The sequence below is a fragment of the Janthinobacterium breve genome, from assembly GCF_051380895.1.
GTDB lineage: Bacteria > Pseudomonadota > Gammaproteobacteria > Burkholderiales > Burkholderiaceae_D > Janthinobacterium.
Genome location: NZ_JBNYXY010000003.1, coordinates 457,317 through 514,020 on the forward strand (window position 1 = coordinate 457,317; position 56,704 = coordinate 514,020).

The 56,704-nt window shown below is 58.2% G+C and carries 55 protein-coding genes, 1 tRNA gene and 1 pseudogene (2 of these 57 only partly in view); 10 read left to right on the plus strand and 47 right to left on the minus strand.

The window, feature by feature from the left end; genetic code table 11:
* From ACQ4W0_RS07480 to ACQ4W0_RS07535, 12 genes are all read right to left on the minus strand, one after another.
* A protein-coding gene (locus ACQ4W0_RS07480; RefSeq protein ID WP_436576173.1) for a polysaccharide biosynthesis protein crosses the window boundary here: on the minus strand, positions 1 to 1,822 show its 5' portion. The gene continues 92 nt to the left of window position 1, outside the view; the window shows 1,822 of its 1,914 coding nt (coding positions 1-1,822); it begins with the start codon at positions 1,820 to 1,822; its stop codon lies beyond the left edge, outside the window.
* Positions 1,823 to 1,862: 40 nt separating this feature from the next.
* Positions 1,863 to 2,423, minus strand: coding sequence for a sugar transferase (locus ACQ4W0_RS07485; protein WP_436576174.1), 561 nt, complete (start codon positions 2,421 to 2,423; stop codon positions 1,863 to 1,865).
* Positions 2,424 to 3,368 (minus strand): UDP-glucose 4-epimerase family protein, encoded by a 945-nt coding sequence (locus ACQ4W0_RS07490; protein ID WP_436576281.1) that lies wholly within the window; start codon positions 3,366 to 3,368, stop codon positions 2,424 to 2,426. It lies immediately after the preceding gene.
* 76 nt (positions 3,369 to 3,444) lie between these two features.
* A complete protein-coding gene (locus tag ACQ4W0_RS07495) occupies positions 3,445 to 4,536 on the minus strand; it encodes a DUF1972 domain-containing protein (protein ID WP_436576175.1) in 1,092 nt (363 codons plus the stop codon).
* A gap of 102 nt (positions 4,537 to 4,638) precedes the next feature.
* Positions 4,639 to 5,445: a glycosyltransferase family 2 protein gene (locus tag ACQ4W0_RS07500; RefSeq protein WP_436576176.1), complete on the minus strand. Its 807-nt coding sequence runs from the start codon at positions 5,443 to 5,445 to the stop codon at positions 4,639 to 4,641.
* A 3-nt stretch (positions 5,446 to 5,448) separates the two neighbouring features.
* Positions 5,449 to 6,489 (minus strand): EpsG family protein, encoded by a 1,041-nt coding sequence (locus tag ACQ4W0_RS07505; protein ID WP_436576177.1) that lies wholly within the window; start codon positions 6,487 to 6,489, stop codon positions 5,449 to 5,451.
* A gap of 110 nt (positions 6,490 to 6,599) precedes the next feature.
* On the minus strand, positions 6,600 to 7,784 hold the full coding sequence (locus tag ACQ4W0_RS07510; RefSeq protein WP_436576178.1) for a glycosyltransferase family 2 protein: 1,185 nt from the start codon (positions 7,782 to 7,784) through the stop codon (positions 6,600 to 6,602).
* A 58-nt stretch (positions 7,785 to 7,842) separates the two neighbouring features.
* On the minus strand, positions 7,843 to 9,351 hold the full coding sequence (locus tag ACQ4W0_RS07515; protein ID WP_436576179.1) for a lipopolysaccharide biosynthesis protein: 1,509 nt from the start codon (positions 9,349 to 9,351) through the stop codon (positions 7,843 to 7,845).
* A 108-nt stretch (positions 9,352 to 9,459) separates the two neighbouring features.
* Entirely contained in the window at positions 9,460 to 10,473 is a 1,014-nt protein-coding gene (locus tag ACQ4W0_RS07520; protein WP_436576180.1) for a polysaccharide biosynthesis protein, read from the minus strand.
* 40 nt (positions 10,474 to 10,513) lie between these two features.
* The gene (locus tag ACQ4W0_RS07525) at positions 10,514 to 11,644 is read right to left on the minus strand and encodes a DegT/DnrJ/EryC1/StrS family aminotransferase (RefSeq protein WP_436576181.1); all 1,131 of its coding nucleotides are present in this window, start codon (positions 11,642 to 11,644) and stop codon (positions 10,514 to 10,516) included.
* A 5-nt stretch (positions 11,645 to 11,649) separates the two neighbouring features.
* Positions 11,650 to 12,738, minus strand: coding sequence for a DegT/DnrJ/EryC1/StrS family aminotransferase (locus ACQ4W0_RS07530; RefSeq protein ID WP_436576182.1), 1,089 nt, complete (start codon positions 12,736 to 12,738; stop codon positions 11,650 to 11,652).
* Positions 12,739 to 14,272: 1,534 nt separating this feature from the next.
* Entirely contained in the window at positions 14,273 to 15,808 is a 1,536-nt protein-coding gene (locus ACQ4W0_RS07535; RefSeq protein WP_436576183.1) for a DEAD/DEAH box helicase, read from the minus strand.
* Between the two features lie 318 nt (positions 15,809 to 16,126).
* Here ACQ4W0_RS07535 and ACQ4W0_RS07540 point away from each other — a divergent pair, with 318 nt between their 5' ends.
* The gene (locus ACQ4W0_RS07540; protein ID WP_436576184.1) at positions 16,127 to 16,378 is read left to right on the plus strand and encodes an oxidoreductase-like domain-containing protein; all 252 of its coding nucleotides are present in this window, start codon (positions 16,127 to 16,129) and stop codon (positions 16,376 to 16,378) included.
* Positions 16,379 to 16,386: 8 nt separating this feature from the next.
* On the opposite strand, the gene ACQ4W0_RS07545 is transcribed toward ACQ4W0_RS07540, so the two are convergent.
* Positions 16,387 to 18,066, minus strand: coding sequence for a methyl-accepting chemotaxis protein (locus tag ACQ4W0_RS07545; RefSeq protein ID WP_436576185.1), 1,680 nt, complete (start codon positions 18,064 to 18,066; stop codon positions 16,387 to 16,389).
* 462 nt (positions 18,067 to 18,528) lie between these two features.
* On the opposite strand from ACQ4W0_RS07545, the gene ACQ4W0_RS07550 reads away from it, so the two are divergent.
* Positions 18,529 to 19,335: a Crp/Fnr family transcriptional regulator gene (locus tag ACQ4W0_RS07550; RefSeq protein ID WP_436576186.1), complete on the plus strand. Its 807-nt coding sequence runs from the start codon at positions 18,529 to 18,531 to the stop codon at positions 19,333 to 19,335.
* A 99-nt stretch (positions 19,336 to 19,434) separates the two neighbouring features.
* Here ACQ4W0_RS07550 and ACQ4W0_RS07555 read toward each other — a convergent pair whose 3' ends face one another.
* Positions 19,435 to 19,863, minus strand: coding sequence for a GFA family protein (locus ACQ4W0_RS07555; RefSeq protein WP_436576187.1), 429 nt, complete (start codon positions 19,861 to 19,863; stop codon positions 19,435 to 19,437).
* 121 nt (positions 19,864 to 19,984) lie between these two features.
* Here ACQ4W0_RS07555 and ACQ4W0_RS07560 point away from each other — a divergent pair, with 121 nt between their 5' ends.
* Together ACQ4W0_RS07560 and ACQ4W0_RS07565 are read left to right on the plus strand one after the other, a co-directional pair.
* On the plus strand, positions 19,985 to 20,476 hold the full coding sequence (locus tag ACQ4W0_RS07560; protein WP_436576188.1) for a DUF4265 domain-containing protein: 492 nt from the start codon (positions 19,985 to 19,987) through the stop codon (positions 20,474 to 20,476).
* Positions 20,477 to 20,720: 244 nt separating this feature from the next.
* Positions 20,721 to 20,876 carry a hypothetical protein gene (locus ACQ4W0_RS07565; protein ID WP_436576189.1) on the plus strand — a complete coding sequence of 52 codons (156 nt, stop codon included), beginning with the start codon at positions 20,721 to 20,723 and terminating at the stop codon, positions 20,874 to 20,876.
* A 67-nt stretch (positions 20,877 to 20,943) separates the two neighbouring features.
* Here ACQ4W0_RS07565 and ACQ4W0_RS07570 read toward each other — a convergent pair.
* Together ACQ4W0_RS07570 and ACQ4W0_RS07575 are read right to left on the minus strand one after the other, a co-directional pair.
* Positions 20,944 to 21,396, minus strand: a pseudogene (locus tag ACQ4W0_RS07570) (DUF2947 family protein); the annotation flags it as partial.
* A 65-nt stretch (positions 21,397 to 21,461) separates the two neighbouring features.
* A complete protein-coding gene (locus ACQ4W0_RS07575) occupies positions 21,462 to 22,187 on the minus strand; it encodes a pyridoxine 5'-phosphate synthase (protein ID WP_436576190.1) in 726 nt (241 codons plus the stop codon).
* A gap of 130 nt (positions 22,188 to 22,317) precedes the next feature.
* On the opposite strand from ACQ4W0_RS07575, the gene ACQ4W0_RS07580 reads away from it, so the two are divergent.
* Together ACQ4W0_RS07580 and ACQ4W0_RS07585 are read left to right on the plus strand one after the other, a co-directional pair.
* Positions 22,318 to 23,031, plus strand: a complete 714-nt coding sequence (locus tag ACQ4W0_RS07580; RefSeq protein WP_436576191.1) for a YjjG family noncanonical pyrimidine nucleotidase — start codon at positions 22,318 to 22,320, stop codon at positions 23,029 to 23,031.
* 97 nt (positions 23,032 to 23,128) lie between these two features.
* Complete coding sequence (locus tag ACQ4W0_RS07585) at positions 23,129 to 23,605, plus strand: DUF2726 domain-containing protein (protein ID WP_436576192.1); 477 nt, start codon at positions 23,129 to 23,131, stop codon at positions 23,603 to 23,605.
* Between the two features lie 16 nt (positions 23,606 to 23,621).
* On the opposite strand, the gene ACQ4W0_RS07590 is transcribed toward ACQ4W0_RS07585, so the two are convergent.
* The 12 genes from ACQ4W0_RS07590 to ACQ4W0_RS07645 form a co-directional block, all read right to left on the minus strand.
* Positions 23,622 to 23,957 carry an FKBP-type peptidyl-prolyl cis-trans isomerase gene (locus tag ACQ4W0_RS07590; protein WP_436576193.1) on the minus strand — a complete coding sequence of 112 codons (336 nt, stop codon included), beginning with the start codon at positions 23,955 to 23,957 and terminating at the stop codon, positions 23,622 to 23,624.
* A gap of 222 nt (positions 23,958 to 24,179) precedes the next feature.
* On the minus strand, positions 24,180 to 24,620 hold the full coding sequence (locus ACQ4W0_RS07595; protein WP_436576194.1) for a type II toxin-antitoxin system YafO family toxin: 441 nt from the start codon (positions 24,618 to 24,620) through the stop codon (positions 24,180 to 24,182).
* A 113-nt stretch (positions 24,621 to 24,733) separates the two neighbouring features.
* Positions 24,734 to 24,928: a hypothetical protein gene (locus ACQ4W0_RS07600; RefSeq protein ID WP_436475505.1), complete on the minus strand. Its 195-nt coding sequence runs from the start codon at positions 24,926 to 24,928 to the stop codon at positions 24,734 to 24,736.
* 318 nt (positions 24,929 to 25,246) lie between these two features.
* A complete protein-coding gene (locus ACQ4W0_RS07605; protein WP_436576195.1) occupies positions 25,247 to 26,152 on the minus strand; it encodes a tyrosine-type recombinase/integrase in 906 nt (301 codons plus the stop codon).
* A 38-nt stretch (positions 26,153 to 26,190) separates the two neighbouring features.
* A complete protein-coding gene (locus ACQ4W0_RS07610; RefSeq protein ID WP_436576196.1) occupies positions 26,191 to 27,093 on the minus strand; it encodes a rolling circle replication-associated protein in 903 nt (300 codons plus the stop codon).
* Between the two features lie 219 nt (positions 27,094 to 27,312).
* Entirely contained in the window at positions 27,313 to 27,582 is a 270-nt protein-coding gene (locus tag ACQ4W0_RS07615) for a hypothetical protein (protein WP_436576197.1), read from the minus strand.
* A gap of 237 nt (positions 27,583 to 27,819) precedes the next feature.
* Positions 27,820 to 29,127 (minus strand): type II secretion system protein GspD, encoded by a 1,308-nt coding sequence (locus ACQ4W0_RS07620; RefSeq protein ID WP_436576198.1) that lies wholly within the window; start codon positions 29,125 to 29,127, stop codon positions 27,820 to 27,822.
* The gene (locus ACQ4W0_RS07625) at positions 29,124 to 30,269 is read right to left on the minus strand and encodes a zonular occludens toxin domain-containing protein (protein ID WP_436576199.1); all 1,146 of its coding nucleotides are present in this window, start codon (positions 30,267 to 30,269) and stop codon (positions 29,124 to 29,126) included. Before ACQ4W0_RS07625 ends, ACQ4W0_RS07620 begins: the two co-directional genes overlap by 4 nt.
* A 346-nt stretch (positions 30,270 to 30,615) precedes the next feature.
* Positions 30,616 to 31,890, minus strand: coding sequence for a hypothetical protein (locus ACQ4W0_RS07630; RefSeq protein ID WP_436576200.1), 1,275 nt, complete (start codon positions 31,888 to 31,890; stop codon positions 30,616 to 30,618).
* A 54-nt stretch (positions 31,891 to 31,944) separates the two neighbouring features.
* Positions 31,945 to 32,160 carry a major coat protein gene (locus ACQ4W0_RS07635; protein WP_436576201.1) on the minus strand — a complete coding sequence of 72 codons (216 nt, stop codon included), beginning with the start codon at positions 32,158 to 32,160 and terminating at the stop codon, positions 31,945 to 31,947.
* 63 nt (positions 32,161 to 32,223) lie between these two features.
* The gene (locus tag ACQ4W0_RS07640) at positions 32,224 to 32,538 is read right to left on the minus strand and encodes a hypothetical protein (protein ID WP_436576202.1); all 315 of its coding nucleotides are present in this window, start codon (positions 32,536 to 32,538) and stop codon (positions 32,224 to 32,226) included.
* 136 nt (positions 32,539 to 32,674) lie between these two features.
* Positions 32,675 to 33,016, minus strand: coding sequence for a hypothetical protein (locus ACQ4W0_RS07645; protein WP_436576203.1), 342 nt, complete (start codon positions 33,014 to 33,016; stop codon positions 32,675 to 32,677).
* Positions 33,017 to 33,103: 87 nt separating this feature from the next.
* Between ACQ4W0_RS07645 and ACQ4W0_RS07650 the strand changes: the two genes are divergently transcribed.
* Positions 33,104 to 33,586, plus strand: coding sequence for a DUF2726 domain-containing protein (locus ACQ4W0_RS07650; protein WP_436576204.1), 483 nt, complete (start codon positions 33,104 to 33,106; stop codon positions 33,584 to 33,586).
* Positions 33,587 to 34,054: 468 nt separating this feature from the next.
* Here the strand turns inward: ACQ4W0_RS07650 and ACQ4W0_RS07655 are convergent.
* The 7 genes from ACQ4W0_RS07655 to ybiB all read right to left on the minus strand — a co-directional run bounded on the left by ACQ4W0_RS07655 (position 34,055) and on the right by ybiB (position 42,178).
* Positions 34,055 to 34,133: transfer RNA gene (locus tag ACQ4W0_RS07655), tRNA-Ile, on the minus strand.
* Between the two features lie 111 nt (positions 34,134 to 34,244).
* Positions 34,245 to 36,485 carry an RNA polymerase sigma factor RpoD gene (rpoD, locus tag ACQ4W0_RS07660; RefSeq protein ID WP_436576205.1) on the minus strand — a complete coding sequence of 747 codons (2,241 nt, stop codon included), beginning with the start codon at positions 36,483 to 36,485 and terminating at the stop codon, positions 34,245 to 34,247.
* A gap of 464 nt (positions 36,486 to 36,949) precedes the next feature.
* Positions 36,950 to 38,746: a DNA primase gene (dnaG, locus tag ACQ4W0_RS07665; RefSeq protein WP_436576206.1), complete on the minus strand. Its 1,797-nt coding sequence runs from the start codon at positions 38,744 to 38,746 to the stop codon at positions 36,950 to 36,952.
* Positions 38,747 to 38,875: 129 nt separating this feature from the next.
* Positions 38,876 to 39,328: a GatB/YqeY domain-containing protein gene (locus ACQ4W0_RS07670; protein ID WP_436576207.1), complete on the minus strand. Its 453-nt coding sequence runs from the start codon at positions 39,326 to 39,328 to the stop codon at positions 38,876 to 38,878.
* Between the two features lie 211 nt (positions 39,329 to 39,539).
* Positions 39,540 to 39,752, minus strand: coding sequence for a 30S ribosomal protein S21 (gene rpsU / locus ACQ4W0_RS07675; protein WP_008451879.1), 213 nt, complete (start codon positions 39,750 to 39,752; stop codon positions 39,540 to 39,542).
* Between the two features lie 162 nt (positions 39,753 to 39,914).
* On the minus strand, positions 39,915 to 41,129 hold the full coding sequence (locus tag ACQ4W0_RS07680; protein ID WP_436576208.1) for a BaiN/RdsA family NAD(P)/FAD-dependent oxidoreductase: 1,215 nt from the start codon (positions 41,127 to 41,129) through the stop codon (positions 39,915 to 39,917).
* A 56-nt stretch (positions 41,130 to 41,185) separates the two neighbouring features.
* Entirely contained in the window at positions 41,186 to 42,178 is a 993-nt protein-coding gene (ybiB, locus tag ACQ4W0_RS07685) for a DNA-binding protein YbiB (protein WP_436576209.1), read from the minus strand.
* Positions 42,179 to 42,334: 156 nt separating this feature from the next.
* On the opposite strand from ybiB, the gene ACQ4W0_RS07690 reads away from it, so the two are divergent.
* Together ACQ4W0_RS07690 and ACQ4W0_RS07695 are read left to right on the plus strand one after the other, a co-directional pair.
* A complete protein-coding gene (locus tag ACQ4W0_RS07690; RefSeq protein ID WP_436576210.1) occupies positions 42,335 to 43,012 on the plus strand; it encodes a hypothetical protein in 678 nt (225 codons plus the stop codon).
* A 162-nt stretch (positions 43,013 to 43,174) separates the two neighbouring features.
* Positions 43,175 to 44,236, plus strand: coding sequence for a 3-deoxy-7-phosphoheptulonate synthase (locus ACQ4W0_RS07695; protein WP_436576211.1), 1,062 nt, complete (start codon positions 43,175 to 43,177; stop codon positions 44,234 to 44,236).
* A 56-nt stretch (positions 44,237 to 44,292) separates the two neighbouring features.
* On the opposite strand, the gene ACQ4W0_RS07700 is transcribed toward ACQ4W0_RS07695, so the two are convergent.
* Positions 44,293 to 44,700 carry a nitrite reductase (NAD(P)H) small subunit gene (locus ACQ4W0_RS07700; protein WP_436576212.1) on the minus strand — a complete coding sequence of 136 codons (408 nt, stop codon included), beginning with the start codon at positions 44,698 to 44,700 and terminating at the stop codon, positions 44,293 to 44,295.
* Between the two features lie 211 nt (positions 44,701 to 44,911).
* On the opposite strand from ACQ4W0_RS07700, the gene tsaD reads away from it, so the two are divergent.
* Entirely contained in the window at positions 44,912 to 45,952 is a 1,041-nt protein-coding gene (gene tsaD, locus ACQ4W0_RS07705; RefSeq protein ID WP_436576213.1) for a tRNA (adenosine(37)-N6)-threonylcarbamoyltransferase complex transferase subunit TsaD, read from the plus strand.
* On the opposite strand, the gene eutC is transcribed toward tsaD, so the two are convergent.
* From eutC to ACQ4W0_RS07760, 11 genes are all read right to left on the minus strand, one after another.
* On the minus strand, positions 45,953 to 46,726 hold the full coding sequence (gene eutC, locus ACQ4W0_RS07710) for an ethanolamine ammonia-lyase subunit EutC (RefSeq protein WP_436576214.1): 774 nt from the start codon (positions 46,724 to 46,726) through the stop codon (positions 45,953 to 45,955).
* An 8-nt stretch (positions 46,727 to 46,734) separates the two neighbouring features.
* Entirely contained in the window at positions 46,735 to 48,123 is a 1,389-nt protein-coding gene (locus ACQ4W0_RS07715; RefSeq protein WP_436576215.1) for an ethanolamine ammonia-lyase subunit EutB, read from the minus strand.
* 44 nt (positions 48,124 to 48,167) lie between these two features.
* Positions 48,168 to 49,628: a TIGR01777 family oxidoreductase gene (locus tag ACQ4W0_RS07720; RefSeq protein ID WP_436576216.1), complete on the minus strand. Its 1,461-nt coding sequence runs from the start codon at positions 49,626 to 49,628 to the stop codon at positions 48,168 to 48,170.
* Complete coding sequence (locus tag ACQ4W0_RS07725) at positions 49,625 to 50,269, minus strand: DUF4166 domain-containing protein (protein ID WP_436576217.1); 645 nt, start codon at positions 50,267 to 50,269, stop codon at positions 49,625 to 49,627. The genes ACQ4W0_RS07720 and ACQ4W0_RS07725 overlap by 4 nt, the downstream gene beginning before the upstream one ends.
* On the minus strand, positions 50,266 to 50,820 hold the full coding sequence (locus ACQ4W0_RS07730; RefSeq protein WP_436576218.1) for a GbsR/MarR family transcriptional regulator: 555 nt from the start codon (positions 50,818 to 50,820) through the stop codon (positions 50,266 to 50,268). The genes ACQ4W0_RS07725 and ACQ4W0_RS07730 overlap by 4 nt, the downstream gene beginning before the upstream one ends.
* 67 nt (positions 50,821 to 50,887) lie before the next feature.
* Positions 50,888 to 52,012 carry a fatty acid desaturase family protein gene (locus ACQ4W0_RS07735; RefSeq protein WP_436576219.1) on the minus strand — a complete coding sequence of 375 codons (1,125 nt, stop codon included), beginning with the start codon at positions 52,010 to 52,012 and terminating at the stop codon, positions 50,888 to 50,890.
* Positions 52,009 to 53,124 (minus strand): sterol desaturase family protein, encoded by a 1,116-nt coding sequence (locus ACQ4W0_RS07740; protein ID WP_436576220.1) that lies wholly within the window; start codon positions 53,122 to 53,124, stop codon positions 52,009 to 52,011. The genes ACQ4W0_RS07735 and ACQ4W0_RS07740 overlap by 4 nt, the downstream gene beginning before the upstream one ends.
* A complete protein-coding gene (locus ACQ4W0_RS07745; RefSeq protein WP_436576221.1) occupies positions 53,121 to 53,744 on the minus strand; it encodes a phosphatase PAP2 family protein in 624 nt (207 codons plus the stop codon). Before ACQ4W0_RS07745 ends, ACQ4W0_RS07740 begins: the two co-directional genes overlap by 4 nt.
* A gap of 11 nt (positions 53,745 to 53,755) precedes the next feature.
* On the minus strand, positions 53,756 to 55,069 hold the full coding sequence (locus tag ACQ4W0_RS07750) for a F390 synthetase-related protein (RefSeq protein ID WP_436576222.1): 1,314 nt from the start codon (positions 55,067 to 55,069) through the stop codon (positions 53,756 to 53,758).
* Positions 55,066 to 55,896 carry an MBL fold metallo-hydrolase gene (locus ACQ4W0_RS07755; protein WP_436576223.1) on the minus strand — a complete coding sequence of 277 codons (831 nt, stop codon included), beginning with the start codon at positions 55,894 to 55,896 and terminating at the stop codon, positions 55,066 to 55,068. The genes ACQ4W0_RS07750 and ACQ4W0_RS07755 overlap by 4 nt, the downstream gene beginning before the upstream one ends.
* Positions 55,889 to 56,704, minus strand: the 3' portion of a protein-coding gene (locus tag ACQ4W0_RS07760; protein WP_436576224.1) for an NAD-dependent epimerase/dehydratase family protein. The gene runs 222 nt beyond the window's last position; only the last 816 of its 1,038 coding nucleotides appear in the window; the start codon falls outside the window, past its right edge — the gene reads right to left on this strand; its stop codon occupies positions 55,889 to 55,891. Before ACQ4W0_RS07760 ends, ACQ4W0_RS07755 begins: the two co-directional genes overlap by 8 nt.

The window sequence follows — 56,704 nt, forward strand, 5'->3', positions numbered from 1 at the left end:
GCAAGGCGCGTACGGCTTCATGATCAAACCGTGCGCATGCTTGCGTCAAGTCATCGAGCAACAACTCCAGCTGCGGCCAGGGCAATTCGGCTTCCTGGGCACGCATGATCAGGGGATGATCGGTGCCTTCAACGTTATCGCCGATCAGCAGTTCTTCATACAATTTTTCGCCGGGACGCAAGCCCACATGATGGATGTCAATGGTGCCATTCGGCGTCTGTTCGCTGCGCACTTCCAGGCCGCTCAGATGCACCATGCGCTTGGCCAGATCGACGATCTTCACCGGATCGCCCATGTCCAGCACGAAGACGTCGCCCCCTTCGCCCATGGCACCCGCTTGCAGAACCAGTTGTGCGGCTTCTGGAATGGTCATGAAGTAACGCGTGATTTCCGGATGGGTAATGGTGATGGGTCCGCCTGCCATGATCTGTTTGCGGAACAAGGGGACGACCGAACCGGATGAGCCCAGGACATTACCGAAGCGCACCATGCAGAAACGCGTCTTGTCCTGTTCGCGTGAAAAGGCCTGCAAGATCAATTCCGCCAGACGCTTGGTCGAACCCATGACATTGGTTGGCCGCACGGCCTTGTCGGTGGAAATCAGCACAAAGCGTTTCACACCGGCGGCGATGGCCGCCCGTGCCATGCTCAGCGTCCCCAAGGCATTGTTGCGTATTCCCTCGATCGGGTTGTGTTCCACCAACGGCACATGCTTGTATGCGGCTGCGTGATATACCGTTTCCACCTTGAACGTGCGCAGAATCTTTTCGCATTTCTCCGTTTCCAGGACGGAGCCCAGGAATGGCAACAGCTCAAGTTCGCTATGCTGCGCCTTGCGCAAGCCCTGCAATTCCTGTTCGATGGTATACAGGGCAAATTCCGACATCTCGAGCAGAATCAGGCGTGCAGGCCGCTGCCGCAGAATCTGGCGGCACAATTCGGAACCGATGGAACCGCCAGCGCCAGTGACCATGACGGTCTTTCCGGTGATACACATGGCCATCAAGTCATGGTCAGGCTCGACTGCGTCACGGCCGAGCAAATCTTCGATCTCGATCTCGCGCAAGTCCTGCAAGCGAACCAGACCGCTGATCAGGCTCTTGATCGGCGGGGTCACCAGCGTCTTGATCTTCAGGGGCTCCAGCTTGTCGAGAATACGGCGCTGCTGCGCACGCGACAACGATGGCAGGGCCACCAGGATCTTGGTGATGCCCTTGTCCACCACAAGCTCCGGCAAGTCTTCGGGGGCATACACGCGAATGCCGGCGATGATTGCGCCGTGCAACTCTTTTTTCTCATCGATCAGCGCCACCGGGCGGTACTCCGTGCCATAGCTCAGCGTCTGTGCCAACTGGCTGCCAGAAGCACCGGCGCCATAAATGGCGACAGGAATGCCACCGGTCACGCCCGATACCCGCGCGAAATAGCCGCGCGCCATGAAACGGCTGGCCGTCACATACATGATCGCACTGACCCAGTAAATGCCAAAGACACCGCGCGACAAGCCGATCATGTGCGTCGAGAAGGCCGCAAAGGCCAGCATGACCGCCACCGACAGCGTCACGCCCAGCACCACCACGTAGACTATCTTGTAGTCGATAAAACGGATCACCGCACGATACAGTCCCAGCTTGATAAAGATCGGAATGGAGATCAGTGGCGCCAGGATAATCAGCCAGAAGTACGGGCGGAATGCGGCGAGGCTGACACCGTCAAAGCGCAGCAGTATCGCCACGCAAAATGTCAGCGGCAAAAAGAACATGTCCGCAGATGCGGCAATCAGCTGCTTTTGCAAGCGCGGGAAATTCGATAAAGGAGTCATCAATTCTTACCAATCTCAATATGCAAGCGCAACCTGGGCATCAATGCGTGATGCCATCGCGACGCACCACTTTCAGGAAGGTCAGGAAGATAATTTTCAAGTCGAGAAAAAACGACTGGCGCTGCAGATATTCGGCATCCAGGCGAACCTTGTCCGGTATCGGCAATTCATCGCGGCCGTTGATTTGCGCCCAGCCAGTCAAGCCAGGCAATACCTGGTCTACGCCATACTCGGCACGCAAGGCAATCAAGTCATCCTGATTGAACAGGGCGGGACGCGGGCCGACAAAACTCATGTCGCCGACAAGGATGCTCCACAGCTGCGGCAACTCATCCAGGCTGGATTTACGCAGGAACGGGCCGACCGGCGTCAGGAAGCGCTTGGGATCGGCCAGCAAATGGGTGGCGACCGCCGGGGTATCGACACGCATGGTGCGAAATTTTGGCATCCGGAAAATACGGTTATGACGCCCCACCCGGTCGGACCAATAGACGATGGGCCCGGGCGAGGTCAATTTGACCAGTACGGCCACCACCAGCAACGGTATGGAGAGCACGGCAATGGCCAGCAAGGAAACACTTACATCAAACAAACGTTTCATTTAATTCCCCCGCGCCGCACGACGCAAACCTTCATCCACACTCAACGGCGGCACCCAGCCGAGCAGCTGTCGCGCCTTTGAAATATCCACCTGTAAAGACCCGCACAAGCGCTGCGCGAAGCCGCGCTTGCCGATCACGGCGCATGCCGCGTACAACATCCATGCCGGCACCGGCAGCAGCCGCGCGGGCTTGCCCAGCGCCTGGCCCATACGGCGCAGCAGCTGACTCGTCGACAAGTCTTCGCCATCGGCCGCCAGCCAGACCTGATTGGCCGCTGCCGGGTGTTCCGCGCATACGACTACCAGGTCAGCCAAATTGCCCAGCGCGACCAGACTGCGCCGATTCTTGATCGCTCCCAGCGGCAGCGGCACGCCGCGCCGCAGCCAGCGCATCATGCTGAGGAAATTGGCCCCGACGCCAGGCCCATACACCAGCGGCGGCCGTATCACCACCACCTGCATGCCGGTTTCCTGGGCCAGCGCAAACAATCCCTGCTCGGCTTCCAGCTTGGAAATACCATACGGATCCGACGGTGCCGGAACATCGCTTTCAGAGAAGGCCTGTCCAGGCAGCGTCGCTTCGCCATTCACCTTGATGGAACTGATAAACACAAAACGCCGTACCCCCGCGCGGGCGGCGCAACGTGCCAGGTGCAGGGTGCCATCGACATTTACACGACGAAATTCCTGCAGCGGATCGGCCGCCGTCTCGTTCATCACATGCACGCGCGCCGCAGCATGCACGACGACATTTACCGAGTCGAAAGCATGATCCCAGCATGTCTGGCTGGACAGATCGTCAATGACAAACGTTTCCACCGTATCAGGAAACACGGCACCGGCATCGCGCGTGCAGGCACGAATGCGTCCATCGCCCATGCGAGCCAGCCGTTCAATCAATGCGGCGCCGACAAATCCGGTCGCTCCAGTCAATAACACCACAATACATTCCTAATCAAAAACATCGGAACAGGACACCGGGCCGGCAGCCTGTCCGCCGCATGCGCGGCTTATCCTGCCATTAGCGCACCTGGCGCGGCGTGTCAAACAAGGCAGCATACTTCGCCGAAATTGTGCTCCACGTATAATTTTCTTCGGCGATCCGCTTCATGGTGCGCCCAATCGCCTGCAGCTCATCTGGCTGCACGGTATTGAGGATGGCCAGCAAACCGGCTTCATCGTCGAAGTAGAGGGCCTGATTTTGCGTTGTTTCCCGGTTATAGCTCACGCCAAATGCCAGAATGGGCAAGCCCATATACATCGCTTCCACCAGCGAAGGATTCGTTCCACCGGCGCTGTGTCCATGCACATACATGCGGCAATTGCTGCGCAACTGGTTCAGGATGCTCTGGTCATAAATCGGCTCAAGCAAGTGCACATGCGCCACTTGCGCATATTTTTGCTTCAGCTCCTGCCCATACGCGCTATTGGCCCAATTACCGACAATAACCAGGGGCATGCGCGTCTGCGAAGCAAAGACATCGATGATCAAGTGCACATTATTTTCCGGCTCGATGCGGCATACCTTGAAGGCATAATCATGCTGCAAGAAGGGAAAGCGCTGCAATACTTCGCCGCTGATGGGCTGCTGCGTCACATGGTCGGCACCATACGCAATCAATTCGCTGGGACGGCCATATTGCGCGCTGACGTATTGCTGAATCGCCTTGTTGTCCGCAATCGTTACATCGGCAAAACGCACCGCCGTCGCTTCGGAAAGCTTCAAAAACCATTTGGCGAAACGCCCCCATTTGGCCCGACGCCACTCCATGCCATCGATATTGACGATGATTTTCTTCCTGCTCAGCAACTTAATAACAGGCAAGAAAATACAGCCCGAGACCCCGAGGATCACAAGCACGTCCGCATAACGTAGTGCGGACAGCATGGAAACGATATCGTATGGAATACTCTGCACGCCATTCGCGTCCAGATTGACATATTTCAGCTTGACGCCCTTGTACGTCGGCGGCTGCTCGGCATATTTTTTACCACTGCAGTATACGGTGATAGCAAACTTGTCGCACAGATTATCCGTCAGATGCTCGGTCAGCGTTTCCCACCCACCATATTTTGCCGGCAAGCCCACCGTTCCAATAATTGCAATCTTCATTTACCAACCTTCATTTTTAACTTGTCATTCAACACAAATACCCTCTCGCGGATACTCTGCACACTGCCTGCAGCAAGACGATCCGATAGGCAATACAGGTAATTATTTCCGGAAATACCTTAGCTTCAGCACATCGGACAATATTCTCAAGCAACCGAATGCGATGGAAATCAACAGGCAGCCTATGCCATAAAAGCGCCAATGGCGCAGCATCACTTTCTTTGCGCGGAATTCATTCATACGCATCTTGAACAGTGCGGAAGACAGGCCGCCCGTGCTGCCAGGCGCGCGCGACAGCGTCGTCATCGGCAAAGGAACGAAATGCACGGCCTTGGCCCGCGCATTAATATTGAGCAGATACGCATAATCTTCGCAATAGCGCATCAACGGCACGCCCAGGCCCAGGTTACGCCGTACTGCCAGGCAAGGGGTATACACGGGATTGAGCGCCGCCAGCAGATACTTGAACGGCAAATGGCGCAGGCGCCCCGCATACCAGCGCGCATTGATGGCATTGATGTTGGTCGGCGTATCGACGGGATGATAAACAATGTCGCACGTACCCTGCTTCAGGTAGCCAAGCAGGAAATCAATTTTCTCTGGAGCAAACCGGTCATCCGAGTCCAGAAACGCCACGAAGCTGAAGCGCGCACGGCGCACGCCAAGGTTGCGTGCCGATTGGGGACCACTGTTTTTCGCCAGGCGGTAAACCCGTACGGGCACACCCGATGAATTGCAAACAGGCAATTTCTCTGCCAGCACCAGATTGGGCGAGCAGTCGTCGACGACCACGATCTCAACCTGTTCAATTGCGGTGGTCGTGACCGACTCGATGGCATCAAGCAAAGCGTCATAGCGCGCATATGCGGGAATGACCACGGTAATGCCAAATGTTTTTCCGATAGTCATAATTTAAAAGAAGCTTACCGAATTAATGGAAGACGAACCAAGCAGGAAAGCGATGGTCAGGCTAAATGACGCGAGGACATAGCAGTACACGCGCGGGTACATCTCCAAGGCTCGGCTGCGCTCAAGCTCATAGGCAAAGCACCACACAAAGATCGGATAAATCGAATACACAAACCGGTAGCTGAAGTACGGCAGGGGGAACAGCAGGACGCTGGCGATAAACAGCAGCCACAGGAAACTCGCGTAGGGCTTCAGATCAATATAGTCGCGCTTGTTCAAATGACGCATGAACGCATACAAGCAGAAAAAACTGGCATAGATACTGATCCGTGCCAAAATTTCATCGTTATCATGCGCCAGATATTTCGTGACCTCGTAGGTAAAACCGTTGACCGGTGCATACAGGACGCTGTCCGCTGGCACTATAAACAGGCAGAGCAAGGCCACCAAACCGCCTTGGAGCAGGCGCCGCATGTCACAGCAGGACAACAGATAAATTGCCAGCAATAGCAATGAACTTTTGTGCAACAGCAGCGACAGGACCAGGAAGACCAGGCCAGACTTGTGTTTCATTCCGCGCGAGACAGCCACGCAAAACAGGATGGCCGATGCGGATTGCCTGAATGCATTGGTAAAGAACTCGGTGCCAACCGGGGAAATAACCAGGAAGAACAGCATGAAGAACTTGACCCGGATATTGCCCTTCATAAACAAAATCGGCAACACGATGAAGAGAATCCAGATGCTCGCGAAAGCATACCGGTTGCACAATACCCCTGGCGCCATCGAGAAAAAGAAGTCCATGACATAGAAGGAATAGTCATCTGCCTCGATGGCGCCGCCACCTCCCTGGCAAGCCGTCAAGAAATAGTTCAGGTATGTTGAAGAATCCGTGCCGAATTCCGGAGAACGGAAGGCAAAGGCGCACAAGGTGATCAGGCAGCACATCGCAATCTGAAATGACAGACGCGACTTATCTTGGGTAAACATCCCGAGTATCAAGACCGGCAGGAAAACGAGTATATAAACTTGACCGATTGGCATTTTTCTTTTTTCAAACGGGGCGGTGCCGGCTTTGCGCTACAGGGAAGCAACACCTGCGGCACGCAACGTGCAAGGCACCGAAGGGCCCGGCTACGCACTCCGGCAACATCTCAGCGCTTGAACTCTTTCATGGCGGATTGCAACTGGCTCAGACTCGGTTGCACATGCATCAACAAATGCGCATATGCCTCGCCAATATTCGTCAACTGTTGCTGGGCATATGCCTGGCGGTTAATTGCCGGTTTGAATTTGATCTGCATAAAACGATAGGCCCGGCGTGAAAACTCGCGGAACAGTTCCCATACAAACGATAAACAGGCGGGGCTATAACGTTCGCGTTTGACATAGGCACACAGGGCAGCCTTCGTTTGGCGCCAGTATTTAGGGTGATGCAGGCAGCACTTGGCATACAGACGGGGCAAATTGGGGCGATAGGCGGCTTTGCCGATCTTATCGATCGCCGCCTTGAAAGAGTAAGACCAGACCGTTGGCACGCTGTAGAACTCAGGAATCAAGGGATCCCACACCAGATTGATGAAAGCACCGATGTGGGCATTGTCGCGCAAGCCCCCCTTGTGCCCTCCTTCCGCACTTTGTCCCGAGGTGCTGCCCCCCGAACTACCGGCGATAATAAAAGGAAAATCGATCTGCACGCTGCTGCGCGATTCCTCGGCAATCAGCGCCGCGCTATAGATATCAGGGCTGACGCCGCCAAATAGCGCACCATATTTTTGCTCGATACGTTCGGCGAGCGCACGCGACATCATGCCCAGATAGGCGCGTGGCATTGACATGACACCCGTTCCCAGATTTTTCAATGCCTGCTGCAGCACCTGCGGTCCGTCGAGCGGGGAAATGGTGGCGGCAAATGGCTGCACCGTCAGCTTGGCAGTAAAGTCAGCCCCGAAATACAGGGATTTGAAGTCCGGCCAGAAGTAAGCCGCACCCAGGGAACAAGCGGCAGCTTCGACCTGCGTATCGCGCGCCCAGCGCGCCAGCTCTTCTGCACCGGGTCCCAGGCAATCGTCATCGCCGAGGAAGATCAGATAATCGCCAGTTGCCAGGCGCAGTCCATTCTGAAAATTGCTGACCACATCCATTGGACGTTGCGGATGGTGATAAATCAGCCGTCCCGATTCGATCCAATGCCCCAACTCTTCAGCGATTTGCATGGTATCGCTGGTATCCGACACAACGACTTCCGTGTCCGGAAAGTTTGTCAGGATAGTGGTAATCGCATTGATCGCATAGCGTTGACGATTATGCGTAGGAATGATTGCAGACAGAAGAGGCATTATAAGTATGATGTATAAACAAATGGGTGGTGTATCAACAATGCAATCAGATACTGCTTTAATGCTGCAGCCGTCGGGCAAATTTAGTGTTAGCCAGCCAACGCCGGATATCTGCTGCGCACAACGCGCTGCATCCAATAGACAGCACTGCCGTCACAGCGATGAGCAACAAGCGCAGCCACCGGTCATCGATGGTAGATAGACACCAGTAACCCAACATCAGGCATGGCAAACTGGCTAACACCGGCAATGCCAGGCTTTGCCGGAACCACCGTCCAAACTGGCCCGGCAAAAAATTGCGATGCAAGAAATACATATACGGCGGCATCGTGCACAGGTTCATGATCAGCCATGACAAGCCAGCCCCAGCCAAACCGTGGTGCAGCACGAGGTAAATCATCATCGGCGTTACGACGACCACGGACACCATGCCGACCTGCAAATTCAAGCGAATATTGCCATGCGCCAGAGCCAGATAATATGGCACGACTGTGAGCGCTTGCAATACTTGCCCGCCGAGTAATAACGAGGCGGCGATTGCAGCGGCTTGGGCACTGGCTGCGGAACCGGTCCATAAATAAATCACATCTTGCGAAAACAGCGCCACCACCAAGCAGCCAGGCACGGTCACAATGGCAACAAACTGGCAGGTCTGGTGATACAGGGCAATGAGTTGCTCCGGCTCATTGCGCGCGACCAATTCTGTAAAGCGGGGGAAAATTGCTGAGGCGATTGGACTGGCCAATATCAACGGGACCGATGCAAGCGTTCCGGCCAGCGTATAAAAGCCCAGCATTTCAAGCGACAACATCTTGCTAACCGTCAACTTATCGATTTGGGTCAGCAAAATCGACAGCAGCGCCATGCCCGCCATCCCTGAGGCATAGCGCCAGGTATTATGAAACACTTGCTTACGGAAAAAGCCGACAGCGCGTACGCCATCGGTTCTCAGCACATGCCATAAGCCATACCGTACCGTAAGGCAATAAATCGCATTCGCCACCAGTTGCCAGACAGCAAAGGTGACGATCGTGGGCGAAAACAGCCACAACACCAACAGGGTGCCAAAGCCCCGGTAGGCGCTCCAGGCAATCTGCAAGAAGTTCGCACGCACTTGTTGCTGCAAGCCCATCAAACCACCTATGTACAAGCCAGAGGGCAACTGAAATGCAATGGCAACGCCCATCAAGCGGATCGCCAGCGTGATATCGTCGGAACGCAAGGTACTTGCCTGCAGCCAATGCTCGGTAATCAATGGCGCGCCAAGCCACAGCGCCACAGCGATCACGCAACAAATCACTAGGTAGCTCAATTCGTAGGTGCGCAACAGGTCGCGCCGCTCCTGCGCCGCATTCGCGCTCGCTGACAGGCGTGCCATCTCGCGATTCAAGGTAGCGGAAAACCCCATGTCGGCAAACGCCATGACACCGAGTAGTGTGGAATAAAACCCTACCAGGCCATACGCTTCCGCCCCCAGCATGTGCAGATACAGGGGCACAAACAGATACACTGAAATGAAGCCCCATACCCGTCCCACGATATTGGCGGTGATATTCCGCTTAATCATGAATATCCGGGGAATGATGCAGCAAGATAAGAAATTTCATTTTTGTTTTAATTCTTAAAGCAATATGTTCGGCATCAGTTATCGATGCCGTACCATTTCCGCTGCTTATCAGCTATTTTTCAGTTCCTGTTGCACATAATCAAGGGACAGCAGCAATTTCTTGACGCCCTCGACATCGAGGCGCAGCGTATTATGCGAGGTATAGTCCTGTGTCTGATTCACTTCGGGCTGTCCATCCAGGATGAATTTATCGTAGTTCAAGTCGCGGTTATCGGCCGGCACACGATAATAATCACCCATATCCTCTGCCTTGGCGATCTCTTCGCGCGACACCAGCGACTCGTACAGTTTTTCACCGTGCCTGGTACCGATCACCTTGATGGGCACATTGCTGGAAAACAGTTCCTGTATAGCCTGCGCCAATACTTCGATGGTACTGGCAGGCGCCTTCTGCACAAAAATATCGCCTTGCTGTCCATGTTCGAAAGCATGAATTACCAGGTCAACAGAATCTTCCAGCGACATTAGAAAACGGGTCATTTCAGGATCTGTCACCGTCAGCGGTACACCAGCCTTGAGCTTTTCAATAAACAGCGGAATCACCGAACCGCGCGATGCCATCACATTGCCGTAACGCGTGGCGCACATCACCGGGCCGCCCGGGCGCACCATGCGCGACTTGGCGACCAGCACTTTTTCGGCCATGGCTTTGGAAATACCCATCGCATTAATTGGATACACCGCCTTGTCAGTACTCAGTAAAATGACTTTTTGAACGTTATTGGCAATCGCCGCATTCAGGACATTTTCCGTGCCCAGCACATTGGTCCGCACCGCTTCCATGGGATAAAACTCGCATGATGGTACCTGCTTGAGTGCCGCCGCGTGGAAAACATAATCCACGCCAGCCATTGCTTGCGCGACACTCTGGTAATCGCGCGTATCGCCAATATGAAATTTGACCTTATCGTTGTTCAACGCGATCCGCATGTCTTCCTGCTTCTTCTCGTCGCGACTAAAAACAATAATCTCTTTGACATTCGTGTTTAAGAATCTGTTCAACACGGTATTACCAAAGGATCCAGTGCCGCCAGTAATCATTAAAACTTTATTATCAAACATGTCAATCCAGGTAAAGGTAGAATTAAAAATAGCGCTGCCGTCAGGCTTGATCGGCAGACTCGTGCAGCGCGCTCTTCACGGCAGCGATCAGTTGCTCGATGTCCTGCGCGGAAAGCCACCAGCCACATGGCAGGGCGATTATGCTACGTTGTAATATGTCGGTATTCGGCAATTCACGGCGACAAGCCACAAACCCGGAATAAATATCGTTGCGTTGATGCAATATTGACGCTGCTACGCCGCGCGCTTTCAGCGCTGCCAGGACAAGATCACGTTGCTCAACCGCAATTAATACGGCCCAATGTGACGGCAGCGCGCCGGCGCTAGGCGTCAACAGGGTCAAGCCGACACAGGAAGCCAGCCCTTCTTTGATCTGCTGTGCACGCAGGCGCGTTTGTGCGATGCGCTGCGCGACTCCCTGCAATTGTACAGAGCCGAGCGCCGCGCACAAATTATTCATGGCCATCGACCAGCCAATGAGGGGAATATCGGACTGCGGATTGATTTCACCAGCCGCAGTGCGAAAACTGCTGGCATCGATTCCAAAACGACGCAGCTTGCGCGCGCGCACAGCATCGTCCGGATCACGGCACGCCAGCGCGCCCCCCTCGGTAGTATTGATTTGCCGGTTCGGATAAAAAGAAAACACCGCGAAATCACCGAACGTACCCACCTGTTGTCCATCGATTGTCGCCAGCAAAGCGTTGTCGCAGTCTTCGATCAAGACAATGCCGCGCTGGCGGCAAATTTCAGCGATCGCCTGCGCCGGGCCCGGATAGCCGGCCAGGTGATACAGAATCACGGCGCGTGTGGCCGGGGTGATGGCACGCTCAAAATCCGCCACGTCCATACAGGCCGATGCGGGGGCCACATCCACCCAGACGGGCCGTCCGCCGCATCCGGCAATGGCCGAGTTGGTCGACAGGCAGGCGAAAGCCGTGGTTAGCACATCATCCCCCGGGCGTACGCCTGCCAAATACAAGGCCAGGTGCAACGCACTGGTCATATCCACAGTGGTCACGACATATGACTGGTCCAGCAACTCCCCCAGTCCAGCCTCGAATGCGGCAACATGCGGGCCGGACGCAATGCGCCCAGAGCGCAATACGGACAGGGCCGCCGCTTCCATCTCGGGCGTATTCACCACACCAAACAAAGGCAGTACGGACATGGACATCACCCTTTTTTTAAGGCGTCGACAATGCGCTCGCGATCTTCCGCACCCAGCCACCAGCCGCACGGGACATGCACCATGCGGCGATAGTAGGTGTCCAGTTGCGGCAAGGGAGCGGCCAGTTCCTTAAAAATGCTATGCAAGTGGTTCGGACGATGCAGCTTCGATGCTGACACGCCGATGGCGGCAAGCCGACGTTCGACATCGGCGGAGTCATCCGACAAGACGGTGTACAGCCAGTAGCTGGGCTCGGCCAGCGCATCGAACGTGGCCACGGCAAGACCTGGAATGGCGCCGATAGCATGGTCAAAATAACGGCCGTTTTCCTTGTGCGGGTTCAGTACACGGGCATCAATGTCTTGCAGTTGCGCCAGCCCAAACGTGGCCGTCACATTATTCATATTGTATTTATAACCGATGGACGTGATGTCGACTTCGGTACGCGGCACGCCCTTTTCCAATCCGAACCAGCGGAATTTCTTTGCTTCTCGGATCAGCGACGCATCGCGCATGGTCAACATGCCACCGTCAACGGTCGTCATGTGCTTGATGGCTTGCAGCGAGAAAATGGCAAAGTCGCCTATGGTGCCAATCGCCGCGCCATCGTAGCGCGCACCCATGGCATGCGCACAATCTTCGATCAACGCAATGCCGTGACGACGCGCGATGGCAGCGATCTCGGCCAGTCGCACCGGCATCCCGGCATAGTGCACAACCAGGATAGCCTTGGTCTTGCTGGTGATGCCCGCCTCGATGGCGGCGGGGTCAATGTTGCCAGAAAGCGCGTCGACATCAGCAAATACGGGCACCGCGCCCATTTGCAGGATGACTACATTCGTTGGCTCCGCCGTCATGCTGGTCGAAATAACCTCATCGCCAGGCATTACGCCAGCCAGATGCAATGCTGCGTGCAATGCTGCCGTACCGCTACTCATCCCCAATGCAAAAGGCAGACCAAAATGCTCGGCGAAACGTCGCTCAAACTCGTAGACCAGCTCCCCCTCCCCAACTTGGCCGCTATACAGCACTTGCTCAAGCGCAGGCATCAGGACCTGCTTGTCAGGGAAGCCAACTTTTACTAAAGGAATCATCTTCAACTCTCGGTTTACCAAAGGCACTAAACAATGGGCAGCAACGCAAAGGCGCAGCAGCACCCCGACTTCCCGGCATACCATACGTCAATGCTGGCATAAAGTGCTCACACCACACATTGCCCCGTATCGGCGAGCAATGAACGAAGACAGGCTGGCACTGCCACGGGCCGGCGACCCATCGCTATGCATAGGCAATTGCCTACGCATTGACAATCATTTGCGAAATCAATTTTCTTTGATCGCACCACGATCATGGGGACTGTGCACTGTCAAAGCCGCACAGTCTGGCGACACCACACCACACCAGACACGCATGCGCCCCAAGCTGAATGCGTATCGGCTGTGCGACGCATGCTCTGCCATGCAACTCGCGCCGTCAATCGCACTCCAGACACTACCGTGCGAGAGACGCGCATGCGCTGCCTTTACAAGAAAGATCAACGAATCCTTGTGTTGGGCCAAGCATTCCATTGTGGGAGAAAAACAAACCCGGCACTGGAAATTATCAATAAGTCAACATCATGCAACGCAAAAGGCGGCTATTCATTTTAAATGAAACGCACATTTATTACCAGAGCCCGGCATCGGAAATCAAATCACGTCCCGACAGAAAATACAACACGTCAGCAATGCACATATTAAATTTCCCAAGAATACGTACAACACCAACGCACTCAAAACGCCAGAAACAGAATAATGGCGCCCTTATCAAGCAACATATCAATATTACCAAATAAGTAATCATGGCGCGCCAGAATAACGCCATGAAAAATACACTCGCGGCAAGCGAAAAGATACGCTGTGGTGTTTTCGTGCCCAAGGATGCCGTCACATGAGGCGCAATGCGCGCAGGATAGTCAGGACAACGCCCTGCAACACAGCAAAAGACAACTAGGCACGAATGGCACTTTCAACAATAGCTCACAGTTGTACTCAACCATAGCCTATGTCAAATTTATCCAATAAAAAAAGGGTCTTACACCTTGTCACAAAAAATTTCAGCTACTCAAGCCGTCCGATTTACCCCAAGGCAATCAGCAAAGAGTCCCCGCAGCTTGCTGCCGTTAGCATCGGTATCAGACGGCAAAACCGCCAGCACAGGCAGGACCACAGCCATCTGGCGGCCTGCGGCCGGGCCACATTGAAGAGGGGTATGGAAATTTCCCAGGCGCCGTACTCCCCGTAAAAACAGGCGAGAAACAGGCAAAAAAACAGGCCGGATGTAGCCGCAAAAGAATACAGGGATTTAAATGTGGTGTTCGATCAAATAACCGGCAAAGACAAAATCAATTAACTGCAGCCCATGCCTGACGATATGAAAAATAAAAATGTATATCTTAATTAATCATTCATCATCATAGGCATAAAGAATTACCGAGCGTTGCTTGAATATCGAAAAAGTATATTTATACCGCGACAAAAAAAGCCCGCCTTGGTGGGCGGGCATCTCTTCCAGACCGACAGGAAGCAAGCGTTATTAATATCAAAAACATGAATAAAGACTGCGCCTTACATCATTTTCCATACGACATTATTGCTTCAGCAAGCCACCCAACAACGCCGCCACCCTCTGCTTCGGCTTGACCGCGACAGGCGCCATGCTCGCCGCCGGAGCGGCTGCCTTGGCCGGTTCATACGGCTTCAGGAACCAGGGATCAGCCTTTTCGCGGCGGGCGCCGGGACCAAAGGCTGGACGCGTACTGCTGCGCTCGGCAGAGCGACTGTCGCGGCTCTCGCCAGCATGGCGGCTCTCGGGTGCGCGCGCGGGACGCGCCTCGCTACCTTCGGTCCGGCGCGGCGGACGGCGTTCGCTGTCGCTGCTGCGGGCGGGAGCCGGATTGAAACCCGTCAATTCGCCGCGCTTGATGCTTTGCTTGATGAGTTTTTCGATGTCCGTCAGCAGGCGCTCGTCCTTGTCCGAATAGATCGAAATGGCGTCGCCCGAAGCGCCGGCGCGGCCCGTACGGCCGATGCGATGCACATAGTCTTCCGCGTTGTAGGGCAAGTCGAAGTTGATGACGCAAGGCAAGTCAGAAATGTCGAGGCCACGCGCCGCCACGTCGGTAGCGACCAGCACATCGATCTCGCCCTTCTTGAACGATTCCAGTGCCGCCATGCGTTCCTGCTGGCTCTTGTCGCCATGAATCGCGGTGGCGCTCATGCCTTCCTGCTCCAGCACGCGTGCCAGGCGCGAAGCGCCGATCTTGGTATTCGAAAAGATGATGACCTGCTTCAGGTCGCGCTGGCGCAGCAAATGGGCCACCACGGCGTGTTTCTGGTCTTCCGTCACCTTGTAGACCACTTGCGTGACCTTGTCGGCCGTCTGGTTGCTGCGCGCCACTTCGATCGTCAGCGGATCGTTGAGGAAGGTTGCGGCCAGCTTCTTGATTTCTGGCGAGAACGTGGCCGAGAACATCAGGTTCTGGCGCTGTTTCGGCAGCAAGTTGATGATGCGCTGCAAGTCCGGCAGGAAGCCCATGTCCAGCATGCGGTCCGCTTCATCCATGACCAGCATCTGCACCTGGCTCAGGCTGATGTTCTTTTGTTCGATATGATCAAGCAAGCGGCCCGGCGTGGCGATGACGATTTCCACGCCTCCGCGCAAGAGGACGGTTTGCGGTTTCATGTCCATGCCGCCGAAAACGACAGTCGAACGCAATGGCGTGTGCTTGGCGTAAGCCTTGACGTTTTCCGCCACCTGCACCGCCAGTTCACGCGTCGGCGTCAGGATCAGCGCGCGCACCGGATGGCGGGCCGGCGACATGCTGCTGCTGGCATGCGCCAGCAGCAGCTGGATGATCGGCAAGGAAAAACCGGCCGTCTTGCCGGTGCCCGTTTGCGCGGCGCCCATCACATCGCGGCCTTGCAGCACCACGGGGATCGCTTGTTCTTGGATCGGTGTCGGATGGGTGTAGCCCTGATCGGTCAGTGCGCGCTGGATTTCAGGCGCGAGGCCAAAGTCGGCAAAAGTCAGGGTGGGGGCAGCGGATGCGGCAGGTGCAGCAGCGGGTGCCGCTTCAGGGGCAATCGCCGGGCTGGGCGTAGGAGTCGATTCGGTTTCAGACATAAATTTTCTGGTGTGCCTCCGCACTGCGGAAGCCATGCTTTCTCAATAAACAACATTTCGGGGCACAGGCAGCTCCGTCTTGCAAGCCATGGATCATCGTTCTTGCGGCACCTCCGTGCTCCGGGACATGCTGTATGGCGTATGCGGGAGCGTCGAAGAGATGTGCTGCGATGGCGGCGGAGATCGCGCCGGCGGAACATCGCGCGCAGAAGATACAATATCAGTGCTGTAAACGATACCCTAATTCACCGCAACTGTACACGGAAACCGTGATTTTTGAGCAAAAAGCGTTCCAGCAATGGCACGCCGGAATGCCGTATGATGCCAGCTCCGCCGTCCCCTGCCCTCACCATGCCTACCCCGCCTTTAGCCCACGATCCGCAACCGCAAGCACCCAGCAAGCCGGGCAATGACGAGTGTTGCCACAGCGGTTGCACCTTTTGCGTGCTGGAAATGTACCAGGAAGACCTGGCCGCCTACGAAGAGGCCCTGAGGGCATGGCAACAGCGCCAGCAAGCCGTTGCCGCGCCTGCCACCAAAAGCATCAAAACACCGCGCAAGCGCGCTTAATTTCTTAATTAAAAGCTTTCCCACTCATCCACTGGCGCCGTGCGACGCGCCGTGCTGGCCAATTGACGCGACGCCGGTGCGGACGCGACTACTACCGGCGCCTTGACTGGTGCGCGCGGCCGGCTCACGGCGGCGCTGGCAACGTCGAGCTTGAAGATGCTGACCACGGCGCTCAGGCTGGCCGCCTGCTCCTGCATCGATTCGGCCGCCGCGGCCGCCTCTTCTACCAGGGCCGCATTTTGCTGCGTCACCTGGTCCATCTGGGCGATGGCCTGGTTGACTTGCTCGATACCGGCGCTCTGCTCGCTGCTGGCGGCAGTGATCTCGCTCATGATGTCCGTCACGCGGGTGATGCTGGCAACGATATCATCCATCGTGCGGCCCGCCTGGTCCACCAGTACGGATCCCGCCTCGACTTTCTCGACAGAATCACCGATCAGGACCTTGATATCCTTGGCCGCCGCAGCCGAGCGCTGCGCCAGGTTGCGCACTTCGGTGGCCACGACGGCAAAGCCGCGCCCCTGCTCGCCCGCGCGCGCGGCCTCGACGGCGGCATTCAGGGCCAGAATATTGGTCTGGAAAGCAATGCCGTCGATGACGGCGATGATGTCGACGATCTTGCGCGACGAGGCATTGATCGACGCCATCGTGCCCACCACTTCGCTGACGACCTTGCCGCCCTCGATGGCGATGCTCGACGAGGTCAGCGCCATGGTGTTGGCCTGGCGCGCATTATCTGCATTCTGTTTGACGGTCGAGGTCAGTTCTTCCATCGAGGAAGCCGTTTCTTCCAGCGAACTGGCCTGCTCTTCCGTGCGCGACGACAAATCCTGGTTGCCGGCGGCAATCTGGCTCGACGCCGTAGCAATGGTATCAGTGCCGCTGCGCACCTGGCCCACCAGGTTCTGCAGGCTGGCATTCATGTCTTTCAGGGCCTGCATTAATTGCCCTGTTTCATCTTGCGATTGCACAACGATATGCGCCGTCAAGTCGCCGGCCGCCACCTGGCGCGCCACGCCAACGGCCGCGATCAACGGGCGCGCCACGCTGCGCGCCACCCACAGCGCCAGCAGCATGCCGATGACGACGATGCCCACCAGCAAACCGATCAGGCTGGCGCGCGAGGCCGCATACGTTGCATCGGCGCTGGCACTCGAGCGCACGCCGCCGTCCGTGTTAATCGACACCAGCTTATCCAGGACCACCATCATGTCCGCCATGACCTTGGCCGACGGTCCCACGGCCAGCGCGCGCGCCTCTTCCTTCTTCATCTCGCGTGACAGGCTCAGCATGGCTGCATGCAGGCGCATGAATTCATCGTTGAGCGCCAGGAAGCGCTCGAAGACTTCCTGCTCGCCCGGTTCGGAAATCAGGCGGCGGTAGTTGTCCCCATCGGCCTTCAGCTTGGTCTGCGTTTCCGTCATGCGCGTTTCATTCTGCGCCATGTCGGCATCCTGCGCGGCCAGCATGTGCGCCAGTTCCCAGCGGCGGAAATCGCTGACGTCGCTGCGCATGGACATCGCTGCCAGCACGCTAGGCATCCAGTTGGTGGACAGGTCCGTCGACGCGGTATTGATGCGCGCCATGGAAAAGATCGCCGACACGCCCAGCGCCGCCGTCAACAACAGCACGGTGCCAAACGACAAGATCAGCTTGGTGGCAATTTTCAAATCAAAAAACCATTTCATGCGTTGCATTCCTTCATTAAACGGGTAAACGGGACAAGACAGGCGCGCGCACAGGCACATGCATGGCGCCAGCAATGAGGGCAGGGTGAAGCGGAAGTGGCCAGGGTTAAGAGCAAGCGCAGCAACTCCTATCGAAACGCGCATCAAATTTCCACAAGGCAACATCTTATCACCGTCGTGCTGTCACGCAGAGTGGTTTGACCGCGGCCTGAGTCCAAAGTTCGCGTGTAGCGGGCAGCGTGTCGCATTTTGCCCAGGCACCGTTGTTTCCACAGGGGAAAATGCAGAAGCATGCGTAGGAGTCGGATGACACGAGGCAATGTTCCTAGCCTACATAAGCGCGTCGGCTCATCCGATGCCCACCCGCGTCCCCTCGTCCTATAGTGGATACAAGATTCAGCACAACGCTAGCAAGCCAGAAAAGCAGCGCCATCCAACAAAATCAGAAAACGAGGCCCTACCATGTACAAAGCTTATAGCAACCTGACCCCAGCAACGAATAGCCACGCCGCCGCCCAGCACAACTGGCAAGCCGCGTCAACAACGCCCATAATCAGCATCACGGGCGCGCAACAGAACGAATTGCTGCGCGCCTTGTCGCGCACCGATCTGGAGCGCCTGTTTTGCCAGTTGGAACTGGTCGCTTTGCCTGCTGGCAAGCACCTGTTCGATTGCGGCGGCAAGATTGAATACACGTATTTCCCCACCAACGCCATCGTTTCCCTGCTGTATGTAATGGAAGACGGCGCCACCACCGAGATCGCCGTCATCGGCCGCGAAGGTGTCGCTGGCGTGGTGCTGTACGAAGCCGAGCGCGCCACTTGCACCGCCATCGTACAGACCGCTGGTTACGGCTACCGCCTGAAAACTGCCTTCCTGCGTGAAGTGTTCAATGAGGGTGGTGCGCTTGCGCAATTACTGATGCGCTACACCAGCGCCATGTTTGCGCAAATGGCGCAGAACGTGGTGGGCGGCCGTCATTGCAGCATCGAACAAAAACTGTGCCGCTGGCTGCTGGACCGCCTTGACCGTTCCCTGTCGAACGAGTTAAAAGTTACGCAAGACACCATGGCCAACATGCTGGGCGTGCGCCGCGAAAGCGTTACCGTCACGGCCCGCAAGCTGCAAGACGAAGGCCTGATCCAGTATCGCCGCGGCACGGTCGAAGTGCTCGACCGCGAAGGCCTGGAAGCGGCCGCCGGCAATTGCTACAAGGCAGCGCGTGCCGGTTTCGAGCAGTTTCGCAGCGGCATCAGCACACATAACTAAGTAATCGGCGCTAATGAATCAGCGCAAGCACGCTTCGGCGTGCTTTTTTCATTCCAGTGCATGCACCAGATTTTTCGCACGATACCCCGCAGGCCAGTTTCAGCCACGCGGCTCTACGCCACACACCAGACGTGACTCATCGGCAACGCTACTGGCGACCGGCCACCAGCCCGGCCTGGCATCGTCAAACGAGTGGTACTCGGGCGCAAAGGCTGCCTGGGCAGCATCATCAAAACTACCGACCAGCAAGGCTAGCGTGGGCGCATCGTCGATGGCGCCGATGGAACTGCCGCAAGCGGCGCAAAAGGCCCGGCTGGAATACCCGGAAGAACGGTAGGTGGCCGGTGCACCGGCCGTGCCCGTCCAGCGCACTTGATCGCGCGCAAACTCCATCCACGCCACCGTCGGCGCGCCCGTGTGCTGCTGGCAATTTCGGCAGGAACAGCTGTGCGGATTGCTGCCCTCGCCGGTCACCTCGAAGCGCACCGCGCCACATAAACAGCCGCCTGCCTGCACCACTTTCTCCATTGCCTCTCCTCGTTTGCACCGTTGCGTACCCCGCCAGCTGGCACGTACCCGGTACAATATTGCCATAAACCCCTCCCTGGCGCGGCGCGCAGCGCATCGCGCCGGCACTATGAAAGAATGAATGGAAGACATCAATTGTGTAGGCTTGCCGCATATCCGCGTACTGGCAGGCGAAAACACAGACGGCCCCGTGTATGAAACCCTGCCGGCACGCCAGATTGACGAGCACGTCTACGAACTGCTGGCCTCGCCCGGGCTGACCCTGAACCTGGCGCGCGGCGACATCGTCAACATTGCCGACCCGCTCACCCCCGCCGAAGTATTAAAGCGCGGCGGCAACTTCTGCATCCAGATCTACGCCGACGACGTGCCGCAAGAAGCGGTGGACCAGCTCGAACGCGACGTGCAAAGCCAACTGGGCGGCACCATGGACGGCCAGTACAAGGGCAATCTTACCTTCAGCGTGCCGGGACACCACGGCATCTACAACGTCAACGGCCCCTTCGACGCCTTCCGCACAGCGACGGGAGTGGAATGGTACTTCGCCAATATCTACGTCAACCTCGATGACGACGACGATGAAACCTTGCTCAACTGGTGGGTGGATATGTAAGCATGCCCGTGCGCCAGGCAGGGCCATGACACATGTCGATGCTCCGTATTGCTCTGGCACACATCAAGCTGCTTGCCCGCGCCCTGCATACGCTCTCTCTATCGTCAACCACAGAGAGAAACGCTATGCCTACCTTGCGCGCGCCGACTATGCAAAGCCAATCGTGGGAAATGGCGAGTGCGTTACCCTGGTCAGACACCTCACTGGCGCCCACGCCTCATCGCTTTGACGCGAAGGAGACAAAGTGCCGGACCTGCTGGAAAAAGGCGGCATGTCGAAAGGCACGGTGATTGCCACCTTCGTCAACGGCCGCTACCTGCGCATGGCTTTGCCAGAAATTAAACAGTGCACCGCGGCCATTAAACAACGAACGAAAATGGTCAGGTTTCGGTGTAACTAGGCAACGCGGCTGGCATTCAGTGGAGCTGATACCGCTACCGAATTGAGGCATGAATAGATCGTTCCCGTCAAATTGGCTGCAGCCTGTCCTCACCGCCCGCCAGCGCCCCCTGTGGCCGGCACCAGACGAACTTGCCCGTGGCGGGCTGGTACAGCAAGGGTCCCTCGTCAAAAATGGCCAGCAGACAAGGCCAGCATCTGGCAAGCGCGGCCGGCGTCAGCGCGTAGACGAGCGCGCGGCTGGCCATGAAAAAGACGGGTACCGCCTCGGCAGCGTGAAAGTGGGAAGAAAGAAACGCGGCCACGCGGCCATCCTGCGTCGGGTGCTCTCTGAAAACGGCATCAAACTCGGCCAGCCAGTCCGGGCCCGATACTGTCGGCTGCAGGCAGCGCCCCTCGCGCAGCCGCATGGGGTGTATTTCATCGGGATGGGCCGACACATGGCGCGTCCACAGTTGCGCCGCAGCATCGGGTGTCAGCGCTTGCACCTGCTCCAGCATCTCTGCCGACACGGAAAAATCGGCATCGAAGAACGGTCAGTCCCGCTCAGGCGGCAACGACCGGCCAGCGTCGTCGCCCAAGACTCCTACGATTGACATATCGCAAGGTAGCTGCCGAGCACCTTGTCCATGCCCTGCTCGATGCACTCGACCACCAGTGCATGGCCTATCGACACTTCCAGGATGCCGGGAATCTCCAGGAAGCGCGCCAGGTTGTGCAAATCGAGGTCATGCCCGGCATTCACGCCCAGGCCCAACGCCTGTGCCCGCTGCGCCGCCTGCAAATACGTGTCAAATACGGCATCGGCCTGCGCGCCGCCATAACTCTCGGCAAACCGCTCCGTGTACAGTTCAACGCGCGCCGCGCCCACCTCGCGCGCCCATTCCAGCGCCGGATAATCGGCATCGACAAACAGGCTGACGCGGATGCCCAGGTCATTCAATTGCGCAATGGCGGGACGCAACAGCGCCGCATGCTTTTCAATATCCCAGCCGTGATCGGAGGTCAGTTGGCCCGGTATATCGGGCACCAGCGTGCATTGCGCCGGACGCGCGCTTTTCACCACATCCAAAAAATCCGCCGCCGGATAGCCCTCTACATTCAGCTCGCGTCCCCGTTCCGCGCACAGGCGCTGCAACGGCTCAACATCATCATAGCGCGCATGACGCTGGTCCGGGCGCGGGTGCAAGGTGATGCCGGCGGCGCCCAAGTCGAGAAAGCGCGCGGAAAACGCGGGCAGGTCCGGGAAATTGCGGCCGCGCGAATTGCGTAGCAGGGCGATTTTATTGACGTTGACGGAAAGCTGGGTCATGAAAGGAAATGGAGTGAAGGTAACGAGTCTGGCAGCGATTGTAGCGGTTCTCCCGCACAGGGCACGGCCAACCGAACTCAGCGCTACATGCTACGATGCAAGCTAGATTTCCACGCTTTCAATACATACCATGACCTACCAGCTATTCCTGTTTGACCTGGACGATACCCTGCTCGATTTCAAGGCGTCTGAAAAACGCTCGTTCCTGCACACCATGCACGAACTGGACTTGCGCGACGGCATCGACGACCTGTTCACCCAATACCAGGCGATCAACGTCGATCTGTGGAAACGTTTCGAGACGGGTGACGTGAGCAAGGATTTCCTGAAAGTGGAGCGCTTCCGCAAGACGTTTGCACTGAACGGCATCGCCATCGACCCGGAACTGGCCAGCCGTTTGTATCTGGAGTCCCTGCCGGACACGGTCGTGCTCATCGATGGCGCCAAGCAAGTGTGCGAAACGCTGTCGCGTATCGGTGAAGTGGGCATTATCACCAACGGCGTCGAATCCATCCAGAATCGTCGCATCGCCGCCTCCGGCCTGAGCGACTACATTTCCTTCGTCGCCACCTCCGAAGCGTGCGGCTACGCCAAGCCGGACGTGCGCTTCTTCGAATACGCGGCCAACATGGCGCGCGCGTTCAGCAAGGAAACGACCATCATCATCGGCGACCGCCTGGACGCCGACATCCTCGGCGCCAACCGCTACGGCATCGACAGTTGCTGGTTCAACCCGGACAGCATAGCCAATACCTCGGCCGCCGTTCCCACTTGTGAAGTGGCCAGCCTGCATGACATCGTGCCGGCGCTGGACCTGATGCAAGTCAAGCTGAAACAGGCTTGATCCTGAACAAACGCACCACCTGAAATACGCTGGCAGCAGCACGAAAACAGGCCGCTACTCGCGTACCATCAGGACTCATCCATCCCGGTGCCAGCCCATGCCTCCCTTCATCGTCCTGCTCGCCATCGCGGCCTTGATCCTGTTCTTTGTCATGCTGGCCACGCGCCAAACTGGCAAGTCGCGCGGGCCGCTGAGGCTGCAAAAAAAATCCGTCATGACGGCGCGCGAACAACAGATGTACCAGCTGCTGCAGACTGCCTTGCCGGAATGCACAGTGTTGGCGCAAGTGGCGTTTTCAGCGCTGGTGACGGCAAAAGGATGGGCAAACAGAAACCGTTTCGACCGCAAGGTGGCCGATTTTGTCCTGTGCAGCCAGCAACTGAACGTCATCGCCATTATTGAGCTAGACGACCGCAGCCACGCCGGCCGCGAACGCCAGGACAAGGAACGCGACGCCATGCTCAGGCTGGCCGGCTACGTGACCTTGCGCTATGCAAACTTCCCCAGCCAGCAAGCGCTGCGCGCCGATGTCGAACAACTGCTAATGAAAAAAGCCGGCGTCGTATCTGCCTGATTACACCATCCAGACATCAGTCGCGCGTCAATACTTCCAGTAACTCAATCTCGAAGATCAAATTGGAATTCGGCGGAATCAAACCCACCTGCCGCTCGCCATACGCCAGCGCCGCCGGCACCCACAGCTTGCGCGTGCCACCGACCTGCATGCCGTGCAAACCCAAAATCCAGCCCTGGATGACCTTGTTATTGCTCAACACACAGCGAAAAGGCTCGCCCCGCTGATACGACGAGTCGAACTCCGTGCCATCTTCCAGCCAGCCCCGGTAGTGCGCCATGATCAGCGCGCCGCGCGCCGCCGCCTTGCCGTCACCGACGACGATATCGTCAATATTCACTTCAGCCGTCATCTCGTTTCATCCTTCATCAAAGCACCAAGCCGCGATTGTACGACAGCACGAAAAAAGCCCCGGCAGTCACCCGCCGGGGCTCGTTCTATTGCTGCTAAATTCTGGTGGGCCTCCCGTGAGTCGAACACGGCACCAACGGATTATGAGACACATGCTCTACAAAATGCAGCCAAGCATCATCTCAAACCTTCACTAATAAAGTTTAAAAAACACTATTTCATCTTAAGCAATAATCTTACCTGTATCCAAGAATTCTGCGGCTACCTCTGCAAAACCAGACATCACTTCACGATGTTCAGATGTCTTCATCTCAGCCACCTCATGAGCATCTGGCTCTTCCAAGATAAAGATCAACAGATAGTCCCCCTTGCCGTTCGAAACGTACACGAGTGCCCGATCACTGGTCTTTCGACTCTTACGCTTGAACTTGACGTTCCATTGCGCCAACTGTGCGATATCGGCAATGGGGACCAAATGAACATGCCTAAGCATATATTTCTTGCCATCTACGTTCGGACGCGCGTAAGCGCCATCCTTACCAAACCATTTGCTACTGTACTCGTCGCCTGCCTTCCAGTGCTCAAACTGCGACAAAAACTCATCAACGTTCAAGCCCTCAGCCAACATTGTTTTTTTCAAAACCTCAGTAATTTGTACGCCCATAGCTTTTCATTATAGTTTTTCACTCAGCCATAGAAAAAGCCGCTGAGATAGCAAGATGCTATTCTACAACGGCTTGGTGGCTTTTCTGTGAATTACCTACAGGCAATAGCCTATCAACGCGAGCGCTTGACTCCTGCGAACAACCTATGAGCAGTCTCAAAAGTAAATTGCTTACTGTTGTGAATACCAGTAAACAGCTCTAAAGCCTTGTCAGAATGATCAACAACGATACCATCTTGCGCATGAGCGCCGCCCCCACTTTTCAGTGGAAAAGATGAATTCACTGCATGTTTTTTTGAATTTTTCATTATAGGGCCTCACCGTATGGGACCATCTACTTAATCGAATATGATTAATTCTAACATATAGTCCGTATCTCTATACACTTCCGATGATGCGGCGATTCTTCTGAGGATGATGCGGTGACTCTTCTGAGGATGATGCGGCGATTCTTCTGAGGATGATGCGGCGACTCTTCTGAGGATGATGCGGCGATTCTTCTGAGGATGATGCGGTGATTCTTCTGAGGATGATGCGGTGATTCTTCTGAGGATGATGCGGCGACTCTTCTGAGGATGATGCGATCGCTCTTCAGAAGATGATCCGGGAACACATCATTCAGCAGGTCATGCCTCAACAGGCGACTGTGCAACGCCCAAGCTATAGCTTGAAACCATCAGCATAGGTAAATTGGCAGCATGAACAGCCAAATGACCTGCCGAAAAGTGAGCGTAACGCCTTACCATCTGCGCCGACTGCCAGCCGCCCAACTCCTGCAACACGTGCAATGGCGTACCTCGCTGCACATGCCAACTCGCCCACGTGTGCCGCAAGTCATGCCAGCGAAAATCGTCAATACCACAACGCTTAAGAGCCTTATACCAAGCTGCTATAGTAGCAGCAACTACTGGCTCACCGTTGTACGCAAAAACTCGTGTCACATGACGACCACGCTGCAACGTAAGCACGCGCATAGCGTCATCATTAAGGGGCACAACAATGGCCTTGCGGGTCTTACTCTGATCGGGATGTATCCACGCAACACGCCTATCAAGGTCAATCTGCGACCAGCACAGGCCAATCACATTCCCCTTGCGTAGGCCCGTAGCAAGACTGAAGGTCACCATATGAGCCAAATGCTCAGGCAACTCAAACAATAGCGCAGACGCCTCCCCATGTGTCAGGTAACGCACCCGACGATCAGGCTCCTTCAGCAATCTAACCTTCGGAATAGCATCAACCCATTCCCAATCAACACAAGCTCGGATCAAAACTGAGCGTAACAACGCTAACGTCCTGTTGACAGTACCATTCGTAACACCTGTAGCACGCTTTTTCTTCGTGATCGCATCCACAACAGAACGATTTATATCGTTTAGTTCATAACCAGACAATAGCGGTTCAAGCCAGCGAAAAATACACCTATCAGAATGTAAAGAAGCCTTATCAGCCTTCTCAGTTAACCAGCGATCAACTGCCTCACACCATGTCTTACCAGACAGCGATTCCAACACCAATCCAGCAACTACCATCTTACGCCTCACAACAATGTTGCCATAAACCAACTATATCAGAATGGACAGTCATCCGTCGTCTCAGGCAAGCCGGGAGCCGTCGCAAGGTAGACAACGCCCAGTCCGTTGTTACACCACGTCTGCAACCCATCCATACAATGCCCTTCAATCGCACGGAAAGCAGCCTGTGCGGCGCTAAGCATCGACGTGCAGCCCAACAGGCGCCATGAGTGGACTTCGGGCACCACAATGCCCTTAGAGCGAAAATAGCGTTTCTGATCGAGCGCCCTGCACTGCATTTCCTTGCCGCAATACTTTGCAATGTAGCTGGCGATCTTGTGCGCGCCAGTGACGCCAAAGCCAAAGCGATGCGGATCGCGGACGTTGACTTGCCCCATCTGTTCACCGTCCGGCCCCCGGCCCAAGACGCTTTGCCAGATCGAACGCAGGAGCGCGTACATTTGCCGGCCGGCCACCGCCACATGGAAGTGCAGCGCGCCGCGCTCTTGTTCCTCGATGACGGCAACATAGTGAAATTGTTTGTGCTTGCCGAGCTTGCGGCAAAATGCTTTCCAGTGCTTGAGTGCTGTCTCACGATCCACCATATTTTCTCGATACGTCAGCGTAACCATGCGATCAGCGCCGATCTGTTTGCAGCAATGTTTGACATTCTTCTTCGCACGGCGGCCAGCATCATCATCGTTTGCCTCGCGGTTTTCGGACTCCCCGCGCTTAGCCTTCGTTTTAAGCAGCCTAGCCGGGCCTACAAAGTGCCGTTCCTTGGTTACGGTCACTTCGCACTGTCCATCCGGAAAAACCCGCTTACGGGCCGTATAGTTGTCGTTCCATGTGTTCTTGATCCCATCATCGTCCCACCACTCCGGGCGATGTTGCGCAGATGGCTCTACAGGCGAGAAATCAATTGACGCTAAAGCGTTTTCATAATCTAATTCGGTCATTCGGTAGTCCTGTAACGGCAGGTTTATCGAAGGCCCCGGACATTTAGTAGATGCCTGGGGCTTTTTTTTGTCCATCAAAAAACTGTTCTGAAATCCTGTACTTCACTTGCCCGTAACTGCGATTTCTACTGCTGTGTTCTTAAGTGTCCCTAATACAAGTTTAGCGGCGCTTCGCGCCGCCACCCGCGCTGCGCACAGGTAGCGGCACGAAGCTTTCCGCTACCGCTTGCGCAGCAATTGCTGACGCAATAATTTCTCGATCACCTGATCCGGCGTCACGTCCTTGAAGCGGACATATGCCTTCAATCCTTCCAGCACCTTCGCATCCACATGCACCGTCAGAAATGCCTTGCCATCGTCACGCAAACGCCCCCTACGCTCTTTCTGCCGCTGTGCACTGGTCTTTGCGGCGCCAGTAGCCGGACGCCCCCTGCCGCGTTTAATCGGGCCGAGTAGATCAATCGTCTTATCATCCTCAAGCTGTTTCATATGCATACTTTCAAAACGGTTTTTCAGAGTGGGCCGTACTGGCTGACGTACGGCGACGCGGTACTAAGCGTGACGGCGGACTACCCGCTAAAACTTTGAAAACGTGTCGCTGCTCGCTCCGATGCGCACGGGCCATCTAACGCTATTACTTCAAAATCAAACGCCGACTTCGATATGCCCTCAAAGATTTTGCCCTCCGGGCCGCTTGTGCCTTCACCTCGGAATTAATGTGACAAGTCACCGTTTTTCTGATGTGCGCGGAACTTGAGCGCTCAAGATCAGCACCAGATCGGTATGCAGCTTGGTTCCTGATCGAGCGGCCCACGAGGAAGGCAGGAAAGAGAAGCCAGAGGAGCTATCCACGGTTTGCGCATCGTTCAAGCCGCCAATCAACAGCACCTCGCCGTCGTTGACCGTCACCGCTGTTTTGACCTGGCGCTTAATCAGCGTAGGAGAACCAGTCACGCCGCTGGCCGTTGGCTTAAAACTGGAGATTTGCCCATCGATGACGAGATTGATTTTGCCGTTACCGAGCACCTTTGGCAGCACATCAACAATGACACCCGAAGGCCGATAGACGATGTTTTGAACACTATTGCCGGAATTGTCTTTGCCCGTGCTGGAAATCGTCGGCGTTTCATCGCCAACCGTCAGCACCATCTTTTGATAGTCGTCACCCACAATGCGGCTGTTCGATACTTGCTTGAAACGGCCATCAGTATTGAGCGCATCGATCACCAACTGGAAATTTGTCCCGCGCAAACTGATCGCAGACGCCGAATTGACGCTCCCAAGGGACGCACCAAACTTCGCACCGAGCACACTGGCCATGATGGAAATGCCGCGGCCCGAGCTGGCGTTATCCGTGACCTCGACCCATGACGCGGACACGTCGACCATACGCGGCAGCTGATCGAGCGCACCGAGCAAGATGCGCATTTTGTTTAACTCTGACGCGCTGCCTGTCAGCACAATTTGATTGCCAGCGGCAACCGCGCTACGAGGACCAAACGCAGCCGCCACGACCTGCACCAAGAAATCAGCCGATCGGCTAGCCGGCGCATAGACCTCGGAGTCATCATCACGCCGCCGGCCAGCAGCAACGGGCGCACGATCTAAAGAATCATCTTCGACATCAACACGCACAGCACGCGATTTCGACCTATCAAAAAACGCCGAAGAGGAACCGCTCCCCGGCACATCAACATCCGCTAGACGGATAGCAGATGGAGCAGCAGCCGAAGACTGTGCAGCACGCAGATAGTAGACGCCATCGCGCAATTCGGAAGATATGCCCTGGTCGCGCAAAATACCCTCAACAAACGTCGGCAACCGATCAGCATCGAGGGAACTCACAGACACCGTAAGCTTGCGATCCAGGGCCAGGGCATCTGGTGAAATTACATAATCACGAGCAAGCATATTCTTGAAAGTGGCCTGCGCGAAAGCGACAAGCGACACAGAAGAAAGCTGTATCGAGACCGGCTGACCTGCGCCAAACGCAACGCACGGCAACAAGATAAACAGAATAAACAGTTTTTTCATGACACACCCTTCACCCAGGTATCCGCATCGACCAGCGCAAGCCAGCCGCCTTCGATGAAGCGAAAACGCATAGCGGTCACACTGCGGCCGTCCGACAAGGTGACAACGTAGACACTTCCCCGCGCGATATAACCGATACCAGTGAGATTTTTTGATGGCACTATTTCGGGCTGTTTTTGGGCAATCGTCGGCGCCAAGACTGGCTTGCCAAAGTGATAGCCGAACACGCCCAGGGCGGCGCCAAGGCACAACGCGGCAAAGAGAAATTTAGTCATATGTTTGTGAGGTGGCTTTGGAGGCAGAGCGCGATAGCTCAACATAGGCAAAGCGGCAGGCGTAGCCTGCAATGGGCCGATGAAATCGGCAGGAACACCAGCAACAGCGGACAAATGCCAAGCCGAGAGCAAGGAATGAGTGCCATGCGGATAGGTATCAGAGAAAACTTGAGTCGTGTTGTATGCCTTGTTCAGATCATCGCCACGAAAATACCAACGATCCGCAACCAAAGCATCCGGGGACGCCCCCAATCGCACCACACCAATGTGCAAGCGCGGCATGCTACCGTTCGACGCCCCGGCAGTCATCAGGGCAATAGCGGGGCTTAAAACAGGCACCCGCATACGATCCAGACGGTTCAGCCTGACGACATACTCCAGCAAAGAATCACGCAACTGTTTATCAACCTGACTGATGTTTTGCATGATGAAAAAAACATCCCATCCGTACTTACGCGCATGGATGGCCCATTCAAGCATTTCAGCACGGCCCTTGTCTTGAAAATTTCGGGTGTTCAGCCAAGAACCGCATTCATCGAGCAGAAGCGCGCCATTGTGCGATTCATCAAACCCTGGCAACAACTTAGGAGACGGCGCAGTCGCCGTAATCCCCGAGCGGCCATACTGCAAAATTGGCTCAAAATCGATAAAGCGATTGCCACTACCGATCATGTACAAGTCAACGGCAGACGGTTTGTCAGGCACCCGTATAACGATGCCCCGATCACGAGCTGGCATCAAGTGCTCCAGGAACACATCGCAGTTTGTGGCAACACGCTTGCCATCACGCAAGTAACGCCGAATTTGATCGATAGCAGCCTTGCCCTTGCCACTGCCTAATTTGCCAGTAATCGCATAAACAGCCATATCACCCGCCTATTTAATAATGAGATTCAAGCCTTTTTTCTGCATTACATATAGTTGGCAACCAAGCCAAACAGTAACGTAGCAAGTAGCGGCTGTAATAGTAGTGGAATTAAAAGCAATACCAAGACCAACGGCAAAACTCGGATGCGACGAAGACATACCCGCAATACCCTGGGAACAAACACCCTTCGCGCACGAAGTCATCAGAGCAATCATGACACCAGCAAGAGACAGCATCAGAATCATTGCAGAAAGCCGAAAAGCCTTTTCCAATATCATGAATCTTGAAAATAAATTAATCAGAAATACGCATAAATTAATAAGCAAAGTACCGAGCAGAGGCATATTAAGCTTTCATTGCAGATTGAACCTGTTGAACGGAACCAATAAGCGCAAAGAAACAAATTACACCGCTTATAAACTTTGCGAATATATTTACATATTCACATATATCAACTTTTACACTAGCACCGGTAATGGGATTAGGCACAGATGGATTACTGCACACCGCAGTCGGAATTACAGGGAACCAGTCACCCAAGCCAAGCTTTTCCTTGGTTATATCTTTAATTCCTTCAATGTTATCTTTATTGGAAGACTCGACAGCGCGATACCCTGTCTCGCCCATATCGTCATCAATTTTAGGCATTCCAGTTTCATCAATTCGGCATGCAGGCTGACCAGGAAGCCCACACCCATTGCCCTTACTGTCACCTGGCGTACCAGAACCAGGAGTACCACCAGGTGTACCGCCAGGAGTACCACCAGGTGTACCGCCAGGAGTACCACCAGGTGTACCGCCAGGTGTACCGCCAGGTGTACCGCCAGGAGTACCACCGGGTGTACCGCCAGGGGTACCACCAGGAGTACCGCCAGGAGTGCCACCGGGTGTACCACCAGGGGTGCCGCCAGGATTAGAAGGGTCAGTAGGATTAGTCGGATCAGTAGGCTTAGTGGGATCAGTAGGCTTAGTCGGATCAGTAGGCTTAGTCGGATCAGTAGGGTTACTCGGATCAGTAGGCTTAGTCGGATCAGTAGGGTTAGTCGGATCAGTAATATCCCCGCCTTTATATGGCGGAACGTCAGTGTTAGGAAGTTTCTCCACACTACAAGTTTGCGCACTCTCCGTTAACTTTACATCCCAAACATAGAGAAAGATCCCTGGCGTTGACGTAGTCTTTGTATATAGCCTGAGAATATCAGATTCCCTAGCAACTACAGCCTTGCAGGAATTAATACAAAATATCTGCTGGAACTGACTACCATCAGGAGAAATTTTTTGAACAAAATCAATACTAGTACCAGACTTACTAGGACGGCCATATCCGCTAGGATATTCATAAGTGCCGAGACTATCGCCTAAGTTACATTTTCCTGATTTTTCAAAAGTGACAGTAGTGATGCCACCGTTATAAGCTTTAAAAGTACAACTCCAATAATTTCCTGTAGTCCCAATTGGCTGACAGCTTCCCCCTGTATTAGGCATACCATTAGGAGCACCATATTGCGACCACGCCTCTTCTAAACTCTTCCAATTACCACCACCGTTTCCTCGATAAACAATACCGGCAGACGAACTATTAACAACGAAAAACAGCAACCAAAAAATAACGTTTTTCATATTTACACCCGAAAAAAAAGGCGACCGGAGCCGCCCTGATAATGCTGATGAATTTTAGCCAGCTTTGGAGAAGGCCTTTTTCATCATCTTGATACCCCAGAAGCCACCGGCGACCAGGACGGCAACGGCGAAGGCCGCAGTGATGTAGGTAGTAGCCTGACTGGACAACGCCGTGATAGCCGCAACACCCGGATCATCAGCCGCCGCAGCAACGCCCGAAACAGCAACCGCACCCACCAGAGCCAAACCACGCTGAATATTTTTGTTCATTTGCACATCCTCTAAAAATAACGGTCTACATACGATTGACGACGACCCTGCGCCAAAAGACTACTAATCCAAAATTTCAATCGAGCGGCGGATAACTCGCTGTATCGCACCGGCTGCATACCCGATGCCAAACGCACTCAAGGCGTAACCAACAGCGGCGGCGATAGTCATTATTTGTGCTCCAAAAACCGGGAAATAATGTACTTCGCCAGATGCACAGCGCAGAAGAACAGGCCAGCCAAAAACAAGATGGGCCAGAAACTTTTCAGCAAAATCATCGTTGCGCCCCTGCGATCCAGCCCAACGCGAACAGCACCACCACCGCCGCCACAAAAAATATATCAACAGCCTTTTCCTGCGCCGCCACAGCAGCCACATACTCAGCACCTGACTCGACCACATAGGCACATGCAGACAACTCAGTCGGAGCGCTAGACACCGTGTACAGCACGGCACCAGACGGAGCATTTGGCCCCGTCATTTGTGTGGAATCGACGCAGGAAGGCATGGGAAATTACGAGGCGGTTTGTTGACCTGGGTTCGCCTTGACGGCAGGAGCCGCTACAGCGGCTTTTGCTTGGGAAGCAGCGGAAATTGGAGTGATAGAGAAGACTTGCGCGCCGACACGCTTGTCTTGCGAGATCGATACTTCAAATTCAACCTCATACGTGCCCGGCAGGGTGTCTTTGAAGCGCTCCGGCAAGACCAGCTCACCGATTAACGGCTCGATGACGCCGGTATCGCGGTTTGGCTTGTGGACGATGCATTGCGCCATGCGCATATCGTAGTCATTGCCGGTTTTTTTCGAACGGCCAGCCACTTGGGTGACATGCAGAATTTGAATGGTATTTTTCATGATCTTTTCCTTAGAGTGAGTCGCCCGCTAGAGCGATTAAGTACGACTGTGATATGTTTATTGCCATCTAGAACTAATGGCAATTTTATGAACACACTTTTTTTGTTACTTTCCGTGGCACTAATTGCACTAATATTTCCGAAGCTTTTTAATCCGGGGATCTTTAGGCTTGTTGTAGCCAAATCATCGGAGTCACTACAGATAAAACGAAGGCCAATACTTACAAGCCGTGAGCAACAAATGTTCGCGCTCTTAACAACTGCATTGCCTGAATGCATCGTGCTAACACAAGTAGCGTTTTCCGCTCTCATCACAGCAGATGGCTGGCAATCCCGAAATCGATTCAATCGCAAGGTGATCGACTTTGTTTTATGCAGCAACCACATGAACGTCATCGCAGTGATTGAGCTTGACGACCGCAGCCACATAGGCCGCGAACAGAACGACCATGAGCGAGACGCCATGCTCAAACAAGCCGGATACCATACGATTCGCTACCCGAACATTCCAACAGCAGAAAAAGTAAGAACCGATATCGAATCCCTACTAATGAACATGCACACTTTTTGATACGACTAACGTCAAACACTTTTCGCTTTGCACAGATCGGCAACCGAAAAAAAACTCCCAAGGCGTACCAGTGGGCAAACAGGCGGCCCGTGGGCCGGAGACTGAGCGGTTTACATTCAACCTAGATGTGCTATCGTTTACTTACCCAAACGGACAAGCATTTGCGCGTTCGGACAAATACATATTATTGTCCAAACGTGTAAATTGCAAACAGGAAATAACTATGAACTACGCGGAATTGATAGAAAATGCAATGAAGGGGCGCCCAACGCTGGCAATGTCCAAGCTGTGGGGACTGCCAAACTCAACGCTGGTGAAGTATGTGAAGGGGGAGCGTATGCCAGACTTCAATACGGCCCTGAAGATCGTAAAAGAAGCTGGCGTAGACCCTGCCGTGGCCTTTGAGGCACTGGCAGAAGAAGAACGCAACCACAAATCGAAAAATTTCAAATTGCAGTTGCAAGATAATGGTGGGCCTCCCGTGAGTCGAACACGGCACCAACGGATTATGAGTCCGCTGCTCTAACCAAGCATGAGCTAGAGGCCCAAGAGGGACTGCGGCGTGGCGGCGCTGTTGATGCCCGCCTCGCGCGGCCGTTTTGGAAACGGACACGCGAGGATAGGGGTATCAGGGGCGCACGTCAAGCCCTATTGGCTTCTAGTTGCCTTCCAAGAAGCTTTTCAGCTTGTCGGAGCGCGATGGGTGGCGCAGCTTGCGCAGCGCCTTGGCTTCGATCTGGCGGATGCGCTCGCGCGTCACGTCAAATTGCTTGCCCACCTCTTCCAGCGTGTGGTCGGTGGACATCTCGATGCCGAAACGCATGCGCAGCACTTTCGCTTCGCGTGGCGTCAGGGAATCGAGCACGTCCTTAACCACGCCGCGCATGGACGCGTGCAGGGCTGCGTCGGCGGGCGCCAAGGTGTTGTTGTCCTCGATGAAGTCGCCCAGGTGGGAATCGTCGTCGTCGCCGATCGGCGTTTCCATCGAGATCGGTTCCTTGGCGATTTTCATGATCTTGCGGATCTTGTCCTCGGGCATTTCCATCTTGATCGCCAGGGTGGCCGGATCGGGTTCCGCGCCCGTTTCCTGCAGGATCTGGCGAGAAATCCGGTTCATCTTGTTGATCGTCTCGATCATGTGCACGGGAATGCGGATCGTGCGCGCTTGGTCGGCGATCGAACGCGTGATGGCCTGGCGAATCCACCAGGTGGCATAGGTCGAGAACTTGTAGCCGCGGCGGTACTCGAACTTGTCGACGGCCTTCATCAGGCCGATATTGCCTTCCTGGATCAGGTCGAGGAATTGCAGGCCACGGTTCGTGTACTTCTTGGCGATCGAAATGACCAAACGCAAATTGGCCTCCGTCATTTCGCGCTTGGCCTTGCGCGCCTTCATTTCACCGGCCGCCATCTGGCGGTTGATGTTGCGCAAGTCCGGCAGCGGCAGTACGACACGCGCCTGCAGGTCGATCAGGCGTTGCTGCAGTTCCTTGACGGTCGGAATGTTGCGACCCAGGATGGCGCTGTACGCGTGTCCTGCGTTGACTTCGCCATCGACCCAGTCGAGGTTGGTTTCATTGCCGGGGAAGACCTTGATGAAGTGGGCGCGCGGCATGCCGCAGCGGTTCACGGCCACGTCGAGAATCTGCTTCTCGATATGGCGCACTTCATCGACCTGGCCGCGCAGGGTGTCGCACAGCTTTTCCACCACCTTGGCCGTGAAGCGGATGCCCAGCAATTCTTGCGAAATGGCTTCCTGCGCCTTGGCGTAAGGCTTGGAGTTGTAGCCTTCTTTTTCGAAAGCGCGGCGCATCTTGTCGAACTGCTGCGAAATGACGGCGAATTTTTCCAGCGCCGTGCGCTTCAGGGTTTCCAGCTGCTCGGCCGAGAAGCCGGCCGCGCCGGAAGCGTTCGCCTCTTCCTCTTCTTCCACTTCCTCTTCTTCCGCTTCGCCTTCTTCCTCGTCTTCTTCGACGGGAGCGGCCACGACAGGAGCGGCGGCGACCGGTTCGCTTTCATCGACGAGACCGTCGACGATTTCGTCGATCTTGATCTCTTCGTTGGCGATGCGGTCGGCGGCGGCGATGATCTCGGCGATCGTCACTGGACAGGCGGAAATGGCCTGGATCATGTCTTTCAAGCCATCTTCGATGCGCTTGGCAATCTCGATCTCGCCTTCGCGCGTCAGCAGCTCGACCGAGCCCATCTCGCGCATATACATGCGCACGGGGTCGGTGGTGCGGCCGAAATCGGAATCGACGGTCGACAATGCGGCCTCGGCCGCCGCTTCCGCCTCGTCATCGCTGGTGACAACGGCAACGTTATCGGACAGCAACAACGTTTCCGCATCGGGCGCGTGTTCGTAGACGGCGATACCCATGTCATTGAAGGTACCGATGATGCCTTCGATGGCTTCCGGATCGACGATGTTTTCAGGCAAGTGATCGTTGATTTCCGCGTAGGTCAGGAAACCACGTTCCTTGCCGAACTTGATCAGGGTCTTGAGTTTCTGGCGCCGGCGCTCGAGTTCTTCCTCGCTCGCTTCCGTGTCGGACGAGAACGCGTCCTTCAACAGCGCGCGCTCCTTCGCCTTGCGATCCTTGGCCTTGGCCTTGTCGACGGCCTTCAGTTCGGCCCGCTCGACGGCGTTCAGGGCGGCGACTTCATCATTTTCTGGCTGGAATTCTTTTGGCTTGCGGCCGCGGCGGCCCGGCACTTTTACCGACGGCAAGACATAGCCGGACGTATCGATGGCTGCCAGGGTGGCAGCGTCGGTGGTCTGGCTGACCACGGGCGCGCTGGTAATGCGCGCTTCTGGCCGGTCGAGCGCCTTTTCGGCTTTCGTGGTAACTTTAGTGGGCTTTGCAGCCGCTTTGGATTCGGGTTTCTTGATTGGCACAGGCGCTTTCGATTACACAACGACTTGCTTTACGGTGGATTAGGATAAAGTTTGCTGCCAGTTCCCTGTCTACCTGCGGGAACCACCATCTTCGAACCTGCCGACAACGCAAATTCGACACTGTTACGTTACTTACACCTCATCGGCCACGATCCGCGGGAAGCGCAGCAATTCCTGTCCACCAGCTGTTGCCAGCCGCCTCGGCAGAAATTCCTGCATCGACCGCGTTGGGAGCGAGAGCCTGGCGCGGCTTGCCAGCGTCTGCGAACCTTGCCCGCGACGCCGAAAACGCCAGTTGGCCCTGGCTGCCGACACGATCCACCGCGCCGATCAAGAGCCTAACTTACTGAAAACAAATACTATTTACGAAACAGAACTAGCTTGCCAAAGCACACAATACTTAGCATTTAATTATAGCACGCGAAAAATGTTTTTCCAGTGCGCGCCATACCCCCAGAACAAGATTAGCGATTCACCAACTCGGCATCGCGTTCGCGCTCCAACTCGCCTTGCTCCTGCGTGATTTCGCGGTAGCGTACACCAATTTTCTCGGATGGCAAACCCGACGCAAACAATTGCTGCAATTCCGCCTTCAAGGCATTCAATTTGATCTCGCGGATGGTGCTGACCAGCCATGACAATTCGCTGTCGTAATCGGATTCCGTGCCGGCCGCGATCTCGCCGATGATCTCGTCGTATTCGCTGCCCAGCTCCTTCAATTGCTGCGCCAGCGCAGCAAAACTGCCATGCTCGCCCAGCGCCTGGCCCACGGCCACCAGCTGCCCCAGACTGTGGGCCGCATCCGGTCCCAGGTGCTGGAAGGCGGTCAGGGCGGCCTCATCGATACGCATGGTCAGAGGCGGATGCGCCACCAGCATGCGCATGATCTTCAATTCCAGGCCCACGGGCACGGGGCGGCCCGATTTCGGCGGCGCGCGACGCGCCACGGCAACGGGCTTGGCCAGCTCGAACAGGGCTTCGATCTCGGCTGGCGTGGACTGCGTCAGCTGCGCCAGGCCGCGCACGATTTGCAGGCGCAACGACGACGGCGCCATCAGCTGCAGCAGGGGCTTGGCGTCGAACTGCACGCGGGCACGCCCTTCCGGCTCCGACAAATCATGCTCGCCCGACACTTCTTTCAGCAAAAATTGCGACAGCGGCATGGCTTCATGCACTTGCTGCTCAAAACCTTCGGTGCCAAATTCGCGGATATAACTGTCCGGATCATGTTCCGATGGCAAGAACAGGAATTTGATGGTTTTATTGTCCGACACGTGGGCCAGGCTCGCTTCCAGCGCGCGGCGGGCGGCGCGGCGGCCAGCCTTGTCGCCGTCGAAGCTGAAAATCACGTTATCGGTCTGGCGCAGCAGTTTTTGCACGTGGGTGGGCGTGCACGCCGTGCCCAGGGTCGCTACCGCTTGCGGGAAGCCCATTTGCGCCAGCGCCACCACATCCATGTAGCCTTCCGTCACCAGCACATAGCCGGCGTCGCGGATGGCCTGGCGGGCCTCGAACAGCCCATATAGTTCGAACCCCTTGGAAAACAAGGGGGTTTCCGGCGAGTTCAGGTATTTCGGTTCACCATGGTCGAGCACGCGGCCGCCAAAGGCGATGACCTGGCCCTTGGTATTGCGAATCGGAAACATGATGCGTTCGCGGAAACGGTCATAGCGCTTGCGGTTATTGCCCTCTTCATCGACCTTGTCGATCACGAGGCCGGCCTCGGCCAGTGCCACCACGTCGTAATCGGGGAAGACGGAGCGCAGATTATCCCAGCCACCTGGCGCGAAACCCATGCCGAAGCGAGCGGCCACTTCGCCCGTCAAGCCCCGGTTCTTCAGGTAAGCGATGGCTTCCGGCGCGTGGCGCAATTGCCCCCGGTAATAATCGCAGGCCTGCGTCATGGCGTCGGACAGGGCCATGCTTTGCGCCTGGATCTGCGCGCGCTGGGCCGGCGGGATCTTGTCATCCGCTTCCGGCACCACCATGCCCACGTTCTGCGCCAGGTCCTTGACGGCGTCAACAAAGCCCATGCCCGAGTACTCGATCAGGAAGCCGATCGACGTGCCATGCGCGCCACAGCCGAAACAGTGATAGAACTGTTTTGTGGGGCTGACGGTAAAGCTGGGCGATTTTTCACTGTGGAACGGGCACAAGCCCATGAAATTGGCGCCACCTTTTTTCAGTTGCACATAGCGGCCCACGACATCGACGATATCGACACGGTTGAGCAAATCGGAAATGAAGGATTGAGGTATCACTGGCTAGGGCGGGTCTTGTTATAGGTCAGACTATACTACCGCACGTGGCCTGAGGTTGAGCCAGGTCAACGTGTGGGCGATTGAGCGGCTGCCAGCATGGGCCGGCAGCCGATGACTACTATTGTATGCTTACGCTGCCGGCGTCAAGGCTTTCTTGACCAGGGCGGACACCACGGTCATGTCCGCGCGGCCCGCCAGCTTCGGCTTGACGATGGCCATGACCTTGCCCATGTCTTGCGGACCGGCGGCGCCCGAGGCGGCCACGGCGGCAGCCACTTCGGCCGCCACTTCTTCGTCCGACAGGCCGGCAGGCATGTAGTCCGCCAGGTGCACCAGCTCGGCTTTTTCAATGTCGGCCAGGTCGGCACGGCCACCCGCTTCGAACTGGGTGATCGAATCCTTGCGCTGCTTGATCATTTTTTCCACGATGGCCGTCACGTGGGCGTCCGTCAATTCGATGCGCTCGTCGACTTCCTTGCGCTTGATTTCCGCCAGCAACAAGCGAATCGTGCCCAGCTTGCCCGCTTCCTTGGCGCGCATGGCGTTTTTCATGTCTTCGGTAATTTGTTCTTTCAAGCTCATGGCAATCCTCGTGTTGGTAAGTGGGGCTCGATGCTCGTGTGGCTCGGTGCTCATGTGTGCAGATTAAGCAGGCAGCCACAAAAGCGAAAACCCGCTGCGGCGAACCGGAGCGGGTATGCGACTCATCTGAAGTATCACTCCAGGCGAATCAAAACAAAACCCGTGGCGAACAATGCGCCGAACTACCCGGGTTGGTTCTGACTGAACAGTCTTAGAATAATTTTTTCGGCAGTTGTTGGCTGCGGATGCGTTTGTAATGACGCTTTACAGCAGCTGCCAGCTTGCGCTTGCGCTCAGCTGTTGGCTTTTCGTAGAATTCGCGTGCGCGCAATTCGGTCAGCAGACCCGTTTTTTCGATGGTGCGTTTGAAGCGACGCATTGCGACTTCGAACGGCTCGTTTTCTTTAAGGCGAATAGTGGTCATGTAAAATTCAAACCGTTGAGGTGGTGTATAGGAAGAGATAGATGGTAGCAGCTTTTATTCGAAAAGGGAAGTCCCTCCCCACTTGCGTGCGGCATGCAGCCTGCGATCACTGCCGGAATGTGGCGTAAACCACGCACCGGGGACCCCATATTACAGAGTAGCTTACTGCAAGGCAATACCTGCCGCCACGCCGGAAGCCCAGGCCCACTGAAAGTTGTAGCCGCCCAGCCAGCCCGTCACGTCGACCGATTCGCCGATGAAATACAGGCCCGGCACTTTACTGGCCATCATGGTCTGCTGCGACAGCTCGCGCGTATCGATGCCGCCGCGCGTCACTTCCGCCTTGCGGTAGCCTTCGGAGTCGTCCGGCACGATGGACCAGGCATTGATGGCCTGCCCCAGCTTGCGCAGTTGCGCATCAGGCATGTCGGCGATGCGCGCGTCCGGCGCCAGGCCGTTGACGGCCAGCAAGCAGTCGGCCAGGCGCTGCGGCAACCATTGCGCGACGATATTGCCCAGCTGCTTCTTCAACGTGCCCTTGCCTTCAATCAAGGTTTGCGCCACGTCCACTTCCGGCAACAAATTGATGACGATGGGCGTGCCGGGTAGCCAGTAGCTGGAAATCTGCAGGATCGCCGGGCCCGACAGGCCGCGGTGGGTAAACAGCAAATCTTCGCGGAAACGCGCGCCCGTTGCCTTGCGGCCTTTCAGGCTGCCCGTCTCCACGTCCACTTCCAGGGCGATGCCGGACAGTTCCGCGAACGGCGCCCAGCTGGCCGCATCGAACGTCAGCGGCACCAGGGCCGGACGCGGTTCGACCATCGTCAAATCGAATTGTTTGGCGATGCGGTAGGCAAAATCCGTGGCGCCTATCTTCGGGATCGACAGGCCGCCCGTGGCGATGACGATGCTGGCCGTCTCGATGTCGCCGCTGTCCGTCTGCAGCACGAAGCCGCCATCATCTTGCTGGACAACATTGTCGATTTTGCATGGCATACGCCAGTGCACGCCGCCAGCGGCGCACTCGTCCTTGAGCATGTCGATGATCAGCTCGGCCGATTCAGTGCAAAACAGCTGGCCCTTGTGCTTTTCGTGGTAGCCGATCCGGTATTTCTTCACCAGCGCAAGGAAATCCTGCGGCGTGTAGCGCGACAGTGCGCTCTTGCAAAAATGCGGGTTTTCCGAGAGGAAATTTTGTGGAGTGGCGTTAATATTGGTGAAATTGCACCGTCCACCACCCGAGATGCGGATCTTTTCGGCCAGCTTGGCCGCGTGATCGATCAATACCACGCGCTTGCCCTGCTGGGCAGCAACAGCCGCACACATCATGCCGGCCGCGCCCGCGCCGATCACTGCCACATCAAATTGTTTTGCCATAAGAATTCCGGTCACCGCTGATTACAAAGACGCCATTGTAAACTGCGGCGACGCGGCTAGCGCAGCCGTGCTGCAATCTGCCGCGATGCCATCAGGCATTGCCCCACCTGCTCGGCAATCGACGGCGGCACGGGCACCTCGCCGCGCAGCACGGCAGCGATCCATTCGGCCGTGGTGGCCGCATCGCGCTCGGCCGGCAAATGTGGCAACTCATCCACCAGCGCCTGCTTTTCCACCAGCACCGTACGCTCAGCGCCATGGAACCAGTCGATCTGCTGCGCCTTGTTGGCGTTGGCCACCGTCTCGCCTTCCGTGCCGCGCATCAGGAATGCGTCGCCGCGTCCCGGCGGAGATGCTGTCAGGAAATATTCACCGAGCATTTCCAGGTATTCGGGATGCGTGTACGACACCAGGCGCAGGGCGGGCCCGGCGAAGGGCTGCATGATTTTCACCAGGGTATGCGTGGAATTGCGCACGCCCAACACGCGCCGCAGCGACAGCATGTGTGCCAGACGCGGCGCCAATGACGCTATGGGCAGGAAGGCCGCTTCCCCGCGCGCCATGGCGGCCTCGGCTTGCGCATGGTCCAGCGAGGCCGGCACGCCCAGCGCGGCCAGCACTTCGGCCGTGGTGATGCGGCCCGGGTCGCTGCTCACGCCATGCACGAGCACGGGCGCGCCCGCGCGCGCAAGCAGCAGCGCCAGCAAGGCCGTCAGATTGGCCATCTTGCGTGCGCCGTTGTAGCTGGGAATGATGATGGGTGCGAATTCACCACCCGGCGCGGCCAGCGGAGCGAACGACGCTTCGGCCGCGTCGAGGAAGCCGGCAATCTCGTCGACCGACTCGCCCTTGATGCGCATGGATAACAAAATGCCGCCCAGTTCCAGGTCCGACACGCGGCCCTCGAGCATGGCGCGGTACAGGGCGCGGGCGTCGTCACGCGTCATGCTGCGCGCGCCGTTCTTGCCGCGTCCTATTTCTTTGATGAAACGTGCAGCGGGAAATGGCTCACCGGCCACATCGGTATGGGGGATGGAAACAGTCGTCATGGCGCCAGCTTACACGGATTTTTCCCCGTGCAGACGGGCTGATGGACGGCGCAGGCGCCGATGCAACAGTCTTTCAAACTATTTTTGAACGAACTGCAGCGCGACTGCATCCAAACGCGCCGCCGCTACGTATAAGACTGCACGGGAGGACTCATCATGGAACACGCAATCAAACAGGAAAGCGCCTTCGTCGGCATCGAAACGAGCAAGCTGCTGCTGAAAGCCGTGCTGCTCTCGGGTGGCGAAGTGCTATGCAAGGTGCTGGAAAACGACGTGGCCGGCTACCGCTGGCTGCGCAGCTGGCTGCAAAGGAACGATGTCACCATCATGGGCTTGCGCGTCTGCATGCGCCTGGACGCACCGTACAGCGAGGTTGCCGCCCGCATGCTGGCCGAGATGGGCATGCTGGTCTGCGATGCGGAGCAGGGCCCGCTGGAAGCGTATGCGCGCGACTGCGGCTTGCCCGACGGCGCGGCGCGCGGCGCTGTGGTGCTGGCAAAGTATTGCGCGGCGGCACGCCCTGCTCCCTGGACGCCGCCCTCGCCCGCCTACGTGGAGCTGCGCCTGTGGCTGCGCCGCCTGCATGCCGTGCGGCAGTTGCGAAAACAGGAAATAGCACGCCTGGAAGGCCATTTCCATGCAGGTCAGATTGCGCTGCATCAATTACTGCGCCAGCAAATCGCTTGCCTCGATACGCAGATACGCCAGCACGAAACGGCCATCCTTGAGCATGTGCGGCGCCATCCCGGACTGCCGCGGCCGCCTGAGCTGGCCGGCAATTACCAGCGCATCGCCCGCTACACCTTTGGCGCCAGCCTGGCCGGCGGCCATTGAGCGCGCACATTGCGCACACAAACCAGGGGGCTGGCGGCGCACCGGCCCTGCCATAAAAACAACTGATGCATTCCCGTTTTGGCCCCATCCCCGCCGCCAGGCCGCATTTCCGCTACACTATTGCCTCTTAAAGAACGCAATAGCGAAAGCCGAGCCAGAATCATGAATACGCCAGACATCGAAAATATCAACGTCACCTCCTTCGCGCCCATGCCGACACCGGCCGAGCTGCACGCCAAACTGCCGCTGTCGGAGAGCGCCTTCGACACCGTCAGCCGCGGCCGCGAAGCGCTGCGCAACATCATCGACCGCAAAGACCAGCGCCTGTTCGTCGTCGTCGGCCCGTGCTCCATCCACGATCCCGTCGCCGGCCTCGATTACGCGCGCCGCCTGAAGGCGCTGCAAGAGGAAGTCAAGGATACGATGCTGCTGGTGATGCGCGTGTATTTCGAAAAACCGCGTACCACCACGGGCTGGAAGGGCTACATCAACGACCCGTACATGGACGATTCCTTCAAGGTCAACGAAGGCATGGAAAAGGCGCGCCGGTTCCTGCTCGACGTATGCGAATTGGGCTTGCCCACCGCCACCGAAGCACTGGACCCGATCTCGCCCCAGTACCTGGGTGACCTGATCGCCTGGACAGCCATCGGCGCGCGCACCACCGAATCGCAGACGCACCGCGAAATGTCGTCCGGCCTGTCGACACCCGTCGGCTTCAAGAACGGCACCGATGGCGACATCAGCATTGCGGTGAACGCGATCCTGTCGTCGGCGCACCCGCACTCCTTCCTGGGCATTAACGCCGAAGGCAATGTGTCCATCGTGCGCACACGCGGCAACGCGTATGGCCACGTGGTGCTGCGCGGCGGCGACGGCCGCCCGAACTACGATTCGGTCTCGATCGCCATCGCCGAACAGGCACTGGCCAAGGCCAAGCTGCCAGCCAACCTGGTGGTCGACTGCTCGCACGCAAACAGCTATAAAAAGCCGGAACTGCAGCCGCTGGTGATGGCCGACGTGGTCAACCAGATCCGCCAGGGCAACCACTCGCTGGTGGGCGTGATGATCGAATCGAACATCGTCAGCGGCAACCAGAAGATTCCGCAAGACCTGTCGCAACTGACCTACGGCTGCTCCGTCACCGACGGCTGCATCGACTGGGACACGACGGCCACCATGCTGCGCGATGCGCATGCGCATTTATTGAACCGCCCGGCATAAGGCTCTCGCGGATACGAAAAACGGCGCCCTGTGCGCCGTTTTTGCTTTTCCCTTCATTACGCCATCTGCACATGCGGCAGCACGGCGTACGATCCGGCCAGGGCCTGTTCGGCCTTGCTGGCCGGGATATTGAGTTCATTGACGTCCAGGTAGATGCGCCCGTCCATGATACGCACGGCGTACAGGCGCGCCATGCCCTGCACGGGTGCCACCAGGCGGCCCGAATCGAGCTCGATGATCCAGCTGTTCTTCGGCCCCATCAGGTTTTTCTCCATCAGCACCCCGTGCGCCAGCGGGCCGCCCAGGCAAGGCACCGTGTCGAGCAACGCGTACACCGTATCGTCAAGCGCGCGGAACAGGGCCACGCCCGGCAAGTCCTGCCACGCCAGTCCCCGCTGCACCATGCGCGCGCGCGCCAGCGGCATGTCCTTCAGGCGGCAAATCATTTTCCATTGTTCCGACATTGCTAGCTCCCTTGAGAAAAGGCACACGCTTGCCTAAGCAAGAGCGGTGCCAGTGCCAGCACAGGCGCAGGAAGGGCGAAATACAAGGCAAATCGCCGCTGCGGCGCACTGCGCAAGTGCACACTGCCGCCGAAATGGTGCGCGGGCCGCACGGTGGACTGCCCGGCTTTCCTTTACAATGGCGGATTACTCCTCCCTATTTAGCACCTTCATGATTGTTCTTGGCGTCGAATCCTCCTGTGACGAAACCGGCCTGGCCTTGTACGACACGCAACGCGGCCTGCTGTCGCACGCCCTCTATTCGCAAGTAGCCATGCACGAGCAATATGGCGGCGTGGTGCCGGAACTGGCGTCGCGCGACCATATCCGCCGCGCCATCCCGCTGCTGGAAGAGACGCTGGCCAAGGCCGGCATCACCCTGCCCGAAATCGACGCCATCGCGTACACGCAAGGCCCGGGCCTGGCCGGCGCGCTGCTGGTAGGTTCCTCCGTCGCCTGCAGCCTGGGCCTGGCCATCAACAAGCCGGTGCTGGGCATCCACCACCTGGAAGGCCATCTGCTGTCGCCGCTGCTGGCGTCCGAGCCGCCGGAGTTTCCCTTCATCGCCCTGCTGGTGTCGGGCGGCCACACGCAGCTGATGCGCGTCGACGGCGTGGGCCAGTACACGATGCTGGGCGAAACGCTCGATGATGCCGCCGGCGAGGCGTTCGACAAGTCGGCCAAGCTGCTGGGCCTCGGTTATCCTGGCGGCCCCGCCATTTCGCGCCTGGCCGAATTCGGCGACCCGCTGGCCTACAAGCTGCCACGCCCGATGCTGCACTCGAAGGATTTCAATTTCAGTTTCTCCGGCCTGAAAACGGCCGTGCTGACGGTGGTCAAGAACCACGAAGAAAAAGTCATCGCCAATATCTGCGAGCAGGACAAGGCGAATATCGCGCGCGGCTTTGTCGACGCCATCGTCGACGTGCTGACGGTCAAATGCGTGGCGGCCCTGAAACACACGGGCTTGAAACGCCTGGTGATCGCCGGCGGCGTGGGCGCCAACGCGCAACTGCGTGCCTCGCTCAACGCGGCGGCCGCCAAGAAGCGTTTCAAGGTGTATTACCCGGAGCTGGAATTCTGTACCGATAACGGCGCCATGATCGCCTTTGCCGGCGCCATGCGCCTGCAAATCAACCCGAACGCCGCCAAGTACGATTACTCGTTCAATGTGCGCCCGCGCTGGCCGCTGGACGAAATCCGCGAAGTCTGATCACTCCAGCAGGAAGTTGCGCGCGCCCGCCAGGGCCGCGCCCTCTTCCACCGTTTCATCCTTCAATGCCACGCCCGACAACTGCCGGCTAAACGCCTGCGACAGCAGGTAGTGCAGCCGGTACGCGGCCGGCGCATACGCCAGCCCCTCGGGGCGCACGTTCGAAATGCAGTTGCGGCGCTCGTCCAGCAAGCCCACCTTGGGTGCCCATGTCAGGTACAGGCCCAGGCTGTCCGGGGAACTCAGGCCAGGCCGCTCGCCGATCAGCACCAGCACAGCGCGCGCCTTCAATAACTCCCCCACCTCGTCGCCGACGGCCACCCGCCCCTGCTCCACGATATGCAGCGGCGACAGTGTCCATGATTCCAGCGCCAGGCGTTCGCGCAAGGCAGCCAGGAACGGTGCCGCGTGGCGCTGCACCGCCAGCGCAGACAGGCCATCGGCCGCCACCAGCGCCAGGTCGATTCCCGTAGCGCAGGCCTCCAGACGCGCGCGTGAAACGTCGTCGAGCCGGCGCCCCAGGTCGGGCCGTTGAAGATATTCGGCGCGCGTGGCGGCGGCGCTGTGCAGCTGCACGCAGTCTTGCCCCTGCACTGCCAAGGCGCGTGCCAGGGCCTCGTCATCGAGCGCCAGGTGCACCGCGTCGCGCGCCTGCGCGTGGGCCAGCTGGAACGCCAGCTGCGCACTGGTCGGCACGCTCACGCCGCGGCGTCCCAGCGCGATGCGCGCCGCCGTATGCGCGCGCAGGGTTTGCCACGGCTTGGTTTCGTCCATGCTTCCCCCTAGTCACCCAGGCGCAGCAGGGCCGCCTGGAAGGCCGGCGCCAGCGCCGTGCTGAGGCGGCCCTGCGCATCCGTGATGTGCATGTGCACCAGCCAGGCCTCGAATTCGGGCGCAGGACGCAAGCCCAGCACGCGGCGCGCGTACAGGGCATCGTGGAACGAGGTGCTCTGGTAGCCGAGCATGATGTCGTCCGCGCCCGGCACGCCCATGATGAAATTGCAGCCGGCCACGCCCAGCATGGTCAGCAAGGCATCCATGTCGTCCTGGTCCGCCTCCGCGTGGTTGGTGTAGCACACGTCGCAGCCCATGGGCAGCCCAAGCAACTTGGCGCAGAAATGGTCTTCCAGCCCCGCACGCATGATCTGCTTGCCGTCGTACAGGTATTCGGGGCCAATGAAACCCACCACCGAATTGACCAGCAGCGGTTGATACGCGCGCGCCACCGCATACGCACGCGCCTCGCACGTTTGCTGGTCCATGCCGTGGTGCGCGCCGGCCGACAGGGCGCTGCCCTGCCCCGTCTCGAAATACATGACATTGTTGCCCACCGTGCCGCGCCCCAGCGACAGGGCCGCCGCCTGACCCTCGGCCAGCAGCGACAAGTCGATGCCGAAGCTGCGGTTGGCCGCCTGCGTGCCCGCCACCGACTGGAACACCAGGTCGACGGGCGCGCCACGGCGTATCGCTTCCAGGGTATTGGTGATGTGCGTGAGCACGCAGGACTGGGTGGGAATCTGATATTGATCAATGACGGCGTCGAGCAAGTGCAGCAGCGAAACCACTTGCGCCACATTGTCGGTGGCGGGATTGATGCCGATCACGGCGTCACCGCTGCCCAGCAGCAAGCCATCGAGGATGGAGGCGGCGATGCCCGTGGCGTCGTCCGTCGGGTGGTTCGGCTGCAGCCGTGCGGACAAACGGTGTTCCAGGCCCAGGGTATTGCGGAAAGACGTGACCACCCGGCACTTGCGGGCCACCAGCACCAGGTCCTGCAAGCGCATCAGTTTCGAGACGGCCGCCGCCATTTCCGGCGTGATGCCGGCGGCGACACGGGCCAGCGTTTGCGTATCCGTCGCGTCATCGAGCAGCCAGTCGCGAAAACTCCCCACGCACAGATGCGAGATCGGCGCAAACGCGGCGCGTTCATGCGAGTCGATGATCAGGCGCGTGACTTCATCGTCTTCATACGGCACCAGCGCCTCGTTAAGGAACAGCGACAGCGGCACGTCCGCCAGCGCCAGCTGCGCCGCCACCCGTTCCCGCGCGCTGGCGGCCGCCACGCCCGCCAGCACATCACCCGAACGCAGCGGCGTGGCCTTCGCCAGCAGCTCTTTCAGGCTGGTGAATGCATAGGTATGGCTGTCTATCGTATGGCTGAAACGGGGCATAGATTGTGCTCCAATGCGTCTCCAATGCCCCATTCTACGCCAGGCTACAGGCTGCGCAGCGCCCATTCCAGCTGCGGATAGCGGAAGGCAAATCCCTCGGCCAGCAGGCGGCGCGGGGCGACCCTTTGGCCTTCCACCAGCAAGTCGGCCTGCTCGCCCAGCAAGGCACGCATGAGGAAGGCCGGCGTGGGCATGAAGCTGGGACGGTGCAGCACCGCGCCCGCCACCTGGGCGAAGCGGCGCTGCTCGATGGCCTCCGGTGCGCAAAAGTTATACGCGCCGTTCACCGCGCCCTGTTCGCTGCGGCGCGCCAGGTGGGCGATGCCGCGGATGACGTCGCGCACATGCACCCACGAGACCCACTGCTTGCCGCTGCCCAGCGGGCCGCCCGCGCCGAAGCGGATCGGCAGCAGCATCTGCGGCAGCGAACCCTGGTGGCCAAACACGAGGCCAAAGCGCATGCAGCCCACCTGCACGCCATAACACTCGGCCTGGCGCGCGGCCGCTTCCCATTCCTGGCACAGCTGCGACATGAAGATCGCTTGCGGCGCGCTGTCTTCATCGAGCTGTGTCGCGTCGCCCTGCGGCTGCACGCCGTAATAGCCGATGGCCGACGCCGACAACAGCACGCGCGGCTTGTGCTGTGCGCGGGCGATCCACGCCACCAGTTCCTGCGTCAGCGCCACGCGGCTGCGGCGCAGGGCCGCCTTGCGCGCTGGCGTCCAGCGCCGCCCGACGATGCGCGCGCCGGCCAGATTCACGACCATGTCGATACGTAGCGCATCCGATAATTCGTCCAGCGACTGGATGCAGCGCACCTGGCCGTCAAACGTCCACGCGGCCTGTTTCGCCTGGCGCGTCAGCGCCGTCACAGCATGGCCGTCGGCCAGCAAGGCGGCCACCAGTTGCTGGCCGATGAAACCCGTGGCGCCCGTTACCAGCACGGACTGCGGTGTACTGGCAAACTGCAGATCCTCTAACTCCTTTTCCTCCATTTCTTTGCGTCGACCCAGCTGCCACACGGCATACGCGTCGCGCAGGCCGGACAGGCCCACGCCCACGCCGCACAGGGCCAGGAAGACGCTGAGCCAGCCATACGGCTGCCACACGAGGGCCGTCGGCAGGCTCGCCCAGTCGCTGCTGTTCAGGGCCAGCAGGGCGATGAAGGCGCCCGCGTTGATCGCCAGCACCGTGTGCGTGACGCGCTCCGTGGCGGGCAAGAGGCGGGTCTGGTCTTCCACGACGAAGTCCCACAGGGTCAGCACGATTTCCACGCCAAACACGATGACCAGCACCCAGGCCCAGGCGCCATGCCATTCCCACGCCGCGAGGCCCACGAACAGCAGGCTGTAGATCAGCGCACGCGTGGCATGGATGGTCAGCTCCAACCGCGCCGAGGCCTTTTGCGGCAGCGCCTCCGTGATTTCATGGTGGTAGATGGTGTCGAAGGCGCCCAGGCAGCCTTGCGCCGCCATCAGTTGCAGGGCCAGCAGATGCGTATTCATGGTATGTCCTTGTGGTGGGCGGGTGCGGCGGATTCGCGGAATACGCCCACTTGCGTAAACGTGGTGCCGAACAGGGCGTGGCGGATCTCGATGCGGATATTGAACTGCTGCGGCGTGTCGTTGCGGTGGCACAGATAGGTCTTGCCGGGCGTGAGCACGCCCGGCAGCGGCATCCTCCAGCCGAAAAGGTCCCAAAAATAGCCGTCGCTGGTGAAGTGCAGGTTGCCATCCTCGACATGGAGCAGCAGCTTCATGCCCAGCCCCATGCCCACGTATTCGAGCACTTCGCCCTTCGCGCTTTCCGCCATGTAGGAGGTGAAGCGGATGGGCGCTCGGCCATGCAGGCGGTAGGTGCGCTGCTTGAAGATGAAGGGGCAGCCGGGGCGCGAATAGACTTCGATATCCACGGGAAAATCCGCGTCGTCATACGGAATCAGGGCGCCATCGATAAAGGGGCGCGTCAGCCATCCCAGCACCTTGCCCAGGCGCGAACTGGTGAGTTCACTGAGTTCGCCCCGGTAGTACAGGGGCTGGCCCGGCGCGGGATTTTTCTCGAAGCGGCGGCAGATGTCCGCGTGCAGGGTGAGCCATTGCTCGCCCATCACCTTCTTGAACAGCTCTCCTTCGGACGGGCCGCTCATGCTTTTCCGCGCTTGCCTGGTTTTTCTTCCGGGCTGAGGAACTTGGCCACCTTGCCGCCCATGGACAGCATGCGCTGCAGGGTCGCCGGCGGCAGGTTTTTATAGTCGCTGTAGGTGCTGCTGAGCATTTCCAGGAAAGCCAGCACTTCGCCCATGCGCGCCAGCGTTTCTGGCGGTATCGCCGCATCCTGCTCGCCCTCGATCGCGCATTCGCGCAGCACCGTCAGGGTGGGGTCGATCTCGCGCCGCTTGCGCTCTTCCATGATGACCCGGAAGATTTCCCACACATCCTGCAGGGCGACGAAGTGGTCGCGCCGGTCCCCCATCACGTGCGTGATGCGCGCCAGGCCCCAGCTTTGCAATTCCTTGAGGCTGTTGCTGACGTTTGAGCGGGCCACGTTCAAGCTGGCCGCGATGTCTTCCGCCGTCAGCGGTTCGTTAGCCAGGAACAGCAGCGCGTGAATCTGCGCCACGGTGCGGTTGACGCCCCAGCGGGTGCCCATCTCGCCCCAGTGCAAAATATACTTCTGTGTGGTCGGACTCAGTTCCATGATTTTCTCTTATTTCTGTCGCTACAGAAATGTAAGACGGAACAGAATCCCAGTCAAGCACGATTCGTCAGGACTGCGCGGGTGGCTGGCCCATGGCGCGCAGGAACGCTTGCTGTGAGGCGTGCAGCTGGCCGTAACCGAGTTCGCGGTACACGAGGCCGTGACGGGGCGCCAGTTCGGCCAGGATGCGCGCCAGCGCCGGGTAGTGGCGGTGATTCCAGGTGGGGAACAGATGGTGCGTCAGATGCAGATTCAGACCGCCCAGCCAGTAGCCGAGCCAGCGCAGGCGGCGCGGTTTCGGCGTCCAGTCGCACGCCGTATAAAACGTGTGCTGATACCAGTCGTGCGGCAAGGTACCGTCTTGCCCAGGCTGGAAAAACTCCACTTCGGCCCAGTGCGTGCCGAGGATCAGCGCCACCAGCGCGCACGAGGCGATCATCTGGCCCACGAAATACGCGCCCAGCACCACGCCCCAGCCGATGCCGTGCTGCGACAGCACCCACATGGGCAGCGCCAGCACCAGCGCCACGTGACCCAGCTTCCAGCCCAGGAAAGACAGCCAGCCGCGCCAGCCCTGCAAACGGCTGTGCGCGGCCACGGGCGTCTTGCCAAAGCAGTCCAGCCAGTCGCCATACCAGTTCAGGTAAGGCAGCGACAGGGCCGCCACCACGGGCCAGTACAGATATTGATAGCGGTACTGGGGCGACCAGCTTTGGTACGGCGTCTGGCGCAGGAAGGGGTTCGGTTCCGTGTCGAGGTCATAGCCTTCCACGTTGGCATACGTGTGATGAAAATGCACGTGGCGGATGGTCCAGAAATCCGTATCCACGCCCACGGGCAAGCCCACCAGGCGGATCAGGATGCGGTTCAGGCGTCCCTGGCGGAAGACGGCACTGTGGGCCGCGTCGTGCAGGGTATTCATGGCCAGCGCCATGGCCGCGACCAGGCAGGCGACATAGCTGGCGACAAACGGCCAGGTGCTGTCGGCGTTCAAGGCCAGCGCATACAGCCCCGCCGTCAGCGCGGCCAGGAACACGGTCTTTGCATGTAGGCGCGCGTCGCCGAAGCGGTGTTTTCCTTCGTCCGCCAGGTAGGCGTCGGCGCGGGCGCGCAATTCGCGGCGGAAGGCGGAATCGCGCGCGGGCTGGAAACGCAGCGGCGGCAAAGGAGGCAAAGGAGGCACAGGTGTCACGCGCGCGTCCCCGCTGCGGCCGGCCACCACAGACGGCGCGCGCCATCGAGGCCATGGACCAGCAGCGCTGCCAGGAAGACCATGCCCCACACATCGCGCGCACCATACCAGCCCAGATACAGGGCCGGCATGGCCACGGCGATGGCGACCCAGGCGACGGCGCCCCAACGGCGCGCATCCGACAGGCCGCCCAGCGCCAGGGTGCCGCCAAAAATCAGCGCGAACAGCATGGCTTGCTGCGCGCCGGCCAGCGCCACCTCGTGGTTGACGTAATAGATGACCAGGCCAAATAAAATCACGCCGCCGCTGCCGATGAACAGTTCGGGCACCTCGAAAGTGCCGCGCGACTGCCAGTGGGGAAAGCGCGCGCGCAGCCACTTGAACAATTTGCCGTTGCTGGCCAACAGGGGGTTGTGCGTGGGCGTCATGCCCTTCACGCCATAGCGCATTTCCACGCCCTCGAGTTCGGGCTGGAAGCTACCAAACAGTTTGTCCCAGATCAACAGGGTACCGCCGAAATTGCGGTTGATGTAGCGCTTGTCCGTGCCATGGTGTACGCGGTGGTGCGAGGGCGTTACCATGAATCGATCGAGGATGCCGGACTTGTTCACCAGCGCATTGTGGTTATAGAACTGCACCGTGTAATGCAGCGACGAGACGACGAGGAAGATTTCCAGCGGCACGCCCAGCACGGCCAGGATGGCGATGAAGGGAAAATTCGTCAGCGACGAATACCAGGAATTGCGCACGCCCAGCGACAGGTTGAAATGCTCGCCCTGGTGGTGCACCACGTGCACGGCCCAGAGCAACGGGATTTTATGGTGCAGCCGGTGCATCCAGTAAAAGCACAGGTCCCAGGCAAAAAAAGCGAACACCCACTGCGCGGCCACGGGCCACTGGTCGACGATGTGCAGGTTCACATGGCGCAGCAGCAGGGCGAAGGCCGCCACTTCCACGCCGCGAAAGACCCACATCAGGATGTGGCCGGAATTGAGGTTGAAGATCACGTCTTTCCACGGCACCGGCGTCTTGCGCACCCATTTGAGGATCAGCAGTTCGGCCAGCACGAAGGCCAGCATGATCAAAAACGACAGGGCAAAGGGATTCATCATGATGCGGTTTTTATGGAAATGGCGCGGCGGTTAGCCCAGAATACCTGCATTTTCGCCAACATGCCGCCCGCCACGCCCACGGCCAGGCCGGCGGCCAGGTCGATGCTCACGTGGCGGCGCAGCGCGATGATGGCATAGCAGATGCTGATCCCCAGCAGCACGGCCAGCGCGGAGCGCACCATGTGGCGCTTGTCGCACAAGGCCCACACGCACAGCAGTGTCAGGGCGCCATGCAGCGAGGGCAGGCAGTTTTGCGCGGAGTCCGCCGCCTGCAGCATGCGCAGCGCCTGCGTGCTCCAGGCATTACCGTCACCCACGGGCGGATACGCGAGAGTGGTCGGGTACAGCAGGAAGACCACCCCGCAAGCCAGCGCGGAGAGCGCCATGGCGCGCGCCAGCCAGCGCACGCGCGCCGCATCGGCCACCAGGTAGGCATACGGGATCAGGATGAAAAAGGACAGGTACAGCCAGATGGCGGCGTCGCTGTGGGGAATGGCGCGATCCAGCGCTGTTTCCGGTAGCAGCACGCCCTGCCCTTGCAGAAAATCGCTGGAAAAATACACGAGGCCGACGCTACCCCAGCCGGCCAGCAGGTGCAGCAGGCGGCTGCGTACAGTCATGGAGGAGGGATTCATGCGCTTGCAAGGCGCCGGATGCGGCGCCGTTTCATGGTGGGGTCAAAGGGAGGCAGTTCGCCGCTCGTCGTCCAGGCCAGGCCATCGACGGCCACACCCAGGCCGCGCAGCACCGCTGCCAGGTGCTCGCGCAAGGCGGCCAGGCCAGCGTCGTCCAGGGACGCATGTAGCAGCAAGGCGCTGTCGCCCTGCTGCACCAGGCGGTAGTCGGCATCCGGCGGCAAGGCTTGCGCGAAAGCGCGCGTCAACACGTCGGCAAACACGGCGACTGGTTTGCCGCCGTTCGCCGATAACATGGATGGTTGGGATGGCAAGAACAGCATGTCGTCGCAGCGCCCTTCGATGCCATCGATGGCGCGCGTGGCGCGGCCGCACGGGCATGGCGTGGCGCGAGCGAGCAGGATGTCGTCGAGGCGGTAGCGCACGATGGGCTGCGTGATGCGCGTAAAGTCCGTAATCACGGGCACGAAGCGCCGCTGTTCAGTATCCAGCCACTGCGGCTCGACGTGGACGTATTCCTCGTTCAGGTGCAGCACGCCGTGCTCGCAGGTACTGGCAAGAAAACCCTCGGTGGCCTGGTAGATTTCATGCACGACGCCAAACGCCTGCACGATCAGGGCGCGATCCTGCGCTTCCAGCACTTCGGCGACCGAGATGACTTTTTTCGGCGCCAGCGCCAGGCTGCCATCGATGACGCGCAAGGCCAGCTGGCGCAGCACCTGGGCCGGCGCGACGATGACGGAGGGCCGATATTGCGCAAGCTGCGCGCACAGGCTGTCGAACGGTTCGAACAGATCGTAGAAGGCAAACGTGAGCCACGGCGAGCGCACGGCCGTGTACAGATTGCTGTTCGCACGCAGGAACAGGGCCACCCGTTCGCCGGAAAACAGGCCGTCAGGCAGCGCCTTGGCCAGCATCACGCCCGCCCATTGGGCCTTTTCTCGGGGGCTGACGGTAAACACGGCGCGCCGCGACGAGGTGCCCGACGACAGACCCACGGTGATGTCGCCCACGGCGGGCGTGAAGTCGCGGCTATGTTCGGCGGCCATGGCAGAAGCCATCGCCTGCGCCAAAGTCACCCCCTCGGTATTCATGGCATCGAAGTGTTCGAGCATCAGCGCCTTGTTCATCAATGGCCACTGCGCCAGGGGCAGGCTGCGGTATGGCGCAAAGTAGCGGCTGCGCGCGCACAGCACATCGATGAAGCGGGCCAGTTGCTGCTGCTGGTAACTTTCCAGCTGCGCGCGGTCGGCAAAGCGCAGGCGGCGCGTGCGCCAGTACGACAGCAATAACCAGAAAATACGCTTCACGGGCGGCCCGCCACAGGTAAATAATCGAGCGTATCTTCATGCGTGATGCGGATCTGCGCATTGCCCGACTGGTGCAACTGGTTCAGGCGCTTCAAGGTTTCGTAATACGGCGCGCGCTTGTGCTGGATGATGAACGACAGTTCGGACGGCCCGCGCAACTGCTGAAAACTCTCCGGCACCCAGGCCGCGTCCGACGCCAGTAAAGTCCAACCGCCGTCCTGTTGCACGAAGGCGCCGAGATGGCCGATGGCGTGGCCGGGCAAGTCGACGATGTAAATCTCGCCCGTGCCGCTGACGTCGCGCCCGTGCGTGAATGGCAGCAGGGCGGCCGGCAAGGCCGTCTCGGGCACGCTTTCGACAAAACTCAATCGATCCGACATATCGTTTGGCAGCAGTTCGGGCACGAAGGCCTGACGCACGGCGGCCACGCCGGACAAGCTCCGCACGGCGTCCCAGCCCGTTTTTGAGGCCATCAGCCGCGCGCCGGGAAAGTCGCGCAGGCCGGCGATATGGTCGGCGTGGAAGTGCGACAGCAGCAAGGTGTGGATATCGCCCGGCGACACGCCATGCGCGCGCAACTGACCCCGCAGGGATTCCTTCTCGTCAAACGAAATCGGCGTCACCCACGCATACAGTCGGTACACGCCTTTCGCCGTGGCGGCGCGGAAGTGTTCAGCGTAACCGGTGTCCCACAGGTACAGGCCCGCGCGCGTCTCGATCAGATAGGCGCGCGAGGGGAAGCAGCGGCTGGCCAGCCCGCTGCCTTTCAAGACCATGCAGGACGGGTGCGTGCAGTGGCCGACGCGAAACGCGGTAATGCTAGCCATTGCGTTCCTTGCCCACCTTGTGCGCCGCCGCTTCCTGGCGCATCCACTGCGCCGTCAGGGCGATGCCTTCCTGCAGGCTGACGATGGGACGGTAACCGAGCACCTTGCGCGCCTTGGCATTATCGAGCGTCATGTCGAAACTGAGCGCGCCGATGCTGTAGGGCGTGAGGGAAGGCTCGCGGCGTGTAAAACGCGAAGCGAACTGCATCAGACGCGCGGCCAGCGCCAGCACGCGGTACGGCACGCTGACGATCTGGAACGGCTGCTGAAGATGTTCGCAGAACAGGCTGCGCAAAATGTCGCACAGGCGCGCCGGCTCGCCATTCGTGATGTTGAAGGCGGCGCCGGAAGTGATGGTCTTGTGCACGGTGGCCAGCCACATCGCATGCACGACATTGTCGACATAGGTGACATCGATGGTGACCGCGCCGCCCCTGGGCAGCGGCAGCTTGCCGCCGCGCTCCTGCAGCACGCGCGCCAGGCGCGGGATCAGCACCTGGTCGTGCGGGCCGAAGATGGCGCGCGGGCGCAGGATCACGCACGTCATGCCGCGATGGCGGTCGACGCAATCCTGCACCAGTTTTTCCGCCATCGCCTTGCTGCGCGCATACGCGTTGACAAAAGCGTCGGGGCGGAAGGTTTCCGGCACGTCGTAGCGGTTGCGGTAATCGAAATACATGGCCGGGGTGGAAATGTGCACGAAGCGCGCCACGTGCAGGCTAGCGGCCGCGCGCAGCAGCTGGGCCGTGGCCGTGACGTTGGCGGCGATGAAGTCGCGCTCCGGTCCCCATGGAGAGGACAGCGCGGC

Bases quoted from the DNA above. Each gene is read 5' to 3' on its own strand.
- ACQ4W0_RS07485 (WP_436576174.1), bottom strand. From the start codon at position 2,423: ATGAAACGTTTGTTTGATGTAAGTGTTTCCTTGCTGGCCATTGCCGTG.
- ACQ4W0_RS07495 (WP_436576175.1), bottom strand. From the start codon at position 4,536: ATGAAGATTGCAATTATTGGAACGGTGGGCTTGCCGGCAAAATATGGT.
- ACQ4W0_RS07500 (WP_436576176.1), bottom strand. From the start codon at position 5,445: ATGACTATCGGAAAAACATTTGGCATTACCGTGGTCATTCCCGCATAT.
- ACQ4W0_RS07505 (WP_436576177.1), bottom strand. From the start codon at position 6,489: ATGCCAATCGGTCAAGTTTATATACTCGTTTTCCTGCCGGTCTTGATA.
- ACQ4W0_RS07510 (WP_436576178.1), bottom strand. From the start codon at position 7,784: ATGCCTCTTCTGTCTGCAATCATTCCTACGCATAATCGTCAACGCTAT.
- ACQ4W0_RS07515 (WP_436576179.1), bottom strand. From the start codon at position 9,351: ATGATTAAGCGGAATATCACCGCCAATATCGTGGGACGGGTATGGGGC.
- ACQ4W0_RS07520 (WP_436576180.1), bottom strand. From the start codon at position 10,473: ATGTTTGATAATAAAGTTTTAATGATTACTGGCGGCACTGGATCCTTT.
- ACQ4W0_RS07525 (WP_436576181.1), bottom strand. From the start codon at position 11,644: ATGTCCGTACTGCCTTTGTTTGGTGTGGTGAATACGCCCGAGATGGAA.
- ACQ4W0_RS07530 (WP_436576182.1), bottom strand. From the start codon at position 12,738: ATGATTCCTTTAGTAAAAGTTGGCTTCCCTGACAAGCAGGTCCTGATG.
- ACQ4W0_RS07535 (WP_436576183.1), bottom strand. From the start codon at position 15,808: ATGTCTGAAACCGAATCGACTCCTACGCCCAGCCCGGCGATTGCCCCT.
- ACQ4W0_RS07540 (WP_436576184.1), top strand. From the start codon at position 16,127: ATGATGCCAGCTCCGCCGTCCCCTGCCCTCACCATGCCTACCCCGCCT.
- ACQ4W0_RS07545 (WP_436576185.1), bottom strand. From the start codon at position 18,066: ATGAAATGGTTTTTTGATTTGAAAATTGCCACCAAGCTGATCTTGTCG.
- ACQ4W0_RS07550 (WP_436576186.1), top strand. From the start codon at position 18,529: ATGTACAAAGCTTATAGCAACCTGACCCCAGCAACGAATAGCCACGCC.
- ACQ4W0_RS07555 (WP_436576187.1), bottom strand. From the start codon at position 19,863: ATGGAGAAAGTGGTGCAGGCAGGCGGCTGTTTATGTGGCGCGGTGCGC.
- ACQ4W0_RS07560 (WP_436576188.1), top strand. From the start codon at position 19,985: ATGGAAGACATCAATTGTGTAGGCTTGCCGCATATCCGCGTACTGGCA.
- ACQ4W0_RS07575 (WP_436576190.1), bottom strand. From the start codon at position 22,187: ATGACCCAGCTTTCCGTCAACGTCAATAAAATCGCCCTGCTACGCAAT.
- ACQ4W0_RS07580 (WP_436576191.1), top strand. From the start codon at position 22,318: ATGACCTACCAGCTATTCCTGTTTGACCTGGACGATACCCTGCTCGAT.
- ACQ4W0_RS07585 (WP_436576192.1), top strand. From the start codon at position 23,129: ATGCCTCCCTTCATCGTCCTGCTCGCCATCGCGGCCTTGATCCTGTTC.
- ACQ4W0_RS07590 (WP_436576193.1), bottom strand. From the start codon at position 23,957: ATGACGGCTGAAGTGAATATTGACGATATCGTCGTCGGTGACGGCAAG.
- ACQ4W0_RS07595 (WP_436576194.1), bottom strand. From the start codon at position 24,620: ATGGGCGTACAAATTACTGAGGTTTTGAAAAAAACAATGTTGGCTGAG.
- ACQ4W0_RS07600 (WP_436475505.1), bottom strand. From the start codon at position 24,928: ATGAAAAATTCAAAAAAACATGCAGTGAATTCATCTTTTCCACTGAAA.
- ACQ4W0_RS07605 (WP_436576195.1), bottom strand. From the start codon at position 26,152: ATGGTAGTTGCTGGATTGGTGTTGGAATCGCTGTCTGGTAAGACATGG.
- ACQ4W0_RS07610 (WP_436576196.1), bottom strand. From the start codon at position 27,093: ATGACCGAATTAGATTATGAAAACGCTTTAGCGTCAATTGATTTCTCG.
- ACQ4W0_RS07615 (WP_436576197.1), bottom strand. From the start codon at position 27,582: ATGAAACAGCTTGAGGATGATAAGACGATTGATCTACTCGGCCCGATT.
- ACQ4W0_RS07620 (WP_436576198.1), bottom strand. From the start codon at position 29,127: ATGAAAAAACTGTTTATTCTGTTTATCTTGTTGCCGTGCGTTGCGTTT.
- ACQ4W0_RS07625 (WP_436576199.1), bottom strand. From the start codon at position 30,269: ATGGCTGTTTATGCGATTACTGGCAAATTAGGCAGTGGCAAGGGCAAG.
- ACQ4W0_RS07630 (WP_436576200.1), bottom strand. From the start codon at position 31,890: ATGAAAAACGTTATTTTTTGGTTGCTGTTTTTCGTTGTTAATAGTTCG.
- ACQ4W0_RS07635 (WP_436576201.1), bottom strand. From the start codon at position 32,160: ATGAACAAAAATATTCAGCGTGGTTTGGCTCTGGTGGGTGCGGTTGCT.
- ACQ4W0_RS07640 (WP_436576202.1), bottom strand. From the start codon at position 32,538: ATGTGGCTGCTGTGGCGGCGCAGGAAAAGGCTGTTGATATATTTTTTG.
- ACQ4W0_RS07645 (WP_436576203.1), bottom strand. From the start codon at position 33,016: ATGAAAAATACCATTCAAATTCTGCATGTCACCCAAGTGGCTGGCCGT.
- ACQ4W0_RS07650 (WP_436576204.1), top strand. From the start codon at position 33,104: ATGAACACACTTTTTTTGTTACTTTCCGTGGCACTAATTGCACTAATA.
- ACQ4W0_RS07670 (WP_436576207.1), bottom strand. From the start codon at position 39,328: ATGAGCTTGAAAGAACAAATTACCGAAGACATGAAAAACGCCATGCGC.
- rpsU (WP_008451879.1), bottom strand. From the start codon at position 39,752: ATGACCACTATTCGCCTTAAAGAAAACGAGCCGTTCGAAGTCGCAATG.
- ACQ4W0_RS07680 (WP_436576208.1), bottom strand. From the start codon at position 41,129: ATGGCAAAACAATTTGATGTGGCAGTGATCGGCGCGGGCGCGGCCGGC.
- ybiB (WP_436576209.1), bottom strand. From the start codon at position 42,178: ATGACGACTGTTTCCATCCCCCATACCGATGTGGCCGGTGAGCCATTT.
- ACQ4W0_RS07690 (WP_436576210.1), top strand. From the start codon at position 42,335: ATGGAACACGCAATCAAACAGGAAAGCGCCTTCGTCGGCATCGAAACG.
- ACQ4W0_RS07695 (WP_436576211.1), top strand. From the start codon at position 43,175: ATGAATACGCCAGACATCGAAAATATCAACGTCACCTCCTTCGCGCCC.
- ACQ4W0_RS07700 (WP_436576212.1), bottom strand. From the start codon at position 44,700: ATGTCGGAACAATGGAAAATGATTTGCCGCCTGAAGGACATGCCGCTG.
- tsaD (WP_436576213.1), top strand. From the start codon at position 44,912: ATGATTGTTCTTGGCGTCGAATCCTCCTGTGACGAAACCGGCCTGGCC.
- eutC (WP_436576214.1), bottom strand. From the start codon at position 46,726: ATGGACGAAACCAAGCCGTGGCAAACCCTGCGCGCGCATACGGCGGCG.
- ACQ4W0_RS07715 (WP_436576215.1), bottom strand. From the start codon at position 48,123: ATGCCCCGTTTCAGCCATACGATAGACAGCCATACCTATGCATTCACC.
- ACQ4W0_RS07720 (WP_436576216.1), bottom strand. From the start codon at position 49,628: ATGAATACGCATCTGCTGGCCCTGCAACTGATGGCGGCGCAAGGCTGC.
- ACQ4W0_RS07725 (WP_436576217.1), bottom strand. From the start codon at position 50,269: ATGAGCGGCCCGTCCGAAGGAGAGCTGTTCAAGAAGGTGATGGGCGAG.
- ACQ4W0_RS07730 (WP_436576218.1), bottom strand. From the start codon at position 50,820: ATGGAACTGAGTCCGACCACACAGAAGTATATTTTGCACTGGGGCGAG.
- ACQ4W0_RS07740 (WP_436576220.1), bottom strand. From the start codon at position 53,124: ATGATGAATCCCTTTGCCCTGTCGTTTTTGATCATGCTGGCCTTCGTG.
- ACQ4W0_RS07745 (WP_436576221.1), bottom strand. From the start codon at position 53,744: ATGACTGTACGCAGCCGCCTGCTGCACCTGCTGGCCGGCTGGGGTAGC.
- ACQ4W0_RS07755 (WP_436576223.1), bottom strand. From the start codon at position 55,896: ATGGCTAGCATTACCGCGTTTCGCGTCGGCCACTGCACGCACCCGTCC.